Source organism: Mycolicibacterium stellerae, assembly GCF_003719305.1.
Taxonomy (GTDB): Bacteria; Actinomycetota; Actinomycetes; order Mycobacteriales; family Mycobacteriaceae; genus Mycobacterium; species Mycobacterium stellerae.
The window spans coordinates 1-55954 of sequence record NZ_RARC01000019.1 but is presented as its reverse complement, the minus strand read 5'-3'; the positions used below and the strand labels follow the sequence as shown (position 1 = coordinate 55954).

The 55954-nt window shown below is 66.2% G+C and carries 59 protein-coding genes and 2 pseudogenes (1 of these 61 cut by a window edge); 32 read left to right on the top strand and 29 right to left on the bottom strand.

Annotation, left to right across the window (positions count from 1 at the left end):
- The 4 genes in view from D6M19_RS21575 to D6M19_RS21560 are tightly spaced (at most 41 nt apart) and all read right to left on the bottom strand, a layout consistent with a single transcriptional unit that may run on beyond the window.
- On the bottom strand, nt 1–46 hold the start of the coding sequence (locus tag D6M19_RS21575; RefSeq protein WP_164478610.1) for a sensor domain-containing protein. Its footprint begins 686 nt before the window's first position; only the first 46 of its 732 coding nucleotides appear in the window; it begins with the start codon at nt 44–46; its stop codon lies beyond the left edge, outside the window.
- A gap of 41 nt (nt 47–87) precedes the next feature.
- Nucleotides 88–447 (bottom strand): NYN domain-containing protein, encoded by a 360-nt coding sequence (locus tag D6M19_RS21570; RefSeq protein WP_123027373.1) that lies wholly within the window; start codon nt 445–447, stop codon nt 88–90.
- Nucleotides 448–470: 23 nt separating this feature from the next.
- Nucleotides 471–908, bottom strand: coding sequence for an SRPBCC family protein (locus D6M19_RS21565; RefSeq protein WP_123027303.1), 438 nt, complete (start codon nt 906–908; stop codon nt 471–473).
- Complete coding sequence (locus tag D6M19_RS21560) at nt 905–1234, bottom strand: ArsR/SmtB family transcription factor (protein WP_123027302.1); 330 nt, start codon at nt 1232–1234, stop codon at nt 905–907. Before D6M19_RS21560 ends, D6M19_RS21565 begins: the two co-directional genes overlap by 4 nt.
- Nucleotides 1235–1328: 94 nt before the next feature.
- Between D6M19_RS21560 and D6M19_RS21555 the strand changes: the two genes are divergently transcribed.
- The 3 genes from D6M19_RS21555 to D6M19_RS21550 are packed head-to-tail and all read left to right on the top strand — an operon-like array spanning nt 1329 to nt 2934.
- On the top strand, nt 1329–2027 hold the full coding sequence (locus D6M19_RS21555) for a DUF899 domain-containing protein (protein ID WP_123027301.1): 699 nt from the start codon (nt 1329–1331) through the stop codon (nt 2025–2027).
- A gap of 5 nt (nt 2028–2032) precedes the next feature.
- On the top strand, nt 2033–2164 hold the full coding sequence (locus D6M19_RS35125; protein WP_268812326.1) for a hypothetical protein: 132 nt from the start codon (nt 2033–2035) through the stop codon (nt 2162–2164).
- A gap of 14 nt (nt 2165–2178) precedes the next feature.
- Nucleotides 2179–2934 (top strand): DUF899 family protein, encoded by a 756-nt coding sequence (locus D6M19_RS21550; protein WP_123027300.1) that lies wholly within the window; start codon nt 2179–2181, stop codon nt 2932–2934.
- Between the two features lie 96 nt (nt 2935–3030).
- Here D6M19_RS21550 and D6M19_RS21545 read toward each other — a convergent pair whose 3' ends face one another.
- Complete coding sequence (locus tag D6M19_RS21545; RefSeq protein ID WP_123027372.1) at nt 3031–4791, bottom strand: N-acyl-D-amino-acid deacylase family protein; 1761 nt, start codon at nt 4789–4791, stop codon at nt 3031–3033.
- Between the two features lie 120 nt (nt 4792–4911).
- Between D6M19_RS21545 and D6M19_RS21540 the strand changes: the two genes are divergently transcribed.
- Together D6M19_RS21540 and D6M19_RS21535 are read left to right on the top strand one after the other, a co-directional pair.
- On the top strand, nt 4912–6264 hold the full coding sequence (locus D6M19_RS21540; RefSeq protein WP_123027299.1) for an aromatic ring-hydroxylating oxygenase subunit alpha: 1353 nt from the start codon (nt 4912–4914) through the stop codon (nt 6262–6264).
- Nucleotides 6261–6881, top strand: coding sequence for a TetR family transcriptional regulator (locus D6M19_RS21535; protein WP_234834975.1), 621 nt, complete (start codon nt 6261–6263; stop codon nt 6879–6881). Before D6M19_RS21540 ends, D6M19_RS21535 begins: the two co-directional genes overlap by 4 nt.
- On the opposite strand, the gene D6M19_RS21530 is transcribed toward D6M19_RS21535, so the two are convergent.
- From D6M19_RS21530 to D6M19_RS21515, 4 genes are read right to left on the bottom strand one after another with little or no spacing between them, the layout of a single operon-like run.
- Entirely contained in the window at nt 6835–7233 is a 399-nt protein-coding gene (locus tag D6M19_RS21530) for a DUF4267 domain-containing protein (RefSeq protein WP_123027298.1), read from the bottom strand. The two genes, D6M19_RS21535 and D6M19_RS21530, sit on opposite strands and share 47 nt — an antisense overlap.
- A 9-nt stretch (nt 7234–7242) precedes the next feature.
- On the bottom strand, nt 7243–8646 hold the full coding sequence (locus D6M19_RS21525; protein ID WP_123027297.1) for a pyridoxal phosphate-dependent decarboxylase family protein: 1404 nt from the start codon (nt 8644–8646) through the stop codon (nt 7243–7245).
- Between the two features lie 24 nt (nt 8647–8670).
- Entirely contained in the window at nt 8671–9855 is a 1185-nt protein-coding gene (locus D6M19_RS21520; protein ID WP_123027296.1) for an acyl-CoA dehydrogenase family protein, read from the bottom strand.
- A gap of 44 nt (nt 9856–9899) precedes the next feature.
- Nucleotides 9900–11735 carry a fatty acyl-AMP ligase gene (locus D6M19_RS21515; protein WP_123027295.1) on the bottom strand — a complete coding sequence of 612 codons (1836 nt, stop codon included), beginning with the start codon at nt 11733–11735 and terminating at the stop codon, nt 9900–9902.
- 54 nt (nt 11736–11789) lie between these two features.
- Here D6M19_RS21515 and D6M19_RS21510 point away from each other — a divergent pair, with 54 nt between their 5' ends.
- Nucleotides 11790–13376: a class I adenylate-forming enzyme family protein gene (locus D6M19_RS21510; RefSeq protein WP_123027294.1), complete on the top strand. Its 1587-nt coding sequence runs from the start codon at nt 11790–11792 to the stop codon at nt 13374–13376.
- A gap of 1 nt (nt 13377) precedes the next feature.
- Here the strand turns inward: D6M19_RS21510 and proS are convergent, their stop codons facing one another.
- The 3 genes and pseudogenes from proS to ripD all read right to left on the bottom strand — a co-directional run bounded on the left by proS (nt 13378) and on the right by ripD (nt 16316).
- Entirely contained in the window at nt 13378–14784 is a 1407-nt protein-coding gene (gene proS, locus D6M19_RS21505) for a proline--tRNA ligase (protein WP_123027293.1), read from the bottom strand.
- A gap of 59 nt (nt 14785–14843) precedes the next feature.
- Nucleotides 14844–15667, bottom strand: a pseudogene (locus D6M19_RS21500) (SAM-dependent methyltransferase).
- Nucleotides 15668–15776: 109 nt separating this feature from the next.
- On the bottom strand, nt 15777–16316 hold the full coding sequence (ripD, locus tag D6M19_RS21495) for an NlpC/P60 family peptidoglycan-binding protein RipD (protein WP_123027292.1): 540 nt from the start codon (nt 16314–16316) through the stop codon (nt 15777–15779).
- A gap of 145 nt (nt 16317–16461) precedes the next feature.
- Between ripD and D6M19_RS21490 the strand changes: the two genes are divergently transcribed.
- The 6 genes from D6M19_RS21490 to D6M19_RS21465 all read left to right on the top strand — a co-directional run bounded on the left by D6M19_RS21490 (nt 16462) and on the right by D6M19_RS21465 (nt 22548).
- Complete coding sequence (locus tag D6M19_RS21490) at nt 16462–16848, top strand: hypothetical protein (RefSeq protein WP_234834974.1); 387 nt, start codon at nt 16462–16464, stop codon at nt 16846–16848.
- A 57-nt stretch (nt 16849–16905) separates the two neighbouring features.
- On the top strand, nt 16906–17613 hold the full coding sequence (locus D6M19_RS21485; protein WP_123027291.1) for an SDR family oxidoreductase: 708 nt from the start codon (nt 16906–16908) through the stop codon (nt 17611–17613).
- A gap of 3 nt (nt 17614–17616) precedes the next feature.
- On the top strand, nt 17617–18378 hold the full coding sequence (locus D6M19_RS21480) for an SDR family oxidoreductase (RefSeq protein WP_123027290.1): 762 nt from the start codon (nt 17617–17619) through the stop codon (nt 18376–18378).
- Between the two features lie 61 nt (nt 18379–18439).
- Nucleotides 18440–20737, top strand: a complete 2298-nt coding sequence (gene aceA, locus D6M19_RS21475) for an isocitrate lyase ICL2 (RefSeq protein WP_123027289.1) — start codon at nt 18440–18442, stop codon at nt 20735–20737.
- Between the two features lie 75 nt (nt 20738–20812).
- Nucleotides 20813–21772, top strand: a complete 960-nt coding sequence (locus D6M19_RS21470) for a hypothetical protein (RefSeq protein WP_164478609.1) — start codon at nt 20813–20815, stop codon at nt 21770–21772.
- Nucleotides 21773–21792: 20 nt separating this feature from the next.
- Nucleotides 21793–22548, top strand: coding sequence for a glutamine amidotransferase (locus tag D6M19_RS21465; protein ID WP_123027287.1), 756 nt, complete (start codon nt 21793–21795; stop codon nt 22546–22548).
- A gap of 8 nt (nt 22549–22556) precedes the next feature.
- Here the strand turns inward: D6M19_RS21465 and D6M19_RS21460 are convergent, their stop codons facing one another.
- Nucleotides 22557–24203, bottom strand: a complete 1647-nt coding sequence (locus tag D6M19_RS21460) for an NAD-dependent malic enzyme (protein WP_123027286.1) — start codon at nt 24201–24203, stop codon at nt 22557–22559.
- 114 nt (nt 24204–24317) lie between these two features.
- Between D6M19_RS21460 and D6M19_RS21455 the strand changes: the two genes are divergently transcribed.
- Both D6M19_RS21455 and D6M19_RS21450 read left to right on the top strand, forming a co-directional pair.
- Nucleotides 24318–25418, top strand: coding sequence for an AMP-binding protein (locus D6M19_RS21455; RefSeq protein ID WP_123027285.1), 1101 nt, complete (start codon nt 24318–24320; stop codon nt 25416–25418).
- Entirely contained in the window at nt 25415–26779 is a 1365-nt protein-coding gene (locus D6M19_RS21450; RefSeq protein WP_123027284.1) for an aldehyde dehydrogenase family protein, read from the top strand. Before D6M19_RS21455 ends, D6M19_RS21450 begins: the two co-directional genes overlap by 4 nt.
- 1 nt (nt 26780) lies before the next feature.
- On the opposite strand, the gene D6M19_RS21445 is transcribed toward D6M19_RS21450, so the two are convergent.
- The 3 genes from D6M19_RS21445 to D6M19_RS21435 form a co-directional block, all read right to left on the bottom strand.
- A complete protein-coding gene (locus D6M19_RS21445; RefSeq protein ID WP_123027370.1) occupies nt 26781–28145 on the bottom strand; it encodes a phenylacetate--CoA ligase family protein in 1365 nt (454 codons plus the stop codon).
- The gene (locus D6M19_RS21440; RefSeq protein ID WP_123027283.1) at nt 28145–28717 is read right to left on the bottom strand and encodes a hypothetical protein; all 573 of its coding nucleotides are present in this window, start codon (nt 28715–28717) and stop codon (nt 28145–28147) included. Before D6M19_RS21440 ends, D6M19_RS21445 begins: the two co-directional genes overlap by 1 nt.
- Nucleotides 28718–28790: 73 nt before the next feature.
- Entirely contained in the window at nt 28791–29411 is a 621-nt protein-coding gene (locus tag D6M19_RS21435) for a M15 family metallopeptidase (protein WP_123027282.1), read from the bottom strand.
- A 27-nt stretch (nt 29412–29438) separates the two neighbouring features.
- Between D6M19_RS21435 and D6M19_RS21430 the strand changes: the two genes are divergently transcribed.
- Complete coding sequence (locus D6M19_RS21430) at nt 29439–30575, top strand: alkaline phosphatase family protein (RefSeq protein WP_123027281.1); 1137 nt, start codon at nt 29439–29441, stop codon at nt 30573–30575.
- Nucleotides 30576–30625: 50 nt separating this feature from the next.
- Here the strand turns inward: D6M19_RS21430 and D6M19_RS21425 are convergent.
- Nucleotides 30626–30883 (bottom strand): annotated as a pseudogene (locus tag D6M19_RS21425) (ArsR/SmtB family transcription factor); the annotation flags it as partial.
- A 392-nt stretch (nt 30884–31275) separates the two neighbouring features.
- Between D6M19_RS21425 and D6M19_RS21420 the strand changes: the two are divergent.
- Together D6M19_RS21420 and D6M19_RS21415 are read left to right on the top strand one after the other, a co-directional pair.
- Nucleotides 31276–31887 (top strand): peptidoglycan endopeptidase, encoded by a 612-nt coding sequence (locus D6M19_RS21420; protein WP_123027280.1) that lies wholly within the window; start codon nt 31276–31278, stop codon nt 31885–31887.
- 397 nt (nt 31888–32284) lie between these two features.
- Nucleotides 32285–32773 carry a hypothetical protein gene (locus D6M19_RS21415; protein ID WP_123027279.1) on the top strand — a complete coding sequence of 163 codons (489 nt, stop codon included), beginning with the start codon at nt 32285–32287 and terminating at the stop codon, nt 32771–32773.
- 5 nt (nt 32774–32778) lie between these two features.
- Here D6M19_RS21415 and D6M19_RS21410 read toward each other — a convergent pair whose 3' ends face one another.
- Both D6M19_RS21410 and D6M19_RS21405 read right to left on the bottom strand, forming a co-directional pair.
- The gene (locus tag D6M19_RS21410; RefSeq protein WP_123027278.1) at nt 32779–33069 is read right to left on the bottom strand and encodes a DUF4333 domain-containing protein; all 291 of its coding nucleotides are present in this window, start codon (nt 33067–33069) and stop codon (nt 32779–32781) included.
- A 93-nt stretch (nt 33070–33162) separates the two neighbouring features.
- Complete coding sequence (locus tag D6M19_RS21405) at nt 33163–34002, bottom strand: hypothetical protein (RefSeq protein ID WP_123027368.1); 840 nt, start codon at nt 34000–34002, stop codon at nt 33163–33165.
- 70 nt (nt 34003–34072) lie between these two features.
- Between D6M19_RS21405 and D6M19_RS21400 the strand changes: the two genes are divergently transcribed.
- Nucleotides 34073–34990, top strand: coding sequence for an alpha/beta fold hydrolase (locus D6M19_RS21400; RefSeq protein ID WP_123027277.1), 918 nt, complete (start codon nt 34073–34075; stop codon nt 34988–34990).
- A gap of 3 nt (nt 34991–34993) precedes the next feature.
- Nucleotides 34994–35392: a DUF6941 family protein gene (locus D6M19_RS21395; RefSeq protein WP_123027276.1), complete on the top strand. Its 399-nt coding sequence runs from the start codon at nt 34994–34996 to the stop codon at nt 35390–35392.
- Between the two features lie 7 nt (nt 35393–35399).
- On the opposite strand, the gene D6M19_RS21390 is transcribed toward D6M19_RS21395, so the two are convergent.
- Together D6M19_RS21390 and D6M19_RS21385 are read right to left on the bottom strand one after the other, a co-directional pair.
- Nucleotides 35400–36689: a competence/damage-inducible protein A gene (locus D6M19_RS21390; RefSeq protein WP_123027275.1), complete on the bottom strand. Its 1290-nt coding sequence runs from the start codon at nt 36687–36689 to the stop codon at nt 35400–35402.
- Nucleotides 36686–38071: a cytochrome P450 gene (locus tag D6M19_RS21385; protein ID WP_123027274.1), complete on the bottom strand. Its 1386-nt coding sequence runs from the start codon at nt 38069–38071 to the stop codon at nt 36686–36688. Before D6M19_RS21385 ends, D6M19_RS21390 begins: the two co-directional genes overlap by 4 nt.
- Before the next feature lie 55 nt (nt 38072–38126).
- Between D6M19_RS21385 and D6M19_RS21380 the strand changes: the two genes are divergently transcribed.
- Nucleotides 38127–38519 carry a PaaI family thioesterase gene (locus D6M19_RS21380; RefSeq protein WP_123027273.1) on the top strand — a complete coding sequence of 131 codons (393 nt, stop codon included), beginning with the start codon at nt 38127–38129 and terminating at the stop codon, nt 38517–38519.
- A gap of 38 nt (nt 38520–38557) precedes the next feature.
- On the opposite strand, the gene D6M19_RS21375 is transcribed toward D6M19_RS21380, so the two are convergent.
- A complete protein-coding gene (locus tag D6M19_RS21375) occupies nt 38558–41305 on the bottom strand; it encodes a glycoside hydrolase family 2 protein (RefSeq protein WP_123027272.1) in 2748 nt (915 codons plus the stop codon).
- Between the two features lie 138 nt (nt 41306–41443).
- Here D6M19_RS21375 and D6M19_RS21370 point away from each other — a divergent pair, with 138 nt between their 5' ends.
- The 5 genes from D6M19_RS21370 (at nt 41444) to D6M19_RS21350 (ending at nt 44747) form a co-directional block, all read left to right on the top strand.
- Nucleotides 41444–42172 carry an HAD-IB family hydrolase gene (locus D6M19_RS21370; protein WP_123027271.1) on the top strand — a complete coding sequence of 243 codons (729 nt, stop codon included), beginning with the start codon at nt 41444–41446 and terminating at the stop codon, nt 42170–42172.
- A 9-nt stretch (nt 42173–42181) separates the two neighbouring features.
- Nucleotides 42182–42637 (top strand): hypothetical protein, encoded by a 456-nt coding sequence (locus tag D6M19_RS21365; RefSeq protein WP_123027270.1) that lies wholly within the window; start codon nt 42182–42184, stop codon nt 42635–42637.
- Nucleotides 42638–42702: 65 nt separating this feature from the next.
- The gene (locus tag D6M19_RS21360) at nt 42703–43035 is read left to right on the top strand and encodes an aminopeptidase (RefSeq protein ID WP_123027367.1); all 333 of its coding nucleotides are present in this window, start codon (nt 42703–42705) and stop codon (nt 43033–43035) included.
- 49 nt (nt 43036–43084) lie between these two features.
- Nucleotides 43085–43519, top strand: coding sequence for a hypothetical protein (locus D6M19_RS21355; protein WP_234834972.1), 435 nt, complete (start codon nt 43085–43087; stop codon nt 43517–43519).
- 97 nt (nt 43520–43616) lie between these two features.
- Nucleotides 43617–44747, top strand: coding sequence for a nitronate monooxygenase (locus tag D6M19_RS21350; protein ID WP_123027269.1), 1131 nt, complete (start codon nt 43617–43619; stop codon nt 44745–44747).
- Nucleotide 44748: 1 nt separating this feature from the next.
- On the opposite strand, the gene D6M19_RS21345 is transcribed toward D6M19_RS21350, so the two are convergent.
- A complete protein-coding gene (locus D6M19_RS21345) occupies nt 44749–45318 on the bottom strand; it encodes a hypothetical protein (protein ID WP_123027268.1) in 570 nt (189 codons plus the stop codon).
- Nucleotides 45319–45545: 227 nt separating this feature from the next.
- On the opposite strand from D6M19_RS21345, the gene D6M19_RS21340 reads away from it, so the two are divergent.
- Complete coding sequence (locus D6M19_RS21340; protein WP_123027267.1) at nt 45546–46796, top strand: cytochrome P450; 1251 nt, start codon at nt 45546–45548, stop codon at nt 46794–46796.
- Here D6M19_RS21340 and D6M19_RS21335 read toward each other — a convergent pair.
- On the bottom strand, nt 46783–47091 hold the full coding sequence (locus D6M19_RS21335) for a hypothetical protein (protein ID WP_123027266.1): 309 nt from the start codon (nt 47089–47091) through the stop codon (nt 46783–46785). The two genes, D6M19_RS21340 and D6M19_RS21335, sit on opposite strands and share 14 nt — an antisense overlap.
- Before the next feature lie 206 nt (nt 47092–47297).
- Between D6M19_RS21335 and D6M19_RS21330 the strand changes: the two genes are divergently transcribed.
- A complete protein-coding gene (locus D6M19_RS21330) occupies nt 47298–48020 on the top strand; it encodes a FadR/GntR family transcriptional regulator (RefSeq protein WP_123027265.1) in 723 nt (240 codons plus the stop codon).
- Nucleotides 48017–48685: a sterol desaturase family protein gene (locus D6M19_RS21325; protein WP_123027264.1), complete on the top strand. Its 669-nt coding sequence runs from the start codon at nt 48017–48019 to the stop codon at nt 48683–48685. Before D6M19_RS21330 ends, D6M19_RS21325 begins: the two co-directional genes overlap by 4 nt.
- Here D6M19_RS21325 and D6M19_RS21320 read toward each other — a convergent pair.
- From D6M19_RS21320 to D6M19_RS21305, 4 genes are all read right to left on the bottom strand, one after another.
- Complete coding sequence (locus D6M19_RS21320) at nt 48639–49268, bottom strand: Pr6Pr family membrane protein (protein WP_123027263.1); 630 nt, start codon at nt 49266–49268, stop codon at nt 48639–48641. The genes D6M19_RS21325 and D6M19_RS21320 overlap by 47 nt on opposite strands.
- Nucleotides 49240–50586 carry a DUF7159 family protein gene (locus D6M19_RS21315; protein ID WP_123027262.1) on the bottom strand — a complete coding sequence of 449 codons (1347 nt, stop codon included), beginning with the start codon at nt 50584–50586 and terminating at the stop codon, nt 49240–49242. Before D6M19_RS21315 ends, D6M19_RS21320 begins: the two co-directional genes overlap by 29 nt.
- A 207-nt stretch (nt 50587–50793) precedes the next feature.
- On the bottom strand, nt 50794–51735 hold the full coding sequence (locus D6M19_RS21310; protein ID WP_407665387.1) for a threonine ammonia-lyase: 942 nt from the start codon (nt 51733–51735) through the stop codon (nt 50794–50796).
- An 11-nt stretch (nt 51736–51746) separates the two neighbouring features.
- Nucleotides 51747–52376 (bottom strand): TetR/AcrR family transcriptional regulator, encoded by a 630-nt coding sequence (locus tag D6M19_RS21305; protein ID WP_123027260.1) that lies wholly within the window; start codon nt 52374–52376, stop codon nt 51747–51749.
- Nucleotides 52377–52412: 36 nt separating this feature from the next.
- On the opposite strand from D6M19_RS21305, the gene D6M19_RS21300 reads away from it, so the two are divergent.
- On the top strand, nt 52413–52994 hold the full coding sequence (locus tag D6M19_RS21300) for a DUF2867 domain-containing protein (protein WP_123027259.1): 582 nt from the start codon (nt 52413–52415) through the stop codon (nt 52992–52994).
- Between the two features lie 45 nt (nt 52995–53039).
- On the opposite strand, the gene D6M19_RS21295 is transcribed toward D6M19_RS21300, so the two are convergent.
- Nucleotides 53040–53915: a hypothetical protein gene (locus D6M19_RS21295; RefSeq protein ID WP_123027258.1), complete on the bottom strand. Its 876-nt coding sequence runs from the start codon at nt 53913–53915 to the stop codon at nt 53040–53042.
- A 54-nt stretch (nt 53916–53969) separates the two neighbouring features.
- Between D6M19_RS21295 and D6M19_RS21290 the strand changes: the two genes are divergently transcribed.
- From D6M19_RS21290 to speB, 3 genes are read left to right on the top strand one after another with little or no spacing between them, the layout of a single operon-like run.
- Entirely contained in the window at nt 53970–54311 is a 342-nt protein-coding gene (locus D6M19_RS21290) for an ArsR/SmtB family transcription factor (RefSeq protein ID WP_123027257.1), read from the top strand.
- The gene (locus D6M19_RS21285; protein WP_123027256.1) at nt 54308–54775 is read left to right on the top strand and encodes an SRPBCC family protein; all 468 of its coding nucleotides are present in this window, start codon (nt 54308–54310) and stop codon (nt 54773–54775) included. Before D6M19_RS21290 ends, D6M19_RS21285 begins: the two co-directional genes overlap by 4 nt.
- A gap of 54 nt (nt 54776–54829) precedes the next feature.
- Nucleotides 54830–55927: an agmatinase gene (gene speB / locus D6M19_RS21280; RefSeq protein ID WP_234834971.1), complete on the top strand. Its 1098-nt coding sequence runs from the start codon at nt 54830–54832 to the stop codon at nt 55925–55927.
- The last annotated feature ends 27 nt before the right edge of the window (nt 55928–55954 follow it).

Genomic DNA, 55954 nt, shown 5'->3' with positions numbered 1-55954 from the left:
AGCAGAGCGCGCCCCACGCCGTACGAATGCCCCCGGTGACAGCCATCAAGGCAATTTTTAGCATGCCGTGGCAGGGGGCCAACGCACCTATTTCGGCACTGGATCGATGAGGTGGCGAAAGCTCGCGGCCGGGTAGATCGATGCGCCTGCGGCGCGGACCCGTTCAGCAAGGGCGCTATCCGATGTCACCACGGTGAGATCCTGCGGGTCGTGGTCGGCCTTGACCAGCCGGACGATCTCGTCATCGGCCGAATTGGCGGCCGCCCTTGGCGCGTGCGCGATCTCGATCACCGATGAGTCGATCGGCGGTGACATCGGCCGCTCCAAAACCACAGTCACGCGATGGTCCTGTGTCGGGGTCCAACGTTCGAGTTGGTCGACCAGCCTGATGATCGCCCCTCGCCGATCTTTCCACCAGCCGTCCGGCCGGCTGCCGATCACGTTCATCGCGTCGACGATCCAGCGCTGGGTCACTTATCGCCCAGAGCGGCCGCGAGCTGATCGATGGTGAGCGTCCACCCGCTGTAGAAGCTCTCGAATTCCTCTGGGGGAAGCAGGGAATGCTCGATCGACATGAGCGTCTCCTCTTCACCGACCGGTTCGAAGGCGACGTTCACGACACTTTCTGTCGTCGGGTCCGGCCAGTTCGAGTTGGTCCACGTGAAGCGCAGCAGGCGCGGGCGGTCGATGGTGAGGAATTGGCCGGTGATCAGGACACGCGTGCCCGCATCGTCGACATCGAAGCGCACGATCCCGCCGACGTGTGGTTCGACGGTGACGTCGAGCACCTGGACGGGACGCGGACACATCCACTCCTGCAACGACTCTCGACCAAGCCATTCGTCGAACACGGCGTCTGGCGCGGCGGGCATGACGCGTTGCACGCGGACGGTCACCGCCTCGGTCACCGCCTGCCCTTCCTGCGCAGCCGCGCCGACAACGCGTCGGCACGCGTCGACCAGAACTCCGTCTGCTCGGCTATCCACTGCTGGGCCATCGTCAACCCGTCGGGTTGCAGGGACAGCCAATGCTCACGGCCACGCACTTCGCGCCGAACGAGCCCGGCCGCCTCCAGCACGCCGATGTGGCGAGAGACGCCTGCGAACGTCATCGGCAGCGGCGCGGCCAGGTCGGATATCCGGGCGTCGCCCTGCCGCAGCGTCTCCAACAGCAGTCGCCGGGTCGGATCCGCGAGTGCCCCGTATGCGCGGTCCAGAACCTGATCTTCAACCATCTTGTTGACTATAGCGATCGCTCGTGGTGTGGTGGAAGATATTGTTCAACTGAGTTGTTTAATGATTTGATGATGTCCGCCGAGAGGAGATGGCATGAAGACGCCTCCGATTGTGTCGGCGCAGGAGTGGGATGCTGCGCGGCAGGAGCTGCTCGTCAAGGAGAAGGAACACACCCGGGCGCGCGATGCGCTGGCCGCACTGCGACGGCGGATGCCGTGGACGGCGGTGGAAAGGAACTACGAGTTCGAGGGGCCCGACGGCAGTGTCGGCCTGTTGGACCTTTTCGAAGGACGGCGTCAGCTGATCGTCTATCGCGCCTTTCTTGACCCGGGCGTGCACGGCTGGCCCGACCATGGATGTGTCGGCTGCTCGTTGATGGCCGACCACATCGGTAACCTCGCGCACCTGAACGCCCGCGACACCACGCTCGTCTATGCGTCTCGCGGTTCGCAGGAAGACATCGCGCGGATCAAGGCTCGAATGGGTTGGGACCACCCGTGGTACACGATCGTTCCCGGCCCGGATGGCGCCTTTGACACGGACTTCGGTGTGGATCAGTGGCACGGCACCAACGCCTTCATCCGCGACGGCGACCGCATTTTCCGCACCTACTTCATCGACAGTCGCGGTGACGAGGTGTTCGACAACACGTTCCATTTCCTCGACATGACCGCGCTGGGGCGACAGGAGGCGTGGGAGGACTCTCCGGAGGGCTACCCACAGACCAAACCCTACGAATGGTGGCGCTGGCACGACGATTACGACGATCGCCAATCCGCGCCGAAGGAGTGACCCGGGTGGCGCTGCGTTGGCGAACCGGTAGCCGCAGCCGCTCTCAGCTCGCGGCGATGCACTGGTCGGACGACCCGTCGCGGGTACTCGACCACCTGTGCATGTTCGGCCCGGCAGACAAAGACATCCACGAATAGCCCAAGGATCAACGATGATAAGTGACTCGCCACATCGCGATTCCGTCAGCAGTGCACCGACCCCCGCAACCGTCGACCGGGCGACCTTCGAAGCCGAAATCGACATCCTGCGCGCCCGCGAGAAGGCGCACATTCGGCAGGGCGACGCGATCGCCGCGGCCCGCCGGGCCATGCCGATGGTCGAGGTCGACGCCGCATTCGAGCTGGTCGGACCCGACGGACCGGTCACGCTGCTGGACGCCTTCGAAGGGCGACGCCAACTGCTGGCCTATTACTTCATGTGGCACACCGGCAAGGCGGCCCCGGCCCAGTGTGAAGGCTGCACTTGGGTCACCACGCAGGTTCAGGAACTCGGCTACCTGCATTCCCGCGACATCACCTACGCCGTCTTCTGTCAGGGCCCGTACGCGGAAAGCGCCCGCTACCGCGACTTCATGAATTGGGATGTGCCGTGGTACTCGGCGCTGCCCTCACTCGACGATCTCCTCGTCGGCCGCACCGCCGGGATGATGCACATCGTCTGTTACCTACGCGACGGCGGCCGCGTCTTCGAGACGTACTGGACGACGATGCGGGGCGTCGAGGCGATGGATTACAGCCTCGCGTTGATGGATCTGACGGTGTACGGGCGCCAAGAGCCGTGGGAGGACTCCCCCGCCGGCTGGCCACAGAAGTGGATAGTGGACGGCTCCAATACGCGGATCGACGGCCGTCCGATTCCGCAGTGGTCGCGCCTGAAAGCCGGCAGGTCGGACGACCTAACCGGGTAGCGGACGACCTAACCGGTTAGCAGTAGCCGTGACCGGCAAGCGCGCTGGTGCCATTCGGTGCTGCGCGACGATCGCTCGCATCATACGTGCGTGCGTTCAGCGGGCCCCGCGGACAAGACGGCCCGGACGCGCCCCGGTATCGGCACCGTTGCGCCGGGTGACGACTCCGTTGACGATGGTGGCGGTGTAACCGGATGCTCCCTGAACCAGCCGCTGACCTCCGGCGGGCAGGTCGTAGGCCATCCGCGCGGGGTGCAGCGTGAGTGCATTCATGTCGATGACATTGAGGTCGGCCTTCTTGCCGACCTCGATGACACCGCGATCGGAGAGCCCGAACAGCTTCGCGGTGTCGTGGGACTGCTTGCGCACCACGAACTCCAGCGGGAGCTTGTCACCACGGTGGCGATCCCGGGCCCAATGCGTGAGCAGAAACGTCGGATACGAGGCGTCACAGATCATCCCGCAGTGCGCACCGCCGTCCGATAGACCCGAAACCCCGGCAGGGTGGGTCAGCATCTCCCGGATCGCGTCGTGGTTGCCGTAGTAGTAGTTGTAGAACGGCAGCATGAGCATCGCCCCTGCATCGGCTTCCAGCATCAGGTCGTACAGCGTCGACAACGGGTCTTCGCCGCGCTCGGCGGCGATCTTCTCGACGGCCCGATCGGGAGTCGGTTCGTAGTCGGGCGGATCGCCGAGCGCATAGATGCGGCCGAGTGAGTACTGAACGAGTGCGAACATGTTGTCGAACAACAGTTTCGGGTCCGGTGGCAGATCGTCCTCGGCGAGGATCGCCGCTTTGACCGCGGGTTCGGCGAGGCGCTGCGCCAACTCCTCCCGGCTGCACTCGGCCTTCAGGCGGCGGAACGTCGGACGATGCGTGAACGCATGATGGCCGGGGAAGCCGAACAACATGCCGAACGGTCGCGCGGCGATCTGGGGATACAGCTCACTGCCCGCGGCGTGGGCCGTCGCCGAGATGTCGAGCTGTTCGCGCCATAGGTCGGGTGCGGCGTCGACCTGGATCATGCCGAACGAGATCGGGCGGTCGATCTCGGCGCCTAGGCGCGCCATCCACTCCAGTTCCTTCTTCGGCGCGATGATGTCCTCGCCTGCCACTCCCTGCGGGGCCAGCTCGAAGACTGCCCGCCCGCCTGCGGCCATCGCCCTGCCGAGTCCGAACAGCTCGTCCTCTGCGGCGTAGGTGCCGGGGACCGGCTCGCCGTCGATGGCGCGGTGCCCGATCGTGCGTGACGTCGAGAAGCCGAGCGCGCCCGCTTCGATCCCCTCCTGCACGATGCGCGCCATCGCCGCGATGTCCTCGGGTGTGGCGGGCTCATTGCGTGCGCCGCGGTCACCCATCGCGTAGGCACGAATCGCGCCGTGGGCGATCTGGCTGCCGACGTCGATCGCGAGATCCTGCTTCTCGATGACGTCGAGGTATTCCGGGTAGCTCTCCCAGCCCCACGAAATGCCCTCGGTGAGGGCGGTGCCGGGGATGTCCTCGACGCCCTCCATCAAGCCGATCAGCCACTCCTCCTTACCCGGCCGCACCGGCGCGAAGCCCACTCCGCAGTTGCCCGCGACCACGGTGGTGACGCCGTGCCCGCTCGAGGGCTCAAGCAGGCTGTCCCAGCTGACCTGGCCGTCGTAGTGCGTGTGGATGTCCACGAAGCCTGGCGCGACGATCTTCCCTGTCGCGTCGATCGTCTCGGCCGCATCGCCTTCCAGCGGCGGGCTCCCGTGTCCGCGACGGCGGACCTCGACGATCTTGCCGTCCTTGACGGCCACGTCGGCCTCGAATCGGTCAGCGCCCGTCCCGTCGACAACGGTCCCGCCTGTGATCTTGAGATCGAACACGATTACTCCCTCGGACTCCATGTCAGCCGCTACTTCTGTGCCATGCCGCCGACAGAGCGGCTACGGTGGCCAATGTAACACCGTTACAGGCGGCCGACGCCAGATCAGAAAGGGCCCTACGTGACGCGCACAGCGCAGCCAGCCGTTGCGGGCGGCAACCCGGCCCACGTCGACCGGGATGACGCCATCGGCACGCCGCCGAAGAGTCCTACCCTGGTGCCCGCCGAGCGCTACCACTCTGCGGCCTTCGCGCGGCTCGAGGTCGAGCGGATGTGGCCGAAGGTCTGGCAGGTCGCCTGCACGGTCGACCACGTCGCCGAGCCCGGTGACTACTTCGAGTACCGGTGCGGCCCCTACTCCGTGCTCATCGTTGCCGGCGACGACGGCATACTGCGCGCCTTTCAGAACGTTTGCCGCCACCGAGGCAACTCGCTGTGCTCGGGATCCGGATCCGAGCTGCGCGAAGTCAAGTGCGGATACCACGGCTGGACGTGGGACCTCTCCGGCTCGCTGAGGCGGGTGCCAAACCGCAAGGGCTTCGGCGCGCTCCGGATGTCTGAGTTCCCTTTGCTTGCAGCCAAAGTCGACACGTGGGAACGGCTGGTCTTTGTCAACCTCGACACCGACGCGATCCCGTTGGGCGAGTTCCTGGAGGCGGTGCCGAACGACATCGCATGGTGCGGTCTCGACGACTTTCGTTGCTATGCAACCATTACCGTCGAGGTTGACGCCAACTGGAAGACGATCGCCGATGGGTTCAGCGAGACGTACCACATCCAGACGTTGCACCCCGAGCTGCACAGGTGCATGGACGACGTCTATGCACCGCAGATGATCTGGGGTCACACCGGCAAGTCCGAACAGATCTATGGCGTGCCGAGCCCGCTGATCAAGGAACCGCTCTCCGACGCCGAGGTGTGGGACGCGTATGTGACCACGCAGGGCGCGCTGATGGGCCTCGCCGAGGACACCGCGTTCCCTGCCGATGAGCGACGGGCGGGTCAGTCGGTATCCGATGTGATCGCCCAGCGGACAAAGGCTTTCGCCACCGGGCGCGGTGTCGACCTGAGCTGGGCGAGCACCGACCAGATTCTGCGGCTGCATCAGTACAACGTCTTCCCGAACATGTCTGTTCTTGCCAACGCCGATCACCTGACGGTGTTGGCCGCACGTCCTGGGCCAGACCCCGATCACGGCGAACTGGTGATGATCCTGTGGATGCGAATGCCTCCCGGCGCCCCGCGGGCAAAGCCGGCCGATATGCGCATGACGACCGATGAGGCGCACCCGGGTCTGGTGCTGAGTCAGGACATCGCGGTGCTCGCAGGTCTCCAGCGAGGGCTGCACCAACCGGGCTTGACCCACTTGACGCTGTCCAACGAGGAGCGCCGCGTGATCAACATGCACCGCAACCTCGAGCGCTATCTGGACCTGCCCGAGTCGGCGCGCATGACCGGAGGTGAGACACCTTGAAGGAAGCTATTGACGCCGAGGCGGTCCTCGACACCGCGGCTCGCCTGATCGAGCTCGGCGGCGTTGATGCCTTCACCATGCGCGGTCTCGCCGAAGAGCTCGGAGTTGCGGTGACATCCATCTACTGGCACGTCGGCGGCCGGGACAAGCTGTTCGACAGCCTGGTCGACTGGTTGTTGAGCCAGATGGCGCATCTACCGGCGGAGGGTGACACTCCCGTCGATCGCATTGCGTCACTTGCCCGTTCGCAGCGAAAGGCCTTGATCGAGCGGCAACACCTTCTTGCCATCGCACACGAGCGTGATCGAACCCCTCAACTGTTCCTGCCGATTCAGCAGACGCTTGCCTCACAGCTGGCGGACGTTGGTGTCACCGGAACCGACGCGGCACTCGTCCTGCGCGCGATACAGGTGCACGTGATTTCGTCTGCGGTGATGCAGTTCTCGGCCGTTCGCGGCGCCAAGCACGACGAAGAAGATCCCTCGCTGTGGACCGACGACTGGCCCGACCGGGCGCTCGTCGAGGCGCTTCAGTCGCCGACCGACTACGACGCAGTTTTCGAGTACGGGCTCAGTGCGCTTCTCGCGCCGCTGCGGAGTCGCCTCGCCGACGGGTAGCGCCCCACAATCCGACACCAATGCCAACCACAGCACCGCCGAGTCCGATGATCTGTTGCGATTTCTTCATCTGCTGGTGAACGCTCATCCCGCCCAGTAGGTCCGCGGCATCGGCCCCGCCGGACGCGAGGAACCAACCGCGGGTGTTGCGCCCGCGCAGCGCCGCCGACATCAGCAGTCCACCGATCAGCGCGTCGCGGTAACCCATCGAACGCAGGAGGAGCTGCGCTGTCGGCGCAGGCTCGTCGGGATCGCCCCACAGCCGGTTCGCCCGCAGCGGGTCGACGAGAAAGGAGATCCCCGATGCCAGGCGGATACCGCCGACGGCGAGAGCGGCGCGGTCTATCGACATTGCAGCAGCCTAAAGCGTTTCGGCTCCAGCCGGTCCGCGAACCGCTTGAGCGGCACGGGCTATCGCCTCGGCCGACCGGTCCACATCGTCGTCGGTCGTCGCCCAGTTCGAAACGGACACCCGAAGCATGTACTCGTCGTTCCAGGTGGTGCCGCCGAGCCAGCAGGTCCCGTCGCGCTGCACGGCGGCCACCGCTGCCCTGTTGGCGTCGTCGCCGCCCGGCAGCCGCACCAGGACCTGATTGAGAACCACGTCGTTGACGATCCGCGCGCCGGGAATCGCACCAAGTCGCTCGGCCATTCGTCGGGCCTGCGCGCAGTTGCGTTCGATCAGCTCGGCCACGCCTGTTCGGCCCAACGACCTCAAGGCTGCGTATATCGGAAAGGCGCGGGCACGCCGGGAGCTCTCGGGCACATAGTTGGTGCCGTCGCGCTGGCCGGGGTCGGCGACGAGGTATGGACCCGCGAGGCCCATCGCGGCGACGTGGGCATCGGAGTCGGCGACGATGGCCATTGCGCCGTCGTATGGCACGTTCAACCACTTGTGGGCGTCCACTGCCCACGAGTCGGCTCGTTCGACACCGACCGTGAGGTGTCGAAGTGCAGGCGCTGCGGCGGCCCACAGTCCGAACGCGCCGTCGACGTGCAGCCAGGCCCCGTGCGCGGTGCAGGCGTCGGCGATCGGTTCGAACGCATCGAAGGCGCCGGTGGCGACGTTTCCCGCCTGTGCGCAGACAATCGTGGGACCAGCGGCATGCGACAGCGCATCGCGAAGGGCATCGGGCCGCATCCGGCCCTGGTCGTCGGCTTCGATGCGGATCGGAGTCCTTGCGCCAAGCCCCAGTTGGCGCAGGGCCGTGTCGATGGTCGCGTGGGCCCGTTCACCGCACAGAATGTGCATCGGCGGCGCGCCGATGAGGCCGTCGTCTTCGACGTTCCACCCCGCCTTCGCGAGCACGGCATGACGGGCCGCGGCCAAACACGTGGTGTTCGCACCCTGCCCGCCGGTGACGAAGCCGACGCTGGCGGTCTTGGGCAGCCCGAACAGGTCGAGCGTCCACCCGGACGTGATCTCTTCGATCGCCGCGGCAGCCGGGGACAGCGAATGGAACGCGGCGTTCTGATCCCATGCCGACACCAGCCAGTCCGCGGCCAGCGCAGCAGGCAATGCGCCGCCGATCACAAAGCCGAAGTGGCGCGGGCCCGCGGTGGCCACCAGGCCGGGTTCGACGCCCGCCACCAGCCCGTCGATGACGGCGTCCGCCGCCTCGCCGCGGTCCGGCAGCGGACCGCCGAGCGCATCGCGTACACCTGCGGCGTCGACGCGCGCGGCCACCGGACGGTCGTCGAGGCCGCCGAGGAACTCCCGAGCGTGACGCGCGGCGGCGGACAGGCCGGCGGTGCGATCGTGCATGGCGAAACTCTATCGGCGAGCCGGTTAAAGGCCGAACTGATCCTCGATGACGCCGAGCCAGATCTGCGCCCCGTCGATCGCCACCTTCTCGCTGATGAAGGCGTGCTGGGTGCCCGTGTAGATGTCGCGGAACGCCCGCTCCAGTCGACTGCCCTCGCGGATCGAGCTGGTGCCTGCGACGAGATGTGCCCATTCGGCGCATTCTCGTGCCACGTCGGTGGCGTAAACGGCGGCCGTCCGCATATCTGCCCGAAGCGTCGGCGTCAGGTCTTCGCCTGCGGCGACAGCGGATTCGGCGGTGGTGAACGCCTCGAGCACAAGCAGGCGTGCGGCCCGCCACGCCGAAACGTGGTGTGCCAGACCCTTCTGGAAGGTCGGGCGGCTGGCCAACGATGCCATGTCGCTCATCCGGAATTTGGTGGCGGCAAGATCCTGAACGTCGTCGAGCATGCTCTTGGCCACGCCGAGCGCCCATGATGCGTGGCCCGCGGCCGTGACCGGCATCAGCCCCATCCGGGTGGCGGGCGAACTTCCCCGCAGGGGCTCGCGAGAGAACAGGGGGAAGGTGCGACGGGCCGGGACGAACACATCGGCGGCGCTGTAGTCATATGAGCCAGTTCCCTTAAGGCCCTGGACGAACCAGCCGTCGTTGAACGAGATCTGGTCCCGTGGCACCACCGCCACCTGCATATCGGGAACGCCTTCACTGATCCAGCGCATCTCGCCGTCTGCCATCGGGAAGAAACCTGCAGCGACATATTCGGAATGGCCCGTCCCCGACCCGAAACTCCACGACCCGCTCAACCGGTAGCCGCCCTCGACGACTGTCCCCTGGCCGTTGGGAAAGAACTGGCCGCCCATCGTAACGCGATTGTCGTGAGCGGTGAACACCTCCGCGAACCCGTCATCGGGCAGATACGCCGCGGCGGCGAACGACGACGGCAGGTTCGCGATGCCGATCCAGCCGAACGAGCCGTCCTGCCAAGCCATTTCGATCCAGGTCTCGATCATTACCGCAAACGAGGGCTCGACACCGCCTGCCGGACGCGGGTTGAACGCGGACATCAGCCCGGATGCCCACATCTCCTCCACGACCGCAGGGGTGAGGGTGCGGTGTCGCTCGCATTCGGCGGCTTCGGCGGCCACGAGGTCGCGCATTCCGCGGGCCAACCCGACAACCTGGTCGGGGGCCTCGGCTATCGACGTCATGCGCTGACCCTAGCCCGCGCGGATGAGCCTGGCGGTCGACTTCCCTACTCGGAGAACTCGCCGGCCAGGTAAGCGGCCCGGCATGCCCGCCGGGCCAGTTTGCCGCTCGTGGTGCGCGGGATCGCACCTGCCGGTACGAGCCGGACGTCGGCAACCGGGAGGTGGTGTCGCCGGGAGAGTTCGGCGCGAATGGCTTCGATGGCGGGGGCCGGGTCGGCGTGGCGGGTGCCCGACGCCCGCTCCGCGATGACGACCAGCTGCTCGCCGCCACCCGAAGGCACGGTGAACGCGGCGGCATATCCGCGACGCACGATCGGCGACGCGTCCGCCGTGGTGGCCTCGACATCCTCTGGGTAGAGCTGGCGGCCGTAGATCGTGATGAGGTCCGCGATCCGACCGGTGACATAGAGCTCACCGTCGAGGTAGAAGCCGAGATCCCCCGTCCGCAACCAGGTGGCACCGACCGGTGCGTCGTACGCGTGACTGCCCTCGCTCGTGTCCGAGCGGAGAATCGCGCCGAACGTCCGCCGGGTTTCCTCGGGACGTCCCCAGTACCCGCGGCCGACGTTGGCGCCGTGCAACCAGATCTCGCCGACGCGGCCGTCTGGGAGCTCACTGTCGGTATCGGGATCCACGATCACGCACCATTGGCTGCGGGCCACCTGACCGCACGCCACATGTGCCGCCGCGCCGGGATCGTCCGCGGTGACCCGCACGGCCTGACCTCTTTCCAACAGTTCGCGGTCGAGGTGTACGACGGCAGCGCTGGCGTCCGGGGCGATGGTCGAGACGAACAGGGTTGCCTCGGCGATGCCATATGACGGCTTGATCGCCGTCTTGGGCAATCCGTACGGCGCGAATGCGGTGTTGAAGGCATTGATGGCCCTCGTGCTCACCGGCTCCGAACCGAGGATAAGCACGACGTTGCTCAGGTCGACATCCTGCCCGCCTGTGGGCAGGCCGCGTTGCGCGGCGTACTCGCATGCGAAATTCGGTGCGGCGGTCACGACGCGGCCTTGCCGAGATCCGGCGGCCAAAGCGTGGATCCAGCGTTCGGGACGTCGGATGAACGCCGCCGGTGACATCAGGGTCGAGTGACCGCCGTACACGGTGGGAAAGCCGATCATCGACAACCCCATGTCGTGGTAGAGCGGTAACCAACTGCAGCCGTGGGTGTTTCGGTCGAGCAGGTCGATCGACAGGATCATCTGTGTCAGGTTGGTGCCGACCGCTCTGTGGGTGATCTCGACGCCGATCGGGTCGCGCGTGGATCCCGACGTGTACTGCAGATGCGAGACGTCTTCGACGGCGAGGGGTACCGGCGTCAATGCGTCGCCTGCCGAGTCGGGTACGTCGTCGACGGTGATGACGTGCGGTCGCAGGCCAAGCCCGATCGTGTCCAGTGCCGCCTCGACGGCCGCCGACGCCGACGAGGTGGTGAGGATGACGGTCGGGCGTGAATCATGAAGTGCTATCGCCAGGCGTTCGGCATGGCCGTGCAACTCGGGGGCGAAAAGGGGCACCGCAATGGTCCCGGCCTTGATGGCCGCGAAAAACCCGGCGACGTAGTCGAGACCCTGCGGGGCGAGTATGGCCACCCGGTCTCCGCGGGACGCGAATTGTTGCACCCGCGCACCGATGGCGCTCATTCGGACGCCGAGTTGGGTCCAGGTCAGTTCGACGGCGTGCCCCTGCGCCGAGCGGTTGTGGTCCAGGTAGCGGTACGCGACGGTGTCGCCCACGTTGGCGATGTTGCGTTCGATGAGCGATATCAGCGTGGTGCCGGGCGGAAGCGAGATGTTTCCGTCGGCGTCCAGGCAGTCCTCGATCTGCAACAGACCCCGATGAGCTGCGGAATCGATGGGCGTGTCGGCACTCATGGCCACAATCGTAGGTTACTGTTACGGTCAGTTGCATTAACCTGTGATGTGGTCATGGTCACCATCATCGGAGAAGATCGGCGGGTGACCGAACCCCGGCCGACCGTGCCAGCGCTCCTGCATCGAAGCGTGCGCGAGTTCGGCGCCCAGACCTATGTCGTCACACCGACGGACCGGATTACCTATGCCGACGCCGAACAACGGTCGGCGCAATCCGCCAGGTGGCTGCTGACCGAGGGCGTCGGCAAGGGCAGCCGCGTTGGCCTGTTCTTCGCCAACGGCGTCGACTGGGTCATCTGGTGGCTCGCGGTGTCACGGATCGGTGCGGTGGCGGTTCCGCTGAGCACCCTGTACAGGCCTGCCGAACTCGCAAAGGTGTTGCGACTCGCCGACATCGGGCTGGTGGTCGCGCCGAACCGCGTGCTCGGCATCGAGGTCGCCGAGCGCTTCGAAATGGCAATGCCGGAACTGACGACGCAGTCGGGCGGCAGACTCGCCTTGGCTGCCGCGCCCTATCTGCGTCGCATCGTGCTCACCGCCGACACGGATAGGCTCTGGGCGACGCGGTGCACAGACAACGCCGAAGATCTTGTGCCGCAAGATGTTCTGGCTGCCGTCGAGCAGGAGGTTTCACCCGCAGATCCGGCGGTCATGATCCACACGTCAGGATCAACCGCTGACCCGAAGGGTGTCGTGCACACCCACGGCACCCTGGTTCGACAGACGTCGACGTGGCCGAGTGCCATCCGGGCGGTCACCCGTTCGGGGGCGTCGGCCAGGATCCTTTGCGCGATGCCGTTCTTCTGGGTCGGCGGGCTGCTCGCCGCGACAGGTGCACTGCACGAACCCGTCACCCTGTTGGTCCTACCCGGGCTCGACGCGGCGGCCGCGCTGGACCTGATCGAGCATGAACAGGCGACGGGAATCGTCGGCTGGCCGGCTTTCACCCAGCGACTGCGCGACCACCCGTCCTTTGCGAGCCGTGACCTGTCCAGCGCGCCGATGCTGCGCGACGGCCCATTGGACATCGCGATGACCGATGTGCCCGACGGATTCCCGGTGCACCGCACCATGTCCGAGACCGCAGGCGGTTTCGCGTTCACCCAGATGCGCGTCGTCGACGACGACGGACAACCGGTGACCGACGGGACAGTGGGCGAGCTGCACATCCGGGGAATCGGCGTGATGGCGGGCTACAACAAGCGTGAACGCTGGGAGACCTTCGACGACGACGGCTGGTATCACACCGGCGACCGGGTCTATCGCAGGGAAGACGACCCGCGGTTGTTCTATGTCGGCCGCACCACCGAACTCATCAAGGCCTCCGGCGCGAACGTGTCGCCTCTCGAAGTCGAAGGAGTGGTCGAGCAGTTCGCCGAGGTGGCGCAGTGCGTCGTTGTCGGCATCGACGATCCGGTACGCGGTGAGCAGGTGTGCGCTGTCGTGGTGCCGACCGCCGCAGCGATCGATGTGGAAGCGGTCGCCGCCCGCGCGCGGGATCAATTGTCGGCCTACAAGGTTCCGACCCGGTGGGTGCTGGCCAACAGCGATCAGATACCGACGCTTCCGAGCGGAAAGCTGGACCGAAGAGGGCTGCGCGCGCTTGTCCTCGACGGGACGCTCGAAGCCGTCAGCGGCTGAGTCAGTAGGCCCGCGCGACATAGGCGATCGCGCCGGCGTCGTCGTCCGTATCGGGCAGCGCTCCGTCGTCACGCTGCAGGCACCGAACCGTCACGCCGCCCGCGGCGAGACTTTCTTCACCCGAAACGCCGACCAAACCCCAAGGGACGCGGGCGACACCGGTCTGCGCCGCCTCACGCGCGTCATCGAGCGTCGTGCAGTCGGAGGTCAGCGCATCGCGTCGTGCCGTTGCCGCACCGAGCATGGCGGCCTGAATGCGACGGGTCAGCTGCGCGACATCGTCGACGACGGCATCCAGCCTCACCGTTGTCTTCTCGCGGATGTCGCGCCGGTACAGGACGACGGCATTGTCGGCGACGTCTCGCGGGCCGATCTCGATCCGGATCGGCACACCCTGCAGGTCCCAGTCGGTGGCTCGCCTGCCGAAACCCTGCTCGACGTCGTCGTCGAGCCGCGCCCGAATGCCGTGTCGCGTCAACTCGGTGACCAATGTCGATGCGGCGCGGACAACCTCGCCGCCGGTGTCCTTGACCGCCACAACGACCGCCTGGACCGGTGCGATCGTCGGCGGCAGCACCAGACCGAAGTCATCGCCGTGGCACATGATCAACCCGCCGAGCATGCGGGTCGACGAACCCCACGACGTCGTCCAGCACAGCTCCGTCCCACCGTCGGCGCTGCGATAGCCGATGTTGAATGCCCGGCTGAACCGCTGGCCGAGTTCATGCGACGTGCCCATCTGGAGCGCCTTACCGTCGCGCATGACGGCCTCGCACGTCATGGTGTTCGCCGCGCCCGCGAAGCGCTCCCGTGCTGTCTTTCTACCGACGATGACGGGTATGGCCAGCACGCTGCGCATGAAGTCGGCGTAGACGTCGTGCAGGATTGCGCGGGCATATCGCCGCGCATCGGCTTCCGTGGTGTGCGCGGTATGGCCCTCCTGCCACAGGAACTCAGTGGTGCGCAGGAAGATCCGCGGCCGCATCTCCCACCGCACGACGTTCGCCCACTGGTTGAGCAGTAGCGGCAGGTCGCGGTAGCTGTCGATCCATTTGGCCATGTATTCGCCGATGACCGTCTCGCTGGTTGGGCGGATGGCGAGCGGCTCGGTGAGTTCCCTTCCCCCGCCGTGCGTGACGACGGCCAGCTCGGGACTGAACCCCTCGACGTGTTCGGCCTCGCGTTCGAAGAAGCTCATCGGCACCAGCAGCGGGAAGTACGCGTTGTGGGCGCCCGCGGCCTTGATCCGCTGGTCGACCTCGTCGGCCATCCGCTCCCAGATCGCGTAGCCGTTCGGGCGGATGACCATGGTGCCGCGGGTCGGGCCGTTCTCGGCGAGCTTCGCCTTGGTGAGCACGTCTTGGTACCACCGTGGAAAGTCTTCTTGCTGAGCCGTCAGCACCGCCATCTGGCCGAGGTTACGGAGCCGGCCTACCGAAAGTCGCGCGGTTTATTTTCGGTGGGTGGCTATGGACGGGTGGCCTCGACGAAGTACCCCCGCCGCACATCGGGCGCATCCATTGGCGCCGCGGGTGCGAACCACCTGTGCCATTCGTTGCCCGGTTTCGCGATGTCGGTGACCGTCGCCGACCAGCCGTGGCGACCGGCCAGCTCCCCCGGTTCGTCGGTGCCGAACAGCCACGGTGAGCCCCGCTCGGCCATGGCCGTCACGAGTGGCGCCATCATCGGTGACTCGAGCAGCGTCTTGCCGACAACGTCGTACAGCAGGGTCGACTTGGCCGCCGACAAGCTGTGCACGCGACCGAACAGTGTCGCCACGGCATTCTCGTCGAGGTATTGCAGCAGGCCCTCGATCAGCCAAACCGTCGGTGTGTGCGGATCGAAGCCGGCTTCCGTCAGCGCGACGGGCCAGTCGTCGGCCAGGTAACACCGATCGCCATCCGGCGACACCGCGGCTCGTCGTCGGCGAGCACATCCTGTTTGGCGGCGAGCACCGCGGGCTGGTCCAGTTCGTAGACGGCTGTGCCGTCGGGCCACGCCAGTCGGTATGCCCGCGCGTCCATTCCGGCCGCGAGGATGACGACCTGTTCGGCGACGCGCACCGCCCGCAGCAGGGCATCGTCGAAGAAGCGCGTGCGCACGACGATCTGAACCGTCGAGCGCTCCCCGGTTTCTGCGATCGCGCCGGCCAGCAGCGCTCGGCCGGTGTTCCCGGCGAGTTTGTCGGCGTACGGGTCGGTGAAGAGGCGGTCTTCGCGGGCGGATTCCGCGGCGCGGATCGCCGCCACCAGGAGCCCGGTGCTTGCCACCGCTTCTTTAGATCGGTCCATGGCTCAATGATCGGTGCGCTCGGGGCGAGCGCTCAACCTGGTACGGAAATCCCCGCAGAAAACGTACCCAGGTGAGCGCTCGGGGACCCCGAATCGGGTCCGCCTGCCATCAACCGATGACCCGCACCAGGTACGGCGCCATGTTGGCCGTCCGCACCGGTGAAACCGTCACCACCGGGTCGCCTGCCTCCACCATCTGATCGTTGCCGATGAACAGCGCGACACTCTGATTGCCGTTGGGGCCGTAGAAGATCAGGTCGCCGGGCAGCGCCTGCTGCGGTAATACCTTCCGGCCTGCGTTGTACTGCGCCCCCGACGAACGGGGCAGCTTGATTCCGACGCCTGCGTACGAATACAACACGAGGCCGGACGCGTCGAAACCGACGGTGCTCGCGGCCGGGTCCAAACCGACGACGTGGCCTTGCCTGTCGAGCCCGATCGCGTTGTCCGTCGGGCCGCTGCCCCTCGTCGGGCCGTTGACGTCACCGCCCCCGAACGAGAAGGGCACACCACGCTGCGAGAGGGCGCGCGCGATCACGTACTGGACGGCCTGCTGGTTGCTGAGCGGACGGGTGGTGTCGGCGGCCGCGAGACCGGGCGTCGCCAACAGCACAACAAAGCCGAGGGCAAGGGCGTAGATGCGTTTCATGTCGAGCTGTCACTTTCTCTGCGGGCGGCAGTCACCACAGCTACTTTTACAAGCCGGCGTCTGCAGGGGCCATGCGCCGCACGGCACATCGTCAATGAGTGGCCATACCGTGACGAAACGGTGACCGCTGTGCTTGCATATCGCAGTGAGCGAGTTCTTCCCCTACCGGTTCGACCGGCGGTTCGTGCCGATGTGGCTGGGTGCCGGCGCGCGGCCGTGGCGGGATGGCGTCACCATCACCGACGACGGGCGGTTCGTCGCGACCTTCGGCTTCCTGCGCGTCGACACGCCCGTCGACAACATCGCCGACACGCACGTCACCGGTCCGTATCGATGGTGGACCGCGATCGGGCCCCGGATCTCGTTCGCCGACGATGGTCTGACTTTCGGGACGAACCCCCGCGCTGGACTCTGCATCCACTTCCGCGACAAGATCAAGCGCGTCATCGGCCTGCGTGACCACTCCGCTCTGACCGTCACCGTCGCGGATCCACATGCGCTGGAAGCCGCACTGCACGGCGGCAGGGAATAGCGCCACGATCGCATTGTTGACCGTTTAGTACAAAACCAACGAACGGAAGGCATCGCAATGACCGCCTACAACCCGAACAACGGCCAGATCACCGCGCTGGTCACTGGCGCCAACCGAGGGCTTGGGAAACGCTTCGCCGCGGAGTTGGCGAGGCGCGGAGCCAAGGTGTACGGCGCCGCACGGCGGCCGGAGACGATCGATGCGCCAGGGGTGATACCCGTTGCGCTCGACATCACCGATCCCGAATCGGTGCGCCGGGCGGCTGAGCTCGCGTCCGACGTCAACGTCGTCGTCAACAACGCAGGCGTCTCAACAGAATCGGACCTGCTGTCGGGCTCCATGGCCGACATCCGGTTGGAGATGGAGACCCACTATTTCGGTACCCTGCAGGTGACGCGCGCATTCGTCCCGGTCCTCGAGCGCAACGGCGGCGGAGCGATCCTCAACGTGCTCTCGGTGCTGTCCTGGGTGCATGCAGCCAAGTTCGGCGCCTATGCCGCGGCGAAGGCGGCAGGCTGGGCGATGACCGATGCGCTGCGTGAGGAACTCGCGCCACGCGGCATCCACGTCGCCGCACTGCACGTCGGCTTCATGGACACCGATATGGCGGCCTTCGTACCAGCCGACCAGAAGACCGATCCCGCGGTGGTCGCCGTGCAGGCACTCGATGGCCTGTTCGCAGGCGAACCGGAAATTCTCGCCGACGAGCTGACACGGACCGTGAAGGCTCAGTTGTCGCAACCGCCTAACGTCGCCGCACTTTGACAGATGGGTGATGCAACCGGGGCCCCGGCAGCCGCACAACGGGAACCGGAGCTGCGGGGCCAGACCATCGTCGTCGTGGGTGGCAGCGCAGGTATCGGGCTCGAGACGGCTCGACGCGCGCGGTCGGAAGGTGCAGAGGTCATCCTCACCGGCCGCAATCGGGATCGGCTCGACCAGGCAGCGACCGCGGTAGGCGCCTGCCGCACCGCCGCGTTCGACGCCACCGACGCCGCGGCGCTGCGCGAATTCTTCGAGGCGCTGCCGGATCCGATAGACCATGTGATGGTCACCGCGGGCGGGCCGACCTACCGCCCGATGCTGGAGATGGACGCAGCGCAGGTACGCGAGGCACTCGGCGATCACGTGGGGCTGGATCTCGAGGTCGCCCGCAGCGCCGTTGGCCGGATGCGCCCCGGCGGCAGCCTGGTCTTCATGGGCGGCACCGGCGGCCGCCGGGTCAGCCGGGACATCGGAATCGTTTCCGCGGCGACGGCGTCGTTGCCGCCGTTCATCGCGACCTTGGCGCTCGAGCTGGCACCGATTCGCGTCAACCTCATCGCCGCCGGCTTCGTCGACACCCCGCTATCGGCTTCACTGCTGAAAGACCGGCTGGAAGAACGCCGAAGCGAACTGCGTACCAAGCTGCCGATCGGCCGGGTGGTGACCGCGGCGGACGTCGGCGCGCTGGCCGTTCACCTGATGACCAATACCGCCTTGACCGGTGCCACCTTCGACATCGACGGCGGTCAGCAGTTCGTGTCGTGATGTGGGCAGGGCCGTGCGGATTCGCCCACATTCGGCGAAACGTGCGTCGTAGTGTTGACCTATGGCCATCGTCGAAGCTGATGCAGCGCCCCAAACCCCGTTCGAGCAGGATGTCGCCGCCATGCAGCGGTATTTCGACAGCCCACGATTCGACGGGATCATCCGCCTCTACTCGGCGCGCCAGGTCGTAGAGCAGCGCGGCACGATACCCACCGACTACCCGGTGGCGCGCCTTGCGGCGGCGGCTTTCTACGACCGTCTGCGCGAATTGTTCGCCGAGCACAGAAGCATCACCACCTTCGGGCCGTACTCGCCCGGTCAGGCCGTGACGATGAAGCGGATGGGTATCGAGGGGATCTACCTCGGTGGCTGGGCGACGTCGGCGAAGGGGTCCACGAGCGAGGACCCGGGTCCTGACCTGGCGAGCTACCCCCTCAGTCAGGTGCCCGACGAGGCCGCGGGGTTGGTGCGCGCACTGCTCACCGCCGATCGCAACCAGCAATACCTGCGGTTGCGAATGACAGACGACCAGCGCGCCGCGACCCCCGCCGTCGATTTCCGCCCGTTCATCATCGCCGACGCCGACACCGGTCACGGTGGAGATCCACACGTGCGCAACCTGATTCGCCGTTTCGTCGAGGCGGGCGTTCCCGGCTACCACATCGAGGACCAGCGTCCCGGCACGAAGAAGTGCGGCCACCAAGGCGGGAAGGTCCTCGTCCCGTCCGACGAACAGATCAAGCGCCTCAACACCGCCCGCTTCCAACTCGACATCATGGGGGTGCCCGGCATCATCGTCGCGCGCACCGATGCCGAGGCCGCCAACCTGATCGACAGCCGCGCCGACGAGCGCGATCAGCCGTTCCTGCTCGGCGCCACCAACCTCAAGATCCCTTCCTACAAGTCCTGCTTCCTCGCGATGGTGCGCAGCTTCTACGAGTCGGGGGTGACGCACCTCAACGGTCATCTGCTCTACGCGCTGCCCGAGGGCGAGTACGCCACCGCGACCGGCTGGCTCGAGCGCCACGGCATTCTCGCCCTTATTGCCGAGGCCGCTGCCAGCTGGCGGCAGGACGGTGACGAGGCGGTCGACGGCCTCTTCGACAATGTCGAATCGCGCTTCGTCGAAGCCTGGCAGAACGATGCCGGGCTGGAGACCTACGGCGAGGCGGTCGCCGACCTTCTCGAGTTCCGCGAACGAGAAGGGGAACCACTCGAGATGAGTGCCGCGGATTGGCGCCAATTCGCCGAGAAGGCGTCCTTGTACGAGGCCAGGGAGAAGGCAAAGGAATTGGGCGCCGACGCCGGCTGGGACTGCGAGCGGGTGAAGACCCCGGAGGGCTACTACCAGTTGCGCGGCGGCATCCCCTACGCGATCGCCAAATCGCTTGCGGCAGCACCATTTGCCGACATTTTGTGGATGGAGACCAAGACCGCTGATCTCGCCGACGCCAAGAAGTTCGCCGACGCCATCCACGCCGTTTACCCGGACAAGATGCTCGCCTACAACCTGTCCCCGTCGTTCAACTGGGACACCACCGGCATGAGCGATGACGAGATGCGCCGGTTCCCGGAGGAAATCGGCAAGATGGGCTTCGTCTTCAATTTCATGACCTACGGCGGACACCAGATCGACGGCGTCGCCGCCGAGGAGTTCGCGGGCGCGCTCAAGCAGGACGGAATGCTGTCGCTGGCCCGCCTGCAGCGCAAGATGCGCCTCGTCGAGTCGCCCTACCGCACGCCGCAAACACTTGTCGGCGGTCCGCGCAGCGACGCCGCGCTTGCCGCGTCCTCGGGCCGGACGGCGACCACCAAGTCCATGGGCGCCGGCTCGACCCAGCATCAGCATCTCGTGCAGACGGAGGTGCCCAAGAAGCTGCTGGAGGAATGGCTGACGCTGTGGAGCGAACACTACGACCTCGGCGAGAAGTTCCGCATCCAGTTCCGGCCGCTGCGAGCGGGTGGCGAAGTGCTCGAGCTCGGTATCTACGGCGACCGTGACGGCGGTGAGGAGAAGCTCGCCAACGTACTCGTCGATCCGATCAAGGACCGCAACGGCCGCAGCATATTGACAGTGCGCGACCAGAACACGTTCGCCGAGCAGCTGCGCCAGAAACGCCTGATGACCCTGATCCATCTGTGGCTGATCCACCGCTTCAAGGCCGACGCGGTGTACTACGTGACGCCGACCGAGGACAACATCTATCAGACCGAGAAGATGAAGTCGCATGGCATCTTCCGCGACGTTCACCAGGACGTCGGCGAGATCGTTGTCGCCGAGGTGAACCAGCCGCGGATCGAGGAATTGCTCGCACCCGATCGCGAGGCGCTGACGCGGCTGATCCGCAAGGAGGACTGAGGCGATCAGGCGCCGCCGCAGAATTGCATTCGACGGCGTACACGCAGGCGTTCACCCCCCGTTAGGCTTGTCTGCATGGGGCGTGTGAATCGGCTGTCGGAACGTCGCGCCCTTCGCCGGGCAGCCGACCAGGCTCTGTTGACGACCCTGGGAAATCCAACACACAGCGACGCGGGCGGCCGACCTGATCAAGACTTCAAGTACAACCGGGCCGCCGAACCGGTCGAAACCACCGCGCCCCACGACCACGAACCGACGACCGACCCGATTCCCGTCATCGGTGATCCTGCGCCCGACGATCACGGCCGGCTCGACGAACAGGGCTGGCCCGACGAGGATGCCCCGCAGGCCGAAAGTACCGCGATCCCGTCCGTGCCTATTGACGTCTACGACCTGGTTCCCGATTCGCCCGACGCGCCCCGGTGGGAGGACGCCGTCGAGGTTGCAGCGGCAGAACCCGCGGTAACCGAAGCGGTCGATGACTATGCGTGGGACACGCCCGCGGAAGCCCCTGCGCCTGGCCCCGCCCCTGTTCGGCCCCCGTTGCGTGCGCGTCCCGTCGCCGAAGGTGCCTACGTCCAGCCGGCCCTCGACTTCGCCGCGACTGTGTCGCGGCCCTGGTATCGCACCAAGCCCGCGGCGGTTGTCCTCTCCGCGGCGATCATCGCCGCGCTCGTGTGCGCAGGCTGGCTGGTATTCCGGAGCCCGGACACAACGGCCGAAGAGTCGACCGAGGCGCCGACAAGCGCGCCGTCCGCGTCGAGCACGGCAGCGTCGACGACGGCGAGCCGCCCTCGGCCGATCCCTGCTCCCCCGCCTCCACCACCACCTCCGCCGCCGCCTGAGCCCACGTATTCCGCGCCACAGCGGCAGTACTCGCCGCGGTACAGCGAGCCGACCCCAGCCCAGAAACCGAGGATTGACGTCACCCGGGCGCCGATGAGCGTCGCGCCGGTGCCGAGGCCGGTGCCCGGCAGCGACTCGGGCTCACCTGGCGAGCAACCCAGGCGCCGCGGCTGTTTCGGTTACTGCTGACAGGTTCCAACGAGATCCGAATGCCGACAGACTCCGACCTCGCCCCGTTTCTGCTGCTGTCGATTCGCGGCGAGGACGCCGCGGCCGACGACGAGTATCAGGCAATGATGCGCTTCGGAGGGCTCGACGAAGACGGGATGCAGCGAATCCGCCTCACGCACAGACCTTTAGGGCCCATCGATCTCGACGACTGGTCGGGCGTCATCCTGGGCGGCGGGCCCTACAACGCAAGCGATCCGCCGGAGTCGAAATCGTCGACGCAGCTGCGCGCCGAGTCCGAGTTGGTCTCCCTCATCTCCGAGATCGTCGACCGGGACTTCCCATTTCTGGGATGTTGTTACGGCGTTGGCATGCTCGGTTCGGTGATCGGAGCCACGGTCGACCGCAGCTACCCGGAGCCGGTCGCCGCCGTGACGATCACGCTGACCGAGGCAGGCCGCGACGAACCCCTGTTCGCGGAGCTGCCCGATGTGTTCGACGCGTTCGGCGGCCACAAAGAGGCGGCCAGTTGGCTTCCCTCGCGCGCGGTGTGCCTCGCAACGTCACCCGATTGCCCCGTTCAGGCCTTCCGGGTCGGCACCAACACCTACGCGACCCAGTTCCATCCCGAATTGGATCTCGACGGCATCCTCACCAGGATCGACGTGTACAAGAACCACGGCTACTTCGCACCCGAGTCGGCTGATTCTCTGAAAAGAGCTGCGCGACAACGGCATATCGAGTACCCGCCGACGATTTTGCGACGCTTCGTGGAGCGCTACAGCCGGCGAAGGTAGGCCGACCGCTACGCCGGATACTCCGGTTTCCAGTGCACTTGCGCGATGCGCTCCGACAGCTCATCGTCACTGCGCGCAGGCGCGACGCCGTCCGCGATGGCCTGCCGGCCGACGGCCGCGGCGATGCGCAGCGCGATGTCGGGAACATCGGACCATGCGGGCAACAAGGGCGCGTTCGGGTCCGACAACGCAGGTGACGCGTCACCGAGCGTGGCGGCCGCGACCCTCATCATGTTGTCGGTGACCCTGGTGGCTTGAGCGGCGGTGACGGCCAACCCTATGGCCGGGAAGATGTAGACGTTGTTGCACTGGGCGATTGGTCGCGTCACCCCGTCGCGCTGCAGTGGCGCGAACGGCGATCCCGTCGCGATGAGTGCGCGACCATCGGTCCATTCGTCCAACTCGGCCGGATGTGCCTCGGCGTGGCTGGTCGGGTTCGACAACGGGAAGATGATGGGTCGCGCGGTCTTGCCGGCGAGCTCGCGCACGATCTCTTCTGTGAAGGCGCCCGCAGCGGTGGACAGCCCCATCAGGATTCCGACATCCACGTTGTGCACGACGTCGGTGAGCTGGGCTGGACCCGAAAGACCCCACCCGGCCACCCGGCTCGCCGGTTGGGCGAACTGCCGCTGGCCTGCAGACAGGTCGGTCCTGTCGTCGGTGAGCAGTCCGACCACGTCGACAACCCATATCCGTTCTGCAGCTTCGGCTTCGGACAAGCCCTGCGCCACCATTTCACGCTGCACCATCCCCAGCACGCCGATTCCCGCCGAGCCCGCGCCCAGCATCACGACCTGCTGCCGCGACAGCGGACGGCCAGCCACCTTCGATGCCCCGTGCAGCGCTCCGAGCGTGACGGCCGCGGTGCCCTGGATGTCGTCGTTGAAGGTGAGCAGTTTGTCGCGGTAGCGCTCGAGGATCGGCAGCGCATGTGCAGTGGCGAAGTCCTCCCATTGCAGCAACACGTCGGGCAGTTGCTCCTGTACGACTTTCACGAAGTTGTCGATGAAGGCGTAGTAATCGTCGTCGCTGATCCGACGATGGCGCCAGCCGAGGTATTGCGGATCCTCGAGGAGTTCGACGTTGTCGGTGCCCACATCGAGGATGATCGGCAGGGTGCGGGCCGGATCTATCCCGCCGATGAGGACGTACAGCGAAAGCTTGCCGATCGGGATGCCCATCCCGCCGATGCCCTGATCGCCGAGGCCGAGAATGCGCTGGCCGTCGGTCACCACGATCACGTCGGGGTTGCGGTGGGGCCGGTTGTTGATCACCTCGGCGAGCCGGTCGCGGTCCGGGTAGGACACGAACAGCCCGCGCGGCCGCCGGTAGATCTCGCTGAAGCGCTGGCAGGCCACCCCGACGGTTGGGGTGTAGACGATCGGCATCGTTTCGGAGATGTGGTCACGCAGGACGCGGTAGAACAGGGTTTCGTTGCGGTCCTGCAGCGCCCTGAGGTAGATGTGTTTGTCGAGATCATCTCGCCGCGTTGAGAACTCGTGCCAACAGTGTTCGACCTGCTGGTCGAGGGTCTTTTCCGCCGTCGGCAGCAGACCCAGCAGGCCGTATCGCTCCCGCTCCTCCCGCGTGAATGCGGTGCCCTTGGTGGTCAGCGCATCGAACAACTTCGCCTGTCCCCGCAATTCCTCGGGCATGGCTCCCTTTCTGCCGGCTCATTGGCGAGGATTTCACGCTAGCGGGGTGAACACGCGGGAAACGTTTGGTTCCGGCGATTGCCCGCGTCCTCGGGCGTGCGACACCATCGAGGCGTGCCGGACGTGGATTTTTCGCTGCTGGATGTGCCGAGGGATCTGCCGGTCGACGATCCGCAGGCGTTTCTGCGCACGGCGATGGCGTGGCACTTCGGTGAGGACACCGGTTCCACATTCTGGCTACGGGCGGCCGCACACCTGCCGTTCGACCCGGTGGCCGACATCCACGCGTTCGAGGATCTGCGGCGATTTCCCAATTTGGTGAACACGTTGCGCGACGTGCCCGTCGAGGATCTGATCCCGCGCGGATACGGGTGGCCTGCGCCGCTTCCTCAGGTCTTCGAATCCGGAGGCACGACAGGGGCTCCGAAACGAACCGCCCAGATGCCCGACTGGGTCGAGCAGGTCACCCGGTGGCAAACCGAAGACTTCGCCATCGGCGGGTTCGTCCGCGGTGGCGGCTTCCTGTGCCTCATGCCGAGCGGGCCACACGGGGTCAGCTTCTTCTCACGACGGATCTGTGAGCGACTCGGCTCGGTCTTTCACCCGGTGGATCTCGACCCTCGGTGGGTGAAGAAGTTGGCCATCCGCAACGCCTCCCGTGACGTGGCCGGCTACGTCGAGCATGTCATCGAACAGGCCAGATGGATTTTGCGGACCCAGAATGTCACCAACATGCACGTCACCCCGCCGCTGCTGGAGGCGATCGCGCGCAACGACGCCGATGTCGCCCTGATCAACGAGAAGATCCGCTGGCTGCTCCTCAGCGGTGCACACGTCGACCCGGACACACTCGACGTGCTGCGGGACGTCTTTCCCGACACGGCCATCACCATGGCCTTCGGTAGCACCATGATCTTGTCGCAGGCATCGACTCGCGTCGTTGAGACCGGCTGTCCCACATTTGCTTTCGATCCGCGGACGCCATACGTCGTCTTCTGGGTGGTCGATCCGGGCACCGGCGAGCCGGTGCCATACGGCCAGCGCGGGCAGATCGTGATGAACCACATCAGCAAGGGCATGTTCATCCCCAACAACGTCGAACGTGACACCGCCATCCGCCTCGCCGGACCCGACGGGCAGATCGGTGACTCGATCGCCGAGGTCAAGCCGGTCGAGGTCTTCGACGGTGAACGCGTCGTCGAGGGTGTCTATTGATCGCGATCGATGCGCTCGGCCCGACGGGCGTGTACCGCTCGCGCAACCGCGAACTGATCACCGACAGCGAAGGCGTTGTCGTCGCCGAGTTGACCGTCGCCCCGAAGCTGTACGTGGCGCGCGCAGTGAACGCGCAGCGCAGAACACGCCCGCTTGCGATACCGCAACGGCAAGTCGCACTTCTGCGAGCCGCCGACGCATTCGTAAACGCACGGGTCTGCGGGCTGGACTTCGATGCGTATGTCCAACTCGCCAGCCGGGTGTCCGGCCTGCCGATCGCGGCGGCACGACAAGGAGCGCGCGAGGTGGCCGACGGTCTGACAACCGCGTTCGACGCGTTACGTCCGGCGCGCCCGACGGGCGCCACACCCGACTGGCGCGATCAGCGGCATGAGGGCGGCGCCGTGTGGGCCCGCCGCGGAGACGTGTTCGGCGTGCTCGCATCCGGGAACGCGCCGGGTGTCCACGCGTTGTGGCCGCAAGCGTTGGCACTGGGCTACCGCGTCGCCGTCCGCCCGTCGCGGCGTGAGCCGTTCACCGGGTACCGTCTCGTCCATGCACTGCGGCAGAGCGGGTTTCGCGATCAGGATGCGCTCTACCTGCCGACGGATTATGCCGGTGCCGACGAGCTCGTGGCCTGCGCCGACCTCGCGATGGTTTACGGCGGTCAAGACGTCGTCGACAGGTACGCCGACGATCCGACGGTGCTCGTCAACGGGCCCGGTCGCAGCAAGATCCTGATCACCGACGATCGGGACTGGCGCGACTATCTGGACGTGATCGTCGATTCGATCGCCCACCTCGGCGGCATGGCATGCGTCAACGCGACAGCGGTGCTCTGCGAACACGACGCCCCGGCGTTGGCGCGGGCGATCGCCGAGCGACTGTCATCGATTGCGCCGCTGCCGATTACCGATGATCGGGCCGTCCTGCCGACGCAGCCACTCGCCGAGGCGCGGGCGTTGGCCGATCATGTCGCGGCGAAGGCCACCGGCACGACGGCCGTGCTCGGCGCCGACCAGGTGGTTGCCGACCTCGGCGGTGGCCATGCCGCGTTGCGCCCGGCCGTGCATCTGCTCGCGCGGCCGGAACCCGAGATACTCAACACCGAGTTGGCATTCCCATGTGTATGGGTGTCCCCGTGGACGCGCGACGACGGAATCGCCCCGCTGCGCAATTCGTTGGTCGTCACAGCCCTCACCGGCGACGAAGCCCTGATCGACGAGCTGGTCGCCGAGCCCACCATCGCCAATGTCTACAGCGGCCGGTGCCCGACCTACTACACCGCACCCGGAATCCCGCACGACGGGTTCCTCGCAGATTTCCTGATGCGCTGCAAGGGTTTCGCGCGGCTGGACTGACTTAATCGAGCGGAACGAAGCGCTTCAGCTTCCCGGTCGACTCGTGGCGCTGCAGTCTCTCGACGACCCGGATTTCGACCTCGGGGTCGGACAGCCCGTGCCTGCGCAGCGCGGCGGCCAGTGCCGCCGCCAGCGTCTCGCAGTCGGGTGCCCCGACGGTGAGAACGTCGGCGCCGCGCAGCGTCTGATGCACCTGGTATTCGGAGACACGGGGATCGGTGCCCAGGACGTGGCGGAACACCGATGCCGGGATCGTGGCTGCGCCATAGCGGAAGTCGTCATCGCGTCGGCCGCCGATGTCGGCCACCCTCGCGAACGCGCTTCCGCACGCGCACCTGCCAGGCAGCCAGTCGACTTGATCGCCAAGGTCATAGCGGATGAACGGGAAAGTGAGGTTGGCAAGGCCGGTCGCCAGCGTTCGCGCGGCCGGTTCGTCGGGGCCCACGGGTGCGCCGTTTTCATCGACGCGTTCCAGCACGACCTCGTCCTCACACACGTGCAGACCGTCGCCGCGTGCGCAACCGACCGCCTGCACACCGATCTCGGTCGATCCCCACAGGTTGTGCACCGGCGCGTCCCACGCCTCGCGGATCGCCCGCCTGTCCTCGTCGAGCAGCGGTTCGGAGTTGGTACTCACCCGCACGGGACGGATGTCGAGCTGTCCGGCCAGGCAGGCGCGCGCGAGTTGCCCGACCACGGTTGCGTAGCCGACGAGGTGTGTGGGCTTGGCCGCGGCAACGGCTGCGATGGTGTCGGCGAGCGGCGCCCCGGCCGGTATGACGGCGGTTTCCATCCCCGGCGCAGTAGGCACGTCGAACAGTGGCGTGCTGGCGTGCGGCGGCATACCCGCCGCCAGCACCGCGAGCCTGGCATGCGCATGCGGTGCCGTTCGCTCTTCGCGAGCCTGCAGGCGCCATGCCAGACAGGCGATCGACACGAAGAAGTGCCAGTCCCATACGTAGACGCCGCGCACACCGCTTGACCCACCGGAACTGAAGACCTGCTGGTCGTTCGGTGTGTACGAAAACCAAAGCTGGCTGGCCAGAATCCGTTCGGCCCCGTCCCGAGTGAGGTCGGCAACGGTGACGATGTCATCCCACTCGTCTTGGGCTTGCGCCTTCGTCATCATCGGCACGCCCGCCAGGCCTGCGGCCGTCATCACAGATGGATCGATTCCGCTCAGCCGCCGGGCGTGAAACGGCGACCTCTGTTTGGCGTAGGCCAACAGCGAACGCAGCCGCTGGGTCTGATGGTGCTCGATCTGTTCCCGCGACCATTCGACGCGGCCGACGTGATCCTGCAGTGCGCCTTGTACGGCATCGAGATGGGCGGCTCGAAGCCCCTCATACGAGTCGCGTGCAGAGATCACAGCAGGCCGCCTCCGCCGAGCAGGCCGCCGCCTCCGTCGTTGCCTCCCGGCCCCTGGCTGGGGACGGGTGCGCGGATTTCGGGCGCGACGCTGATCGGAGCCCGGGTGGAAGGCGAGTTCGTCGTCCGCGTCTGAGGCGCAGGGTTCTCGGTCCGCGTCTCGAGGTCCGGCACCTGTTGTGGCACCGATTCGATGGTTTGCGGCACTTCGGTCGGCTGCACTGCAGGCGTCGGCGCAGCCGGCGGTGGTGGCGGTACCTGCGCCGACTGGCTGGGGACGAGCGGCACGGTCGTCGACAACGGAATGGAATCGAGCGGAACCTCGACAGGATCACCTGCGCCGTTCGGCCGCTGAAGGAGCAGAACGGCGATGACCGCCACCACCCCCAGCGTGCCGAGGATGAAAGCGGCGAAGGCCATCCTCACCGGCGCGGCGCTCGGCGCGGCCCTGTCGTCGGAGGAGTCGCCGGCCGGTGGCTTGGCGTCGATGGCATCATCAGTCGACTCGTCGTCCCCGAGGGGCTCGAACAGGTAGTCGAACCGACTGGAGAGGTTGTCCTCTCTCGGCATGGGGCGATGGTACAGGCGCTGGTACAAGTACCTCTGCGGCGCCACACACCTGCCGTGACCGGCAGAGGCGATTTCAGCCTGCCGCGTTCGGCCGCAACGGAGGGCAGCCGCCGTTCTCGTCGGCGGCGAGTTCGAAGTGCCAGATCTCATTCGCATAGATCTGGCACAGCCCGAACCGAGAACCGTTGCGTATCAACCAGTTATCGGCCTCGACCGGTCCAACGTCGACGGCCTTGCCCACCACGTGCTGGGAGGTATCGGGTGAGGCGACGAATTGCCGTGCGGTGCCGACATTTCCGTACGTTCGCACCGCATCGTCGAACAGCCGCTGCTGGAAACCCTTGGTGCGCCAGCCCGACGTGATCGCAACGTCGACGCCCTCGGCCTCCGCGCTGCGGGCCGCGTTCTGGATTGCCGCAAGCAACGCGGGGTCCAGCCATGCGACCACCGGGTTGGTCACGTCGAACGGTGAGATGGTCTGGCCGTCCGGAAGGTATCCGCCGATGGTGTCGGTGGCGGCGGAGCCGATCGTGAACGGCCCATCATCGGGGGCCGGCGATTGTTGGGCGGCGGGCGTGGCAAGGGGTGGGCCGCCCGCGACCGGATTGGGCGCCGCCGTCGAATTCGACGGCGCGCAGGCGCCGAGCAACAGTACGAGCCCGATGCCCGCGACCGTATATATCCGCAGCGGCATAACGAAACAATATGGCAGGCTCGCGATGTGGACCTGCCGCAGCCGGACGCACACACTCCACATCTGGCCGACGTGGTGCCATCGGTGCTGGCGGCGATGGGCGTGGCCGGTTTCCAGACCCGGATCGATCTGGCCGCAGAAGTCGGTGGTGCGTGCGTGCTGCTGATCGACGGTCTCGGTGCGGAACTGCTGGACGTCCACGCCGACGATGCCCCGGTCATGGCGGGGCTACGCGGGCGAACACTGCAGGCTGGATTCCCGTCCACGACGGTGGCCGGGCTGGCCGCCGTAGGCACTGGCTGCCGATCCGGCGAGCACGGTCTGGTTGGGCTGTCGTTCCGGTTGCCCGGTGTCGGCTTGATCAACCCGTTGCGGTGGCGGCCCCATCCGTGGGGCGATGATCTTCGCGAAGCGGCACCGCCCGAGGAGGTGCAGCCGATGGCGACGACCTTCGAGCGGGCAGCCTCGGCCGGCATCGCGGTGAGCGTCGTGTCCCCGGCGGAGTTCAGTGGTTCAGGGCTGACGCGTGCGGTCCTGCGCGGCGGCAGGTACGTGGGAGTACAAGCACTCGGGGATCTCGCCGCGGCCGTGCGGGGCGCTGTCGCGGGGGGCGGCTTCTGCTACGGCTACCACGGCGAGGTGGATCTGCTCGGGCATCTCTACGGCCCCGGCTCGCCCGCGTGGCGGATGCAATTGAGGGAGGTCGACCGGCTGGTCGAGTCTCTTGTCGAGGTCCTGCCGCCCGGCGGACTACTCGCGATCGTCGCCGATCACGGCATGGTGGCGGTCGATGACGACGAGGCCGTCGATATCGACACCTGCGCGGCGCTGCTCGACGGCGTGCAGGCCGTCGGGGGCGAACCGCGGGCCAGGTACGTATATGTCGACGACGGAGCCGCCGATGCGGTGCTCGCGGCATGGCGCGAGGTGCTCGGGGAGCGTGCGTGGGTGGCATCGCGTGACGAAGCGATCGCGGCTGGATGGTTCGGCGAACGCGTCGGCGACGAAGTCCGGGCCCGCATCGGCGATGTCGTCGCGGCCGCCCGCGGATCTGCGACCATGGTCCGGCGCACGGGGGAACCACTCGAGTCGTCTCTGGTCGGCCACCACGGCTCCCTCACGACCGCCGAGCAGAGCATTCCTCTATTACTGGCCTACGGCTGACTCGGCGCGTCGTGCCACTCCGTCCACGGGTATGACGGCGCCGTGGGCGCACGCTCATACTGCTTGATCCAGCCGTCGGCGATCGCCCTGATCGGCCCGGCGTCGAGGAAATGCAACTTCTCCCTCCCCCGGCGCTGCGTGCTCACCAGATGCGCTGCCTCGAGCACCGCCAGGTGCTTACTCACCGACTGTCGTGTCATCGAAAGCCGGGCGCTCAACTGGCGCAGGCTCTGTCCGTTTTGCTCGTTCAGGCTGTCGAGCAAGGCGCGGCGGCTCGGATCGGCCAGCGCCCTGAATACGTCGTCCATCGGGGTCATTCTCGCATAACATGCAGCCAACGAGCTGCATGTGCTCTATATGCATCCAACCGGCTGCATATAGATGGTCAGCAAGGGTAATTTGCTAAAACTGCAGGTTTGCGTGAGGAATATTCGGTCGTGCCGAGCATCTCCGACACGAGGAGATCGGCGAGCTAGACCCGAGATCGCCCCTGTTGGTGAAAACTATTGAATATCAATAGATTACGTTTCACCCGTGCCATGGTGAGTCATCATGGCCTACGAGAGCGAATATTGAAAGACGTTGCACACCAACAATGTTCATATATCGCACAAAGTGAAAGATGCCACTAGCTAACTGAATTGTGAAGGGCATCACAGATTTTGAAGGTGTAATTGCAGCTCTGTTACTGTCCGACGTCATGTTTGCTGTCGCAACCGCATCACTACTAACGCTTGTCCAGCAGCTGTCCGGCACGCCCTACATCTCCGGTGGAGATTCGGCCCGCGGCACGGACTGCTCGGGACTGGTGTCGTTCGTAACGAACGCCGCGACCGGTCGTCCGATCTATGGCGACCGGTTCAACACCGGCAATATCGAAGGCGCGCTCAAGGCGCGGGGCTTCCAGTACGGCACCAAGCCGGGCGCACTCAACGTCGGATGGAACGGTGGCCACACCGCCGCGACCCTGCCCGACGGAACACCGGTCTCGTCCGGCGAGGGCGGCGGCGTGAAGGTCGGTGGTGGAGGTGCTTACCAGAGGCAGTTCTCCAAGCACATGTACCTCGAGTTGGCGCCCGCGCCGGAAGAGCCGCTGCCCCCAGGCCTGTTGCCCCCGCCGCCGGGCGACCCGCTGCCCCCGGAGGGTGTCATCGTTCCGGTTGGCATGGAGCCACCGCCGCCGCCGGGTGAGCTGCCACCGCCGCCGGGTGAACTGCCACCGCCTCCCGGTGACCCGCTCCTGCCTCCGCCTCCCGGCGCCGAGCCGCCGCCTCCTGGCGCGCCGCTCCCGCCTCCCCCTGTCCTCGCATAACCGACTCCCCTTCGCGGGGAATTGCGGTCCCGGCTTGCGGCGAACGCGCGCCGGTTGGCCGGGATCGTGCGTCACACCACGTCGCGCGGATAGCACTGGTTGCTCGATGGGCAGCCAGTGCATTCGCGTTGGGTAGCCACGTACAGGCTGGCTGGAAACACCGTCGGAACTCCGGGAGGAGGGTCCGTAGTTCTCGCATTCGCGTCGTGCAGAATAGTCACCGCGCCGGAAGTGACGAATCTGCATGACGGGAGCGACCTTGGTCACCAGAGCTGCGACGTCACCAGGTCGGTCACCCACCGGGGGTAAGCACCGAAAGCAGCCAGTGCACCGAAAAGCGCCTGCGGGTCAACGGTTTTCCGGAACCAGGCCGATCCTTGTAGGTGCGATCTCAGCTGTGTTGGTCGCCGTGCTCGGCTTCGCCGGGCTGATCGCGAGGTGGGCGACCGACGATTCGGCACGCGTCGCGGACGCTCGGCCGCCGTCGCCGCCTGCAACCAGCGCACCAACTGCCCAGTCCCCGAAGCAGACCCGTGCTGCCTCGCCGCCGATTGCGACTCCCGTGGCCTTTCCCTCCGACGACAGCGGCTTCATCGATTCGTCTGCGCGATGCCGGGAATCGCAGCAGGCATTCGCAATCGGCCGGACAACGGGTTCGCTCGTCGTGATCTGCGGCGAACGCACCGGACCGTACACCTACCTCGGCGTCCGATTGAGCGATGCGGCCGTGTTGCGGACACCGGCATCAACCGACTCGACGCGTGGCTTTCTCGCGCGCAAGGCCGGTGTCCTCTACGCCGTGACCCCAACCGAATTGAAGGTTACAGCGGGCAGCACTGTCATCAAGCAAGAGCCGATGATCGAATACCGCGAGGTGGCTCGGTAGGAAAATCAGCTGGGTTTGGACTGGACGTAGAACTCGACGCTGTCGCCGTCGACCTTCGTCACCTTCATGTGTGCGGTGTACTCCACGCCCTCGGGTCCGGTGAATTTGCAGTCGAATTCGACGCCGACCTCCGCATCCACTCCCGACGGGCAGGTGACATCCTTCGGCTTGAACTTCGTCTGCTTCGACACGACGTCGACGACCGATTTGGCGGCGCCATCCGGATCGATCTTGGAACCGCATCCACTGACGAATACAGCCAGCACGGTGGCGATGATCAGCAATGCGCGTCGCATCGTCGCAGTATTGCAGATCAGTGGGAACGCGACCAGGGGCCCCGAACCGGCAACGGTGACCCCCGCAGCGCGGCGACAGGAATATCGGGTGATCTACCTCGTGCGCTTGGATCGGCTCAGCGGCGCCTTCGCGGCCCTGACCCGCGCGGTGGCATCACGGCTGGCCTGCTTGGCGTCGGCGTAGGCGACCTCGGCCGCGCCGAGGGCACGCTCGGCGTCCGCGAGCCGCTGCCGCATCTCGTCGTGACGCAGCCGCGCGACCGCCAGATTCGTTTGTCGGTCCGACAATTCGTTGTCGGCGTCGTCCTTGGCCCGTTCTGCCGCCGCCAATACCTCCTTCGCCCTTTCCAGCTCTCGGCCTGCGACGCGGTCGTCGTCATTGCGGCGCTCACGCTCGGGTTTGCGGGGTTCCTTCTTGGGCTGCGCTTTGGCCTTGCCACTGCGCGCGGCGGTGAACACAGCTGTGGTCGCACCGAAATCGCCGAAGCCCGACCACTGTTCGGCCTTGGCGAGCCGGCCGAGCCGTTCAGCTACGTCGGGATCAGCGACCGCGGCCTGCAGCGTTGAAGTGACATCTTCACGCAGCGTTGCCGACGGATTCGTCATGTCGGCGCCTTGGAATGCGGCGCGGACAAGTTCGTCGACAAGAGACCGCTGTTCTGAGGACAACTCCCGGATGGCGGCGCCATCCATCGCTGCGTGCGCCGCCCGCAGCCGCTCCCCCAGATCGGTCAGCGACTGCGTGGCGTCGGCATTGGTGTGCGCTAGCAGGTTGACCACCCAAGCCGCTGTTGTCGGCCTCCTGGCTCCCGAGATCCGTTTCGCCGCGGCGGCATCACCGCGCTTCTTGGCGTCGGCGACGAGCCTTGTGCGCAGCGCGGTGAACTCCTCGGGCTTGGCACGAAAGAGTTCGTCCAGCTCGTCACCGGCCATGACGCCATGATGCGCCATGAAGTCGCAGATGGTGGGCAGGCACACACGGCCGGCATGCGACACTCTGGGCATGGTTGTCGCAGTCGATCGCCCGAAGCTCGAAGGAAACGTCGCCGTCGGCGAGAACCGGCAGATCGGGTTCGCCGAGTTCGGCGCCCCGCAGGGCCGCGCCATATTCTGGTTGCACGGCACGCCCGGTGCCCGCAGGCAGATCCCCATCGAGGCCAGGGTGTACGCCGAAGCGGCCGACATCCGGCTGATCGGTATCGACCGGCCGGGGATCGGGTCATCGACGCCGCATCAGTACGCGAACGTCCTCGAGTTCGCCGACGACCTTCGCACCATCGCCGACGTCCTCGGCATCGACAAGATGGCCGTCGTCGGTCTCTCCGGCGGCGGCCCGTACACGTTGGCGTGCGCGGCGGCGATGCCGGATCGCTTAGTGGCGGCAGGCGTCGTCGGCGGGGTCGCACCCACGATCGGCGACGACAGTATCGGCGGCGGGTTGATGGGCAACCTCGGAACCCGCGTTGCACCGATCCTTGGGGTGGCGAAGGTCCCGATCGGGATGGTGGCCGCCACGCTGATCCGATTCATCCGCCCGTTCGGAGGCCCAGCGGCCGACCTGTACGGCCTGGTGTCGCCCCCTGCCGACCGCGCGCTGTTGGCTCGACCGGAGATCAAGGCGATGTTCCTCGATGATCTGCTCAATGGCAGCCGCAGGCAGATGGCGGCGCCGTTCTACGACGTCGTCGCATTCGCACGCGACTGGGGATTCCGGCTGGACGAGGTCAAGGTGCACGTGCGCTGGTGGCACGGCGACGCCGACCACATCGTCCCCTATGGGCACGGACAGCATGTGGTGTCGCGGCTGCCCGATGCCGAGCTGTTCCCGATGCCCGGTGAGAGCCACCTCGGCGGGCTCGGCCGCGCCGAGGAGATCCTGCGCTCGATGATCGAGGTGTGGGACAGCGCCGGCGCCCGCTAGTCGATGAGAGCCATCGTGCTGCTCGCCCAGAGCGCGGCACTGGACCAGGCAGGCACTGTGCACGCGCTGGGCCTCGGCTGGACCGTAAGCGCGACACCCGTTCCCCAGCACGCGCTGGTGATCTTCGTCGAAGTCGAGTGGGCCGAACTCGGTAGGTCTTTCCCGATCCGCGCCGAGCTGGTCGACAGCGACGGCGTGCGGGTGGCTCACACGGAGCACGGCCTGATCAAGGCGAAGCACAAGTCCGTGCACCCCGAGGGAACTCCGGTCACCATTCCGTTCACCGCAACCATCCCCTCTCTCAAGCTCACCGCCGGTCAGCGCTACCAGTGGCGGGTGTCCATCGACGACGAGATGCACGAGGACTGGCTGGCTGGGTTCACCGTGACCGGCGAAGACTGAACTGGCTTCAGTCCCGAAGAGCCGCAGGGTCTTTCGCGCCGAGCAGCGCTCGTCGCAGCAGATGCATCGCGACGGTGGTCGAGCGCTCCCGGACATCGGAGCGGTTGCCCGGCAGGAGAAGGGTTCTCGTGAGGGTCGGGCCGTCGGCGAGCAGCACCGAGAAGCACACCGTCCCGACCGGCTTGTCCTTCGTGCCGCCACCCGGTCCGGCGATTCCGGTCGTCGCAACGGCGGTGTCGGCATCGAAGCGCCGCAACGCACCGCGGGCCATCGCTTCGGCCACCGGTTCGGACACCGCCCCATGCGTTTCGATCAGTTCGGCGTCGACGTCGAGCATGCCCGATTTCGCCTCGTTGGCGTAGGCAACCACACCACCCGCGACGTAGCCGGAGGAACCGGGTATGTCGGTGAGCCGGGCAGCGACCAGACCCGCCGTGCATGACTCCGCCGTGGCAATTCGGCGGCCCGTCAACAGCGCAGCCACCTGATCGTCGACTAGCGAGCCATCCTCCGAAAAGATCTGGCGCGCATGGTGTTCACGCAGGACACGGAGCAACTCCGCATACACAGGTGCCGCATCCGGCTCATAGCGTGTGACGATCTCGAGCTCGCCCCGACGCAGGCAGGTGGTGATCTCCAGCCGGTCGAACCCGTCGATCTGTCCCTGTGCCTCACGCAGCGTCTCGGCAAGGCCCGACTCGGGTAGCCCGAACATCCGCACCATGTCCTGCCGGTACTCCGTCCGACCCGCGATCGCCTCCTGCAGCCCCGGCATCTGGACCGCGGTGTGCCACATCGGCTGCAGCTCACGCGGCGGCCCCGGCAGCACGAGAACCGTCGGCTTGCCCGCGACCATGACGCCGGGTGCGGTGCCCACCGGATCGAGAATCTGTGCACCTGCGGGCACCATGGCCTGCTTTCGGTTGGCCGCCCGCACCGCGTCGAAGTCCACGTCGGTGAAGCGCGCCCTCAGCCGCTTGAGGATTGCCGCGATCTTCTCTTCGAGCACGTCATCCAACACCAACTCGCGTCCACAGAAGTGCGCCACGACTTCGACTGTCATATCGTCTGCCGTTGGCCCGAGTCCGCCGCTGGTGACGATGAGGTCGGTTCCCTCGCCTGCCAGGAATCGCAGCGCAGCCGCGATGTCGCCCGGCCGGTCGCCGCAGATCGTGATGTGCGCCAGCTCAACGCCGAGTTCGAGCAGCCGGTCGGCAATCCACGGGCCGTTGCGGTCCTGGACCCGTCCCGTCAGAACCTCTGTCCCTGTGACAACGATGCCCGCGCGTGCGCTCACGAACTATGCATACACGACGACGTGCTCGCCGGAGCGGCAGCCGTCGCCGGAACGTCTTTGCGTGCCCGCACGCGAATGCGCGCGCCGCGGTGCGGGACCAGGATGACGTGTTTGACCCGCTGCCGTTCGCCCGCGGCCGTCGTGGTGGACAGCTCGACTCGGCGCAGCACCTCACGCAGCACGACCCGCAGCTCGATCATCGCGAACGTGGCACCGAGGCAGCGGCGGTTGCCGCCGCCGAACGGCAGCCACGTCGTGGGTCCCGTTGCGGCGCTGACCATTCGGTCGGGGTCGAACCGGTCGGGATGCGCGTACTGCTTGGAACTGCTGTGCACCAACCCGATTCCGGGTGCCACCATGATTCCGGCCGGGAGACGATAGCCCGCCAGCTCAACGGGCTCCTTCAGAATTCGGCCGACGTCGAAGACGACGGGACGGATCCGCAGCGTCTCCTTGGCGACGGCATCGAGGAACTCGTCTCCTTCCACGTCGCCTGCGGCGCTTGCTTCGGCGGCACGCACCGCCTTGGCCAAGATCGCGGGATGTCTTGTCAGTCGCTCCAACGCCCAGGCGAGCCCGGTCGCGGTGGTGTCGTGCCCGGCGACGAGCAGGGTGATCAACTGATCGCGCAGTTCCCTGTCGGTCATGGTGTTGCCGTCTTCCCCGGCGGCACGAATTAGCTTCGCGAGGGCGTCGGTGCGCGTCGCGAGATCGGGATCGGTTCGGCGGTCGGCGATTTCGGCATACAGCAGGCGGTCGGCTTCGTCCATGTTGCGACGCAGCGAGCGCCACAGCCCGACCTTCTGCAGTCTCGGGCTTGCGATCGCGAGCGACGCCCATGGCGTCACATTGAGCAACCTCGGCATCACCTCGCGCAGTGCCGTGAGTCGATCCGGGTCCGAGGCACCGATCACGGTCCGCAGAATCACCTCAAGGGTGATCTCCGACATCTTCGGCGCTACCGGAAACTCCGTGCCCACCGGCCATGTCGCGATGTTCGCCGAGGCGATCTCGGCCATCACATCGGTCTGCCGCGCGACCGCATCGCGGTGGAAGGCAGGCAGCATCTGCCGCCGCCGCTCCCGATGCACGTCGTCGTCGATCACCAGCACGGAGCTGCTACCGAGCAGGCCTGCCAACATCGAGTTCGCCTCACCGGCGTGATAGACGCTCGGACTTCCCGCGAACACCTTTTTGATTTCCGCCGGGTCGTCCAGATAGACCAGCGTTCCCATCGTGGCGATCCGCATCGTGAACGCGCTTCCGTACCGCCGCCTGCAGGCGGAGATGAAGCGCGGCCAGTAGCGGGCCATCAGTGCGGCCTGTATCGGGGCGGGAAGTCGGGGCCCCGGTGGCAACTCGACGCGCGCTTTGTCACCCATGCCATGAGCATACGAGCCGTCAGTCGCATTCCCCGCTACCGGTAATGTCATTCTCGTGACGGCGCCGAAATCCCTGCGAGAGCTGTTCGATCAGATCGGATTGGAAGAGGTGCCGTCGACGGATGGCACCGTCGTTATGGAGATGCCCGTCGACGAGCGGGTCACCAACACCGCAGGTGGCCTGCAAGGCGGGCTGATCGCGACGATGGCCGATGTGACGGCAGGTCAGCTCGCCGCCCGCAGCACGCCGTTCGGTCACGCCATCGCCACCACCGATCTCTTCGTCCGCTATCTGCGGCCGATCAAGGAGCGCAACGGTCCTGCGCGAGCCGTCGCCAAGATTCTTCGCACCGGCAAGCGGTCAGTTGTCATCCAGGTCGACATCTACCGCGGCGACGACGGCGAACTCGGCGCGACGGCAACCGTCAACTTCGCGGCCGTCGGATAGCAACCATTTGCGCGGGGGTCCGACCGACGAATCGGCCCCTAGCCGATCGGCACCACCACAGGCGGCGTGTTGTACCCGGCGACGCGCACCCAGTTGGCAACTGTGCGGTCGCCGGGTACGACGCCATGAAGCTCGACGGTCTCGCCCGGGAAAACCGTGACGTAGTTGTCGCTGTATTCGATGGGCAGGATCTCGTCTCCACCGGGTGCGGTCAGAATCTCGGCCCGCTCGAAGAACGCCACCCGCTGCGTCGTGTTCTGCAGGCGAATGGTGACACCGTTCTCCCCGCCCGCGTGGGTCCGCTGCGCACTCACCTGCAACGGGACCCGCGGCATCCAGTTCAGCGCTGTCATGTCCGCCCAACTCACCTGCTTCAGTTCAAACGCCCAGTCGTTGGTCGGGTCACCGAGATCGTCTCGCTGCTGCGACTGCCAGTAGACGTTCTCGGCAAGAACGGTTCCGTCATCATCGACCACCTCGCAGCGCACGAAGAACACACTCGAGTCGCGGGCCACTCTCGGCAGGGTCATCGCCTCGACGCTTCCACCCGACGCGACGTCGAGGTCGTCGGTCGTCCGGTCTTCGCGCATCTTGCCCTGCAGGTCGTAGACGCGAACCCGCACGCGCAGGTTCGACCGGTCATCGGGCGTCTGGTTGACCAGGGTCACATGCGCCTTGCTGTGATCCGCTGTGGCATACGAATCGAACACCACAGAAAGCGGACGAAGGCCCTTCTTCGCGCCGTAGTAGGCACCGCCGGGACGCAGGTAGTAATCGAAGATGTTGCCGAAGAACGATGGCCAGTGGTTGTTCAACATCCAATAGATGGTCATCTTGTGGCTCGCCCACCCGTTGGCGGCAAACGCCTCGAACTGAGCCCGCGTCGATTCATAGTGCGCCAGTTGGGCTTTGCGGGTGAACTCCTCGGCATCGTCGGACGGCCCGTAGCGCCGGTCGACGGCACGTTTGATGCTCTGCAACGCGGCGTTCTTCGGGTTCGAGCCGGCGTGGAAGGACCAGGTGTCGTTGATCGGCCACAGCTTGTCGGGCGGGATGAACTTCTTCAGGCTCGCGAACGGCGGGATGTGCTCGTTATCGCCCTGTTCGGCGGTGGAGCCGCGAGTGGCGCCGTATCGCCCGCTGAACCAATAGCCCGGCGGCCGCCAGCTGTACGGACCCGCCATGTGGATGCCGTCCCAGTCGCGCTCGCCGCTCGCATCCCGCGCCAGCGACGAGACGGTGTCGACGGTGGCGTTCTGCCAGTGCGAATCATCGAGGATTGCATGGTATTTCGCGAGGATGTCGGCGGGTGGCTTGCCGTCGCTGCCGTTGGCCCAGATGAACACCGACGGGTGGGAGCGCAGCACCAGGATCTGCGACCGCAGGCTGTCGGCGGCCACTTGGCGGTCCTCGTCGTCCCACTGGGACCACTTCTCCCACTGGTTGCAGCACATCCAGCCGTACATCAGCGGGATGCCGAGCTCGTCGGCCTTCTCGATGATGTGCTCTCCGGGAAACTTGCCCTCCAGCCGCAGCATGTTGAGGCCCAGATCCTTGACGTAGCTCAGGATCGCGTCCTCGCGGTCGGGATGGTCGGCGAACAGAAGGTCAGGCGTGTAGGCCGCGCCGCGGACCAGGAAGTCGCGTCCGTTGACGGTCAGATAGAAGTTGCCGCCCTTACCCAGATCGGGAAAGTCGCCGTCGGAGTCACGGTGTTGAGAGACGGTCCGGATGCCAAACCGGAGGTCGGACGAATCCGACGTCTGCCCGAACTGACTGAACTCCAATCGCAGGTCATATAGTTCCGGCTTGCCCAGGGTGTATGGCCACCACAGGTCGGGATTCGCGACCGTCAGCTCGCCGAATTGGTCGGGGCTGAACGTGACTTCGCGTTGCTCGCCGGGCAGCAGCGTCACCGGCTGCTCGACATCGATGCTCGGCTTTCCCGCCCGGGTGATAGTACCCTTCAGCACTCCCCTGACCTGCTCCGTCGAATAATTGTGCACCGACGTGTGGATGGTGAGTCGCGCGGAATCGGTTCGCGGCAAGGGCAATTCGGTGTTGACAACGGCGGGCCCCAATGACACTGCGCCCGCGACCTTTAGGTATACCGGCTTCCAGATGCCCGCGTTGCGGTCGGAGACAAAGGAATTGCCGCGGTCGGGGTTCTTGCCCTCACCCTGGTATCCCAGATACTTCCAGTTGATCCAGTCCCACCAGCTGTCCGCGAGCTCGACCCCGTCGATGTCCTGCAGCGCCCGCTCCGGTGTGACCTTGATGGCAAGGGCGTTCTTCACGCCGGGAATGATCCAGCGCGCCACGTCTAGTTCGTGGGCGTTGTGCATGCCGACGATTTGCGTGCTGTCGGCGACCAGGTGGCCGTTGAGCCACACCTCGGCGCGGTAGTTGATGCCGGGCAGCTCCAGCAGGTAGGTGCTGTGACCGACGGGCGCGGTGAACGACGTGCGGTACCACCAGTCCTGCTTGTAGAGGTCCTGCGGCACCTCATCGAGCAGGTTCTTGCCGTAGTAGAGGTCGGGATAGGTGCCGTCGTCCTGCAGCGCCTCGAGGACGGTCGCAGGCATGTGCCGGATGGTGTGCCAGCCCGCCGCCGTGTAGTCGGCACGCGACACCGTCGCACCGTCGGCACCCAGTTGAGTGGCCGAAGCGAGCTGCCAGCCGTCAGCCAGTTCGACGCGATCCGGCGGCTGCTGGGGCCGGGCGAAGGTCGGCAGGGAGCCCGCGCAGGCCAGTAGTAGCAGGACGACGAGGAGTCCGGAGAGGATGGTGCGGCGCCGGGTCGATATAGCCGTCTCCTCTCGGTCGGTTCCGGTCCCTGTGGGCCCACCGCTTGCGCGGCTCCGTCGACCCTACGGTCGGTGACGCGATCCGGCTGATTTTGATCAAGACCGTAGTCTCGGGTGATGATCGCGGAGCCGCCGGGTCGGGTCGACGAGATCGCCGCGAGCCCGGCGGGACCCGAGGTGGGAGCGTTCTTCGACCTGGACGGCACGCTGGTGTCGGGCTTCACCGCGACCGCCCACGCAGGCGATCGGATCCGACGCAGACAGGCTCGGATCGGGGAGGTTCTCGGCGTCCTGGAGGCCTCGATCAGGTACCGGCTCGGCCGTATGCACTTCGAGCGGCTGATCGCGCGGGCCGGGGGATATCTCGAGGGTGAGTCGCTGCGCGAACTCGACGAACTCGGCGACCGGCTGTTCGCCCGCCACATCGCATCGCGGGTCTACCCACTCATGCGCGAGGTCGTGGCGGCCCACCAGCAACGCGGCCACACCGTCGCGCTGTGCTCGTCGGCGCTGACCATCCACGCCGAACCGGTAGCCCGCGCCCTCGGAATCACTCGGGTGCTCTGCAACCACTTCGTCGTCGACGAGAGCGGTCTGCTGACGGGTGACATCAAGAAGCCCATCATCTGGGGCCCGGGGAAAGCCGCTGCGGCACAGCGATTCTGCGAAGACAACGGCGTCGACCTGGGCCGTAGCTATTTCTACGCCGACGGCGACGAAGATGTCGCGCTGATGTCGTTGGTCGGTCATCCCCGGCCGGTCAACCCGCGCTCGGGCCTCGCCGCGGCAGCAGCCGCCAACGGCTGGCCCGTGTTGCGTGTGGCCGTCGCGGGCCGGAAGGGCTGAAGTGGTGCGATGAGGGTTGCCGACGGTCTGGCTTTAGCGTGCAGCGGTTTCCTGCTCGCGGTGCTGTGGATGGACCTGATGTTCGACAGCCAGGTTCGCGCAGTGCGGGACGGTCAACTGCCTGAGCCGATACTGGCATCCATCGCGGCCTACTACCGCCGCGCGACGACCACTTCGCGTCCGATGAGCCACCTGATCGCAGCGGTCATGGTGATTCTGTTGGGTGCGTTGGTGTTTCGCAGCGTGGGCGGGGACGATCCGATTTGGCTGATCGCAGTGTCGGCCGTTCTTGCCGTGGTACCGATTCTGCTGGCGCTGTTGCGGACTGTGCCCGACGCCGCCCGGCTCGGCGCACGGTCGGACGGCCCGGGCGAGCAGTCACGGCTCGCTCGATCGATTCTCGCAGACCACATCGTGTGCCTGGTGGCGGTATCGGCCCTTTTGGTGTTGTTGCTGGTTTGGTGAGCACTGCCGCGGGCAATCCCTGGCCGACTGCTCTCATCCCCTGCTGCGAAACGAGGAACCCGAACGTGAATGCGCGACGCTTGATTCTGCTCGTCGGTGCGGTGCTGTTGGCCGTCGGCGTGATCGCACTTCTGATGCCGGTGTCGATCACCGGCGACGGAAATTCGATCGGCTGCGGAAACGCCATCGCCGCCGACTCAGCTGAAGCCGAGGCCGCCAACAACAAGACCGTGGCGAACGTGCCGATTCTCAATCAGATCGTGCCGCACACTGACTACGTCGCGAATTGTCAGGCGGCGGTCTCCAGCAGGCGGACCTGGTCCATCCCGTTGACTGTGGTCGGCGCATTGGCCGTGCTTGGCTCGTTCGCCGCGCCGCGATCGCGGACTGTTTCGTAGGTCACACTTGCGGGCAGTCTTAACTCGACGACAGCCCGTCGTGAAACCCATGACCAGAGGGGGCGCCGCTGTGGCGAGTGAAGATCAACAGACCCAAGAGCAGGACACTCAGCAGCAGGAGGATCGGACGCGGAGCGAGAAGCCCGAAGTCAAAGACGAGCACAAAGAGAAGGCTCAGGAAATGCGGAAGGAGTACGTCGAGGATCGTGCCACGGTGATCATGCCGGGCAGCGGTGGCACCGTGGCGGGGACGGCCGTGAACGAGTGGCTCGACGACGACGGGAACCCCAAGTACGGCGACAAATCAGAGGGCGACAAGTCCGGCGGGGGCAAGCCGGCGGGCGACAACTCGGATGGTGACGACGAACCAGACGGCGACACGGTAGAGAAAGACAAGGCGACGAACGAAAAGATCCTGAAGGCGAAGGCCGAGAGCGACGCAGAGAACGACGACCCAGACAACGACGACAAGGACGACGATTAGGCCGCCGTGCCGGTTTTGCACGCCCCTGTCTTCTCCTGGTGCTGATCCGTACTAAACTAGAACACGTTTCAGTTCGCGTATCGCCCAAGGAGCAGTCATGCACACCGCCATCTGCGACCAGCTCGACATCGAGTTCCCGATCTTCGCCTTCACGCACTGCCGTGATGTCGTCGTGGCGGTGAGCAAGGCAGGCGGGTTCGGGGTGCTCGGCGCCGTCGGCTACACCCCCGAGCAGCTCGAAATCGAGCTGAAGTGGATCGACGAGAACATCGGCGACCACACCTACGGGGTCGACATCGTCATCCCGAACAAGTACGAGGGCATGGACTCCGACCTGTCCGCCGACGAACTGACGAAGACCTTGCAGGACATGGTGCCGCAGGAGCACGTCGATTTCGCCCGCAAGATCCTCTCCGATCACGGCGTGCCGATCGAGGGCAGCGGCGCGGACGCGTTCCAGCTACTCGGCTGGACAGAAGCGACCGCGACCCCGCAGGTCGAGGTGGCGCTGCAGCATCCGAAGGTGACGTTGATCGCCAACGCCCTCGGCACCCCGCCCGCGGAGATGATCAAACACATCCACGACGAAGGCCGTAAGGTCGCGGCGCTGTGCGGCTCACCGTCGCAGGCGCGCAAGCACGCCGATGCGGGCGTCGACATCATCATCGCCCAGGGCGGCGAGGCGGGCGGGCACTGCGGCGAGGTCGGCTCGATCGTGCTGTGGCCCCAGGTCGTCAAGGAGGTCGCCCCTGTTCCGGTGCTGGCCGCCGGCGGCATCGGCAGCGGCGAGCAGATCGCCGCGGCGCTGGCGCTCGGCGCGCAGGGCGCATGGACGGGTTCGCAGTGGCTGATGGTCGAGGAAGCCGAGCACACCGCCGTTCAGCAGCAGGCTTACGCCAATGCCACCAGCCGCGACACCGTTCGCAGCCGGTCGTTCACCGGTAAACCTGCCCGCATGTTGCGCAACGACTGGACCGAGGCCTGGGAAAAGGAAGACAATCCGAAGCCACTCGGAATGCCGTTGCAGTACATGGTTTCCGGCATGGCGGTCGCCGCCACCCACAAATACCCGAACGAGAGCGTCGACGTCGCGTTCAACCCGGTTGGTCAGGTCGTCGGGCAGCTGACCAAGGTAGAGAAGTCATCGGCGGTCATTCAGCGCTGGGTTCAGGAATACCTCGAGGCGACCGCCAGGCTGGACGAACTCAACGAAGCCGCCGCTGTCTGACTCAGGGCGTCGGCGGGGGCGCAAGGCCGGGTAGCACCGGCCCCGGTGGCGGTGCATCGGGTGGCGGCGCGATTGGCGCCAACGGATCAGGCGCAGGCGCATCGGGCGGTGGACTGTCGGGCAACGGCGCCTGGGGGCCGGCAGGAAGCCCGTTGGTCGGCATGGCGTTGGCGTCGAGCGGCCGCTGGGTCAGCAGAAGAAGGGCGTCCTTGCCGCTGATGTCCTGCGTCTGCACCGCGTGCCACAGGTCGCGCAGATACGACGTTCCTCTGCCCTGCGGTGGGTCGGTCGGAACATCCGAGGTGCCAGGAGGCAGGTTCTCGGGACTCAAGAGATGCGGAACCTCGGCGGGCGGCGCCGCAGGCAACGCGGGATCGACCGCCGCAGGCAACGCGGGATCGCCCGCTGCGGCCTGGGTGGAGATGAACTGCTCGCCCGGTAACGGCGGCGGCGGTGGTGCCGGTGCGCCCGGATCGGCCTGTGCGACCGGGGCCGCAAGAATCAACGCCGCAAACACCCCGAGCGCGCCACCACCCAGCGGCAGCGACCACACCTTGTCAGACTTCCTCACCGATGCCCCCTTTGATTTCTTGATGGTGCTATTGGGTGGTTCAGTCTTGGTACACCAATTGTTACACCTGTGCACTGTGTGACCAAGGGGCCATTTGCCGCCAGCGGGTGAGAACACGTTTCACTTGCGAATTTCGGTGTAGTTCTCGACAACCCCTTCACCCGGTCCGATCTGTGGTGTAGCAATGCCATACGGGCACTAGACAACGTCGTATTAGGAGTTCCTTTATGCCAACTCCGAACCTCCCACCCGGGTTCGATTTCACTGACCCTGACATGTACGCCGAACGGCTGCCGGTCGACGAGCTCGCTCACATGCGGAAGGTGGCTCCGATCTGGTGGCAGGAACAGGAGCGGGGCAACCTCGCCTTCGGCGACACCGGCTACTGGGTGGTGACCAAGCACAAGGACGTCAAGGAGGTGTCGCGCCGCAGCGACGTGTTCTCCAGCAATAGGAAGACCGCGTTGCCGCGGTATCGCGACGAGGCTGAGCCTGGTTCGTTGGAGGCGGGCAAGGTCGTGCTGCTCAACCAGGACGCCCCTCATCACACCCACCTGCGCAAGATCATCTCGCGGGCATTCACGCCGAGGGCCATCGAGTCGCTTCGCGATGAGCTTCGCGATCGGGCGCGCGACATCGCCAGGCGGGCCGTCGCGGAGGGATCCGGTGATTTCGTCGAGCAGGTTTCGTGCGAGCTTCCACTGCAGGCGATCGCAGGGTTGATGGGCGTGCCTCAGGAAGACCGGATGAAGCTGTTCGACTGGTCGAACCAGATGGTCGGTGACCAGGACCCGGAGTACGCCAGGAACGACCCCACGGCCGCATCGGTCGAACTGATCATGTACGGCATGCAGATGGCCGCCGAGCGTGGCAAGAACCCCGGTGATGACCTCGTCACCAAGCTTGTGCAGGCCGACGTCGAGGGCCACAAGCTGACCGACGACGAGTTCGGCTTCTTCGTGATCCTGCTGGCTGTTGCGGGCAATGAGACCACCCGCAACTCGATCACCCAGGGCATGATGGCGTTCACCGAATTCCCGGACCAATGGGAGCTTTTCAAGCGGGAGCGGCCCGCGACCGCTGCCGACGAAATCGTCCGCTGGGCAACGCCGGTCACCTCGTTCCAGCGCACCGCTCTCGAAGACACGGAGCTGAGCGGCGTCAAGATCAAGAAGGACGACCGGGTGGTGATCTTCTACCGTTCGGCCAACTTCGACGAGGAGGTTTTCGACGACCCCTACGCCTTCAACGTCCTGCGAGATCCCAACCCGCACGTGGGGTTTGGCGGCACTGGTGCTCATTACTGCATCGGTGCGAACCTGGCCAGGATGACGATCGATCTGATCTTCAACGCCATCGCCGACGAAATACCCAATCTCACACCGATTTCCAAACCCGAACGGCTCCGATCGGGATGGCTCAACGGGATCAAGCACTGGCAGGTCGACTACACGGGCAAGACCGCTATCGCGACGTAGGAGTCGGGTAGTCGATGATCGAGCGCCAGTAGTCCTCTGGGATCTCCTCGCCGGACCGCAGCACCATCGCGAGGCCGGTCGCCATCGCGATGCCGAGCAGCCCGAGCCAGAGGCCGGTGAGGGCGATGACCGCCCACAGGACCGCGGTGACCGTTGGCCATGGCGAGAACACCGCGAGCACCGGCGCGAAGAAGAACCCGGTTCCGATGTACCAGGACGAACCGGCGCGGTCGGACTTGAGCACGAAGCGCAGCCAACGCGGGATGGGTGAGTTCGCAGGTGATGCGTGAGGCATCGTCGCTCTCCTCTCGGCGTCCTTTCACGGTGCCCGCCGCAGGTAGTGGATGCAATTACCTCCCAGGTAGGGTCGATCCTGCTGACAGATCACGATTTCGCGCAGTTCGGTGATCTCCCAGCAGGCTCGAGGAACGAGTGGGCACACAATCGCAGCAACTGGTATGACCACTTGACCTCTGGCCACTGATCGGCCATTCTGGGTCCATGGCCCTTCAACCGGTGCACCGGCGTTCGGTACCCGAGGACGTCTTCGACCAAATCGTCGCCGACGTGCTCAGCGGTGAGATGCAGCCAGGCGAGACGCTGCCAAGCGAGCGCAGGCTCGCCGAACTTCTCGGTGTGTCCCGGCCGGCCATCCGCGAGGCGCTCAAGCGGGTATCTGCCGCCGGGCTGGTCGAGGTGCGCCAGGGCGACGCCACCACGGTGCGTGACTTCCGCAGGCACGCGGGCCTTGACCTTCTCCCCCGGCTGTTGCTCCGCGCAGGCGAGCTGGACCTTTCGGTTGTTCGCAGCATCCTCGAGGCCCGGCTGCACAACGGACCGAAGGCGGCCGAGCTGGCCGCGCGGCGCCGCACGCCGGCTCTGAAGGCGCTCCTCGACGAGGCCGTGCGCAAGCTCGAGTCCGAGACCGACGAGATCGAACGGCAACGTCACGCCCTGACGTTCTGGGACCATGTCGTCGACGGCGCCGATTCGATCGTGTTCCGGCTGATGTACAACACGCTTCGGGCCGCCTACGAGCCCGCGCTGCCCGCCCTCGCCGTGGTGATGGCCGCCGAAGTCGGCCGTCCGCAGGCCTACCGCAAACTCGCCGAAGCGATCTCGGCGGGTGACCCCGATGCCGCCAAGAAGGCTGCGATCGACCTCCTCGAACCCGCCACCGCCGCAATGCTCGCCGTGATCACCGAATTGGAGGACCTGTCTTGACCATCGCCACCGAGCGCCCGGCCCGCAAGGGATTCACCCTGCGCGACGCGGGCCGTGAATTCTGGAAACACCCCTCCCCCTGGGTAATCGGCGCCGTACTGGTGGCCGCACTGACGGCGCGCGTCGTCATCGGTAACTGGCAGATCAGCGACGCGCTCGTGCCTGTGGTCATGCTCGCGCTGTTCCCCTTCTTCGAGTGGGTCATCCATGTGTTCGTTCTGCACTGGCGGCCCAAGACGGTCGGCAGGCTGACCATCGACCCGGTACTCGCGCGCGAACACCGGCGCCATCACGTCGACCCGCGAGACATTCCCACGATCTTCATACCGGCCAAGGCTCTGCTGTGGGCGGCGTCGCTTGCCGTCGGCACCGCGCTGCTTGCCTTTCCGCAGCTGGGCGTCGGACTGACATTCTTGGTGATCCTGATGATGCTCGGCCTCGGTTACGAGTGGACCCACTATCTGATTCACAGCGACTACAAACCGAAAACCTGTCTCTATCGGGCGATCTGGCGCAACCACCGCCAACACCACTTCAAGAACGAGCACTACTGGTTCACCGTCACCAGTTCAGGCACCGCCGACCGGGTGCTCGGTACCTACCCCGATCTCGCCACGGTCACGACATCGCCGACGGCAAAGAACCTGCACGGCGGGGGCGGCTGACGGCCGAAATCCCGTATCCCAGAGCGAGAATGAATACCGCGAGCAAGCCGATGTTCACGACAACGACGGCCATTCCGACGGAGTCGGGATCCAGGAAGTAATAGGGAGCGCGCCGCCCGGCCCTGTTGAGCACGAACAACGCCAGCACCAGATACGCGGCCGGATAGATCAGCCACACCAGCGGCTGCCACCAGCGGACAGCGCTCTGACGGCGTCGGACAACGATCCAGTCGACGGTGACCAGGACCGGCACGACGATATGCAAGAGGATGTTGGGCGGGGTGTACCCCATGCTGTAGTCGGTCAGCAGCAGGTTCCAAAGGCTCCCTGCCACAACGACATACAGGACGACCGCGCCGCGAATGCCGACTCGGTCATCTACCCGCGCGGAGAACAGGCTCCACAGGTAGTACGCCGCCGCGAGCACGTTGGCCTGGTAGGTGAAGGTGATCAGCCGCCAGAGCACACCCGACCGTGACGTCGTCTCGACGGCGATAAGCGCAGTCACCACCGCCGCGACGATCAGGACGCGTAGCAGGACCCGCACAAAGTCATTATCCAGGCGGAAGCGGCGGGGGCGCATCCGCGGGCGGCGGCACCAGCAGCGGATCCTGCGGCGGCGGCACTACGTCGACGGGTGCCTGCGCGGGTTCGTCCGGCTTGCCGAGGTCGGAGAGTCTGGCTCGGATCCGTCCCAGGAATCCCCCACTCTGCTCCGGCACCGGTGTCACCTCCGCGGGCACCAGACCGGGCGCTGGATCGGTGACACCCGGGGGAAGCGGCACACCATTGGGGGCGAGCGCGCCCTCAGGAGTAGATCCGTCGGCCGGCGCGAACGGGTCTGCGGCAGGCGCCTCGGGTGCAAGTGGATCGCCCACCGGTACCGGCTCGACGTCGTATACGGGCGGCGGTGGAGGCTCCGCGGGCGGTGGCGGGAGCGGCGGCAGCACCTCCTCCACGATCGGTGCAGGCGCGGCGGGAGCCGGTTTGGCCGCCTTTACCGCGGCGGATGCATCGGAACTGCTTGCCGCGGGCGGCTTCTCGGCAGGTTGCGCAATCTCCCCTGAGGTCAGTTGCATACCGATTGCCAGCGATCCCGACACCACGAACGTCACCACTCCGATACCCAGCATGGCACCGGCGGCGCCGACGCGCGGGAACATCGATGGGCGTCGAGGTGTGGTCTTCACGCGACCCGAATCCTCGCGGGCTTCGTCGAGATAGAAGTCGGGCCCGTGTGTCGACGCCATGGCGGCACCGCGGGCGAGCGCCAACTGGGCCTCGGCGGGCACGAAGACCGGCACCGCGAGCACGTCCTCGAGATGCGGTGTGATCGCGTCCAGGTCGCTGCCCGACCCGACCAGCACCAGGGCTTCCGGTTGCCACTCGGCTTGGGTGAAGATCGAGCTAAGCCAGCGGGCAAGGTCCTCGTCGGTGGTGACGGCGTGGTTGACCGCGGTCTGCACGTCGCCGCGGGCCGTATCGACGACCAGCGCGACGACGCTATCGGGTTCGATAACGCAGACGGCGGTGATCTCGTAGCCGATGATGTCTGCGATTCCGCGAGCCAGCGCTTCGGTGGCCTCAGGCAGTCGCACCGCAACGACGTTGTCAAACCCCGACTCCGACAGCGATTCCAGAAGAAGTGAAGCCTCGGTATCGGCATCCTCGCTCCACGTGACACCGATGGAGTGCAGGCGGTGCCCGCGCGCCGCGGCGATCGCCTCGGTGCGCATTACCGCCGCGGCCGCCTTCTCAGAGGTGTTCACGGCGCTGACGAGGCCGCGTTCGTGAACCGCGAACTCGTCCTTGTCCATGGTGGCGCCGTCGGCGTCCTGGCCTTCGACAAGGACGAGCCCAACGGTGGTCGGCGTCATGGACAGTCCGAGCACCGCGTCCATCCGCACCCCCTCGGGAGATCTAGTTACGGGCGTGGTCTATGTCACCTATCGGGGGTGAGACTACCTGGATCTGGTGATATAGCTGGCCTCGGGCGGTCTTCCCCGCGCCGCCCTCGATGGCGAGCAAATCCATGATGCCGCTGAAGGCGTGTCGACCGCGAACGACGGTTCGATCAGCAAACCCAAAAATGTTGGTGACGATTTTTTTCAGCCCGTCAGGATGTCGGCGAGAGTCGACGGTTCGACATTGCCGCCGGAAAGGATCATCACCGTTTCGCCCGGTGGCGTCGCGCCCTGCCGGTACCCGGCCAGCGCAACCGCGCCGCTCGGCTCGCTGACCAGGTGGGCATTGACGGCAAGTTCCCGAACTGCGGCGCGAATCTCGTCTTCCGACACCGTGATCATGCCGTCGATCACCCTTTGAAGGTGCGCGAAGGTCAGCGCGGAAGGCTGCGAGCGCAGGCCGTCGGCGATGGTGCGGTTGCGGTCCTCGATGGACCAGTCCACCCGCTGGCCACGCTTCAGGCCGTCGGCCGTGTCGGCGGCAAGCTCGGGTTCGACCCCGAAGACCTTGGCCTTTGGGCATCTGGCCTTGATCGCGGTTCCGATGCCGGAGGCCAGCCCGCCGCCACTCACCGGTATCAGGACGTTCATTACGTCCGGGAGGTCTTCGGCGATCTCCAGACCGATCGTGCCCTGTCCCGCGATGACATCCGGATGATCGAAGGGCGGTATCAGCACCCCGCCCGTCCGCTCCAGCAGCTCGGCGGCGACCTTCTCGCGCTCTCCAGGCCCACACAGCACCACTTGCGCGCCGTAGTCACGGGTGGCCTGCACCTTGACGCGCGGTGTCTCGCGAGGCATGACGATGTGCGCGTCGGTGCCAAACGCGGCGGCGGCGTAGGCAACGGCCTGGGCGTGGTTGCCGCTGGAATACGCGACCACGCCCCGTGCGCGGTCGGCCTGCTTCAGGTTTCCGATCGCGTTGAATGCGCCGCGAATCTTGAACGCGCCGATCGGCTGCAGGTTCTCCGGCTTGATCCACAGCGGCCGCTCGCCGTCGGCCCACCGCGCCGGGATCAGCGGCGTGCGAACGACGGCGTCCCTGACCCGGTCGGCCGCCGCCGCAATGTCCTCGAGGGTGATCAGCTGCACGGATTTCAGTCTGCCCGTTTCACGCTGACACCCACCAATCCGCGCACCATTCGCTCGGCCATCGCCTTGTCGTGGGGGGCGCCTGCAAGGTGAATGGCCAGCCCCTCCACAGCGGCGGTGACCGCCGCACCTAGCGTCTTCGCGGGCGGTCCCGCAGGAATCGACCCGTCCCGTCGGCCGGTGGCGATCACAGCACCGAACCTGATCGCGAGGTCCTTTCCGATATCGGTGACCTTGGTGCCGACGGGATGTTCACGGCCGTCGAACTCCATCCGCAGCGCCATCATCACCCGCGCGATGTCGCGGCGGCAGAACACGATGTGGCCCCGCGCCAACGCCACCAGGATGTCGACAGGTGTGCCCGCATGCTGCGCGGGCTCCCACACTTCTCGTTCCCAGGTTTCGGTGACCCAGTCCACGACGGCGACGGCGAGCTCCTCCTTGCCCGTGAAGAGGTGATAGAGCGCGCCGCGGGTGTATCCGGCATCGCCTGCGACCTTCTCCAGCACGAGATTGCCGTATCCGTAGCGCGAAAAACCCCTGGCTCCCGCTTCGAGCAGGGCGGCCCTGGTGCGTGCCCGACGTTCCGCCTGCGTCCGGGGGCGTGTGTCAGAATCCGATATAGATACGTGCATGTACGTATGTTACGGTGACGGTCAAGGAGGCGCGCGATGAAACTCCCAGACAGTGCCCACTTTTCCCGGCCGTGGCGTATCCACGACCTCACCCGCGACTTCCGACTCGAGGACGTGTGGGCGTTGCCGACGCCCGGCGGGCCGGCCGACTTCCCCCGGCTGATCGAGATGGTGGCGTCGTTCGGCGAAGCGCGACAGCGGTTTTCACTTGTCGGGTTGCTCTTTGCGATCCGAGAGACGCTCGGTGATGTCTTCGGCTGGGATGAGCACGTCGATGATCCTGCCCGCCCGAGCCTTCGGGAAAGGTTGCCTGCTGATTTGCGCGACGCCCACTCCACCGTGACCCCCGCGATGGGATTCGCTGCCCTCTACCAGACAGACGACGAGTGGGCGGCCGAGCTGATCAACCAGACCGTGCACGGTGTCATCCACCTTGGCTGGGTTCCGGACGAAGGGGGCGGTTACCGGGGCCAGATGGCGATCCTGGTCAAGCCCAACGGCGTGCTCGGCCATGCCTACATGACGGCGATCACCCCGTTCCGGTACCTGATCGTCTACCCGCGCATGCTGAAGGGAGTTGGTCGAAAGTGGCTGTCGTACAGCGGCGATCGATCGTAGCGACGCAGCGTGGGGATTACGCCGACGCATTCGAGCGAAGGGCGGCTACGGCTTTCGACGTGCGGTGAAGTGGCCGCTTGTTGGCGCCGAGGATTCGGCGATATCGAATCCTCGGCCTGCCAGCCTGCGACTGAAGAACTCCGCGCTGGTCTTGGCGGGCAGCCGAACGCCGTACTCTCGCGAGAACACCCGCTGCTGAGGTAAAACCAGCGTGTTGCGGCCGAGGGGTTCCGTGAACTCGATTGTCGCTCCGTCGGCGGTGGCGTCGGAATACTCGTATTCCAGCAGCGGCGGCCACGTCGCACCTGCGCGAATCGCGATCGACCCGTCAGGCTCGATCCGAAATTCATTGCCCCGCTTGACGAACGGGATGAGGTTGTACCAAAGCAGAAGAAGGCCGGGCAGCAGGAGGATGAACAACGCGTAGGCGTGGGTCTTCTCGAGTTCGGCGTCGTAGAACCCGCCAAGGAAGAGCTCGGTGAACCAGCCCTCGATGAACACCCCGATATCGCGCACGACGTCGCCGAAGCTCGCGCGGCCAGTCGAGATGTCGTACCCGATTGCCATGGTTGCCGCGACTCCGCCCGCGGTGAGGATCGCGCCGATCAGTACCAGGGCCCAGTTCGTCCGCGATACGAAGGCGCCGAGCATGTGCGCGGGGTCGGACAGGTCCACCTTGGGGCCGCCGAGAGGCTTGGCCACGCAGAAGATGGAGACGCTGATGGCGACGGCAAGCGCAAGGAATTCCAGGCCGGAAAAGGAGACGCTCTGCGAATTCCAGATCGCCAGCCCGAGGAACCCGAGCCAGGCCACCCACCGCAAGGCCCGTTGCCAACCGGCGACCCGTCGCTCAACGGTCTCCGGCGGTTGCTGGCCACGCGGCAGGGGGTCGTCTTGCAGGCCCGACTCTGGCGTGCTCACGGGAGGAGATCGTAGCGGCTTGACGAGGCATCCGTAAGCTGATATGAACGGTAAGTGGTCACTTACGGAATGGTCCTGGACTCCCTTGCCGATTCGACTCGGCGGGACGTGCTCGATCTGGTGCGCCACAAACCGTCGTCGGTGCAGGAACTCGCGGACCAACTGCCGATCAGTCGGCCTGCCGTCTCGCAGCACCTGAAGATCCTTAAGGACGCAGGCGTTGTGACATCCCACCCCGTCGGTACGCGTCGCATCTACACCGTGACCACCGATGGCTTCGAGGTACTCAGGCAGTGGCTCGACGTCATGTGGCGCGACGCGCTTTCGTCGTTCGCTTCATTTGTCGAAAGCGAAGTCGCCGACAGCCAGCCCAACGATTCAGGAGACGATTCATGACCACGATCACCGATGTTCGCCGCGAGGTCACCGTTGCCGGAACGCCGCAGCGGGCGTTCGACCTCTTCACCAACCGGATGATCGAATGGTGGCCCGCCAACCACCATCTGGCGACCTCGCCGGTGGTTGCAATGACGGTGGAACCGCGGGTCGGCGGACGGATGTTCGACACCTGCGAGGACGGCAGCGAATCGGCATGGGGTCAGGTCACCGAATGGGATCCGCCCGCCAGCTTCACCTTTGCCTGGATGATCTCCGGCACATGGCAGCTCGAGACGGATGTGGAGAAGGCGTCGCGGGTTACGGTGACGTTCACCGCAGAGGGCAATAGGACGCGAGTCAGCGTGGTGCACAAGGATTTCTGGCGTCTGGGCGACGGCGGCCATGGCATGGCAGGCGCTGTCGGTGCGGCCGACGGCTGGGGTTCGGGGTTGACGAAGTTCGCCGAGTTCGCGGCGAGGTGACCTGCGGTCCCGGTATCGCGAAATCGGGCCGTGCCGGACGGTACTGTCACGCGCATGGGCGATCAGCACGACCACGGGCCGCAGCGGGAGTTACCGCCGGGAATGGCCGAGCAGCTCGACCTGCCCCACTCGGGTCTGGCGTCGTTTGGTCACCGGCCGTTCCTGACCGAGCTCGAACAGCTGGACTCGTGGCAACCCGACGTCGCGATTGTAGGCGCGCCGTTCGACGTCGCAACGACCAACCGGCCGGGCGCCCGGTTCGGCCCACGGGCGATCAGGGCGACCGCCTACGAGCCGGGCACCTATCACCTGGACCTCGGGTTGGAGATCTTCGACTGGCTGGAGGTCGTCGATTTCGGTGATGCGTTCTGCCCGCACGGGTTGACAGAGGTCTCGCACCGTAACATCCGCGAGCGTGTGCACGCGGTCGTGTCGCGCGGGATCGTGCCGGTCATCCTCGGCGGCGACCACTCGATCACCTGGCCCGCCGCGACGGCGGTCGCCGACGTGCACGGCTACGGCAACGTCGGCGTCGTGCACTTCGATGCGCACGCCGACACCGCCGACATCATCGACGGAAATTTAGCCAGTCACGGCACCCCGATGCGTCGACTGATCGAATCCGGCGCGGTGCCCGGCACCCACTTCGTCCAGGTCGGGCTGCGCGGATATTGGCCGCCACAGGACACCTTCGAGTGGATGCTCGAGCAGGGCATGACGTGGCACACCATGCAGGAGATCTGGGAGCGCGGCTTCAAAGACGTCATGCGGGATGCGGTCGGCGAGGCGCTCGCGAAGGCCGACAAGCTGTACGTGTCCGTCGACATCGACGTGCTGGACCCGGCGCACGCACCCGGGACTGGTACACCCGAGCCGGGTGGTATCACCAGCGCCGACCTCCTCCGCATGGTCCGTCAGCTGTGCTACGAGCACGACGTCGTTGGTGTCGACGTCGTGGAGGTCTCGCCGGCCTACGACCATGCGGAACTCACCGTCAATGCCGCACACCGGGTGGTCTTCGAGGCACTCGCGGGTATGGCTGCCCGCCGCCGCGACTCGGCCACCGAGCCGACGCCGCCCGGCCCGCCCGCCCCTCTCACCCCTCGCGCCCACGAAACCCACCCCGTACTCGTATGGCGGCCTCCTCTCTAACAAAAACACAACTAAGCACCATCACGA

Excerpts from the sequence above, each read along its gene's own strand:
- D6M19_RS21515 (WP_123027295.1), bottom strand. The coding sequence starts at position 11,735 with ATGAGTGCCGACACGCCCATCGATTCCGCAGCTCATCGGGGTCTGTTG.
- D6M19_RS21420 (WP_123027280.1), top strand. The coding sequence starts at position 31,276 with ATGTTTGCTGTCGCAACCGCATCACTACTAACGCTTGTCCAGCAGCTG.
- D6M19_RS21355 (WP_234834972.1), top strand. The coding sequence starts at position 43,085 with ATGACCAGAGGGGGCGCCGCTGTGGCGAGTGAAGATCAACAGACCCAA.
- D6M19_RS21520 (WP_123027296.1), bottom strand. The coding sequence starts at position 9,855 with ATGACGTCGATAGCCGAGGCCCCCGACCAGGTTGTCGGGTTGGCCCGC.
- D6M19_RS21570 (WP_123027373.1), bottom strand. The coding sequence starts at position 447 with ATGAACGTGATCGGCAGCCGGCCGGACGGCTGGTGGAAAGATCGGCGA.
- D6M19_RS21340 (WP_123027267.1), top strand. The coding sequence starts at position 45,546 with ATGCCAACTCCGAACCTCCCACCCGGGTTCGATTTCACTGACCCTGAC.
- D6M19_RS21530 (WP_123027298.1), bottom strand. The coding sequence starts at position 7,233 with ATGTCGATAGACCGCGCCGCTCTCGCCGTCGGCGGTATCCGCCTGGCA.
- D6M19_RS21365 (WP_123027270.1), top strand. The coding sequence starts at position 42,182 with ATGAGGGTTGCCGACGGTCTGGCTTTAGCGTGCAGCGGTTTCCTGCTC.
- D6M19_RS21525 (WP_123027297.1), bottom strand. The coding sequence starts at position 8,646 with ATGCACGATCGCACCGCCGGCCTGTCCGCCGCCGCGCGTCACGCTCGG.
- D6M19_RS21320 (WP_123027263.1), bottom strand. The coding sequence starts at position 49,268 with ATGCGCCCCCGCCGCTTCCGCCTGGATAATGACTTTGTGCGGGTCCTG.
- D6M19_RS21330 (WP_123027265.1), top strand. The coding sequence starts at position 47,298 with ATGGCCCTTCAACCGGTGCACCGGCGTTCGGTACCCGAGGACGTCTTC.
- D6M19_RS21555 (WP_123027301.1), top strand. The coding sequence starts at position 1,329 with ATGAAGACGCCTCCGATTGTGTCGGCGCAGGAGTGGGATGCTGCGCGG.
- D6M19_RS21350 (WP_123027269.1), top strand. The coding sequence starts at position 43,617 with ATGCACACCGCCATCTGCGACCAGCTCGACATCGAGTTCCCGATCTTC.
- D6M19_RS21400 (WP_123027277.1), top strand. The coding sequence starts at position 34,073 with ATGGTTGTCGCAGTCGATCGCCCGAAGCTCGAAGGAAACGTCGCCGTC.
- D6M19_RS21315 (WP_123027262.1), bottom strand. The coding sequence starts at position 50,586 with ATGGACGCGGTGCTCGGACTGTCCATGACGCCGACCACCGTTGGGCTC.
- D6M19_RS21560 (WP_123027302.1), bottom strand. The coding sequence starts at position 1,234 with ATGGTTGAAGATCAGGTTCTGGACCGCGCATACGGGGCACTCGCGGAT.
- D6M19_RS21305 (WP_123027260.1), bottom strand. The coding sequence starts at position 52,376 with ATGCACGTATCTATATCGGATTCTGACACACGCCCCCGGACGCAGGCG.
- aceA (WP_123027289.1), top strand. The coding sequence starts at position 18,440 with ATGGCCATCGTCGAAGCTGATGCAGCGCCCCAAACCCCGTTCGAGCAG.
- D6M19_RS21470 (WP_164478609.1), top strand. The coding sequence starts at position 20,813 with ATGGGGCGTGTGAATCGGCTGTCGGAACGTCGCGCCCTTCGCCGGGCA.
- D6M19_RS21440 (WP_123027283.1), bottom strand. The coding sequence starts at position 28,717 with ATGCCGAGAGAGGACAACCTCTCCAGTCGGTTCGACTACCTGTTCGAG.
- D6M19_RS21335 (WP_123027266.1), bottom strand. The coding sequence starts at position 47,091 with ATGCCTCACGCATCACCTGCGAACTCACCCATCCCGCGTTGGCTGCGC.
- D6M19_RS21395 (WP_123027276.1), top strand. The coding sequence starts at position 34,994 with ATGAGAGCCATCGTGCTGCTCGCCCAGAGCGCGGCACTGGACCAGGCA.
- speB (WP_234834971.1), top strand. The coding sequence starts at position 54,830 with ATGGGCGATCAGCACGACCACGGGCCGCAGCGGGAGTTACCGCCGGGA.
- D6M19_RS21410 (WP_123027278.1), bottom strand. The coding sequence starts at position 33,069 with ATGCGACGCGCATTGCTGATCATCGCCACCGTGCTGGCTGTATTCGTC.
- D6M19_RS21510 (WP_123027294.1), top strand. The coding sequence starts at position 11,790 with ATGGTCACCATCATCGGAGAAGATCGGCGGGTGACCGAACCCCGGCCG.
- D6M19_RS21385 (WP_123027274.1), bottom strand. The coding sequence starts at position 38,071 with ATGGGTGACAAAGCGCGCGTCGAGTTGCCACCGGGGCCCCGACTTCCC.
- D6M19_RS21460 (WP_123027286.1), bottom strand. The coding sequence starts at position 24,203 with ATGCCCGAGGAATTGCGGGGACAGGCGAAGTTGTTCGATGCGCTGACC.
- D6M19_RS21550 (WP_123027300.1), top strand. The coding sequence starts at position 2,179 with ATGATAAGTGACTCGCCACATCGCGATTCCGTCAGCAGTGCACCGACC.
- D6M19_RS21465 (WP_123027287.1), top strand. The coding sequence starts at position 21,793 with ATGCCGACAGACTCCGACCTCGCCCCGTTTCTGCTGCTGTCGATTCGC.
- D6M19_RS21480 (WP_123027290.1), top strand. The coding sequence starts at position 17,617 with ATGGGTGATGCAACCGGGGCCCCGGCAGCCGCACAACGGGAACCGGAG.
- D6M19_RS21485 (WP_123027291.1), top strand. The coding sequence starts at position 16,906 with ATGACCGCCTACAACCCGAACAACGGCCAGATCACCGCGCTGGTCACT.
- D6M19_RS21370 (WP_123027271.1), top strand. The coding sequence starts at position 41,444 with ATGATCGCGGAGCCGCCGGGTCGGGTCGACGAGATCGCCGCGAGCCCG.
- D6M19_RS21435 (WP_123027282.1), bottom strand. The coding sequence starts at position 29,411 with ATGCCGCTGCGGATATATACGGTCGCGGGCATCGGGCTCGTACTGTTG.
- D6M19_RS21405 (WP_123027368.1), bottom strand. The coding sequence starts at position 34,002 with ATGGCCGGTGACGAGCTGGACGAACTCTTTCGTGCCAAGCCCGAGGAG.
- D6M19_RS21285 (WP_123027256.1), top strand. The coding sequence starts at position 54,308 with ATGACCACGATCACCGATGTTCGCCGCGAGGTCACCGTTGCCGGAACG.
- D6M19_RS21300 (WP_123027259.1), top strand. The coding sequence starts at position 52,413 with ATGAAACTCCCAGACAGTGCCCACTTTTCCCGGCCGTGGCGTATCCAC.
- proS (WP_123027293.1), bottom strand. The coding sequence starts at position 14,784 with ATGGCGGTGCTGACGGCTCAGCAAGAAGACTTTCCACGGTGGTACCAA.
- ripD (WP_123027292.1), bottom strand. The coding sequence starts at position 16,316 with ATGAAACGCATCTACGCCCTTGCCCTCGGCTTTGTTGTGCTGTTGGCG.